Raw genomic sequence first — 56,317 nt, forward strand, 5'->3', positions numbered from 1 at the left:
CCTGGGTGGACGGCGCGATACGGGGCAGGCTGGACGCCGTGCCCGGTCCGAAGGCCGACCGGGCGTACGACTGCTAGGAGAACCCCGGCATGACCACTGTCGCCGCGTACGCCGCACCCTCCGCCAAGGCTCCGCTGGAGCGCACGACGATCCAGCGGCGGGAGGTGCGCGAGTTCGACGTCCTGATCGACATCAAGTTCGCCGGCATCTGCCACTCCGACATCCACCAGGCCCGCGAGGGCTGGGGCGAGGCCATCTTCCCGATGGTGCCCGGCCACGAGATCGCGGGCGTCGTCTCCGAGGTCGGCCCCGGCGTGACCGGGTTCGCCGTCGGCGACCGCGTGGGCGTCGGCTGCCTCGTCGACTCCTGCCGCGAGTGCGACAACTGCAAGGCCGGCCTGGAGCAGTACTGCACCGGCGGCAGCGTCGGCACGTACAACGCCGTCGGCAAGGACGGCGAGCCCACCTACGGCGGCTACGCGGAGAAGATAGTCGTCGACGAGAACTTCGTCGTCCGCATCCCCGACGGCCTCGCCCTCGACGTGGCCGCCCCGCTGCTCTGCGCCGGCATCACCACCTACTCCCCGCTGAAGCACTGGAACGCCGGCCCCGGCAAGAAGGTCGCCGTCCTCGGCATGGGCGGCCTCGGCCACATGGGCGTCAAGATCGCGCACGCCCTCGGCGCCGAGGTCACGGTGCTCTCCCAGTCGCTGCGCAAGAAGGACGACGGCCTGAGGCTGGGCGCCGACCACTACTACGCCACCAGCGACCCGGAGACCTTCAAGGAGCTGGCCGGCACCTTCGACCTGATCCTGTCCACCGTCTCCGCCCCGCTCGACCTGGACGCCTACCTGGCCCTGCTGCGCACGGACGGCGCCTTCGTCAACGTCGGCGCCCCCGAGGAGCCCGTCGCGCTCAACCTGTTCTCGGTGATCGGCGGCCGCAAGACCCTCGCAGGCTCCGGGATCGGCGGCATCCAGGAGACCCAGGAGATGCTGGACTTCTGCGCCGAGCACGGCCTCGGCGCCGAGATCGAGCTGATCAGCGCCTCCGAGATCAACGAGGCGTACGAGCGGGTGCTGGCCAGCGACGTCCGCTACCGCTTCGTGATCGACACGGCGACCATCTGACGTCCCGCGTCACCTTCGACGGGCCCCCGGCAGCACGCCGGGGGCCCTCGTCGCACCGACCCCGCCCGCGGGGCGGGACTCACCGGCGCCGTACCGCATGCGCGCGCCGGGAGGGACCCACGGACGCCGTCTCACCCGTCCGCGGAGAAGGACTCACCGGCGCCGTACGACCGCACGAGCGCGCCGCCGCCCGGCGCGGGACGCACGGAGTGGGCGCGGCCGAGCCCCGCGACCCGCGCCCGTCCGCCCCCGACCCGCACCACGGTGTTCTCGTCGACGGTGACCCCGTGCGCGAGCCGCCCGCCCGCCACGACCTCGGCCAGCCGCGCCAGCGTCCCCCACTGCGCCGCGTGCACGTCCACCCCGAACGGCACCAGTCCCAGTCCGGGCCGCACCTCGATCTCCTCCAGGTCCTCCGCGCTGTCCGGCGGACACACCGCCACCCCGTCCGCCAGCCAGCCCCCGACCACCGCGTCCCGCGCCGCGATCACGGCCCCCGCCGAGTAGCCGGCGTACGGCACACCCCGCCCGGCGAGCAGCGCGGGCAGCGCGTCGAGGCTGCCGGCGAACGCCTCCTGGTAGGCCGGCGTCAGCCCGCCGCACACCAGCAGCGCATCCACGTCCGCCGCCAGCGCCCCCGGCTCGAACGGCTCCCCGAGCGGCAGCAGCAGCGGCACCGGCACGCAGTCGCCGGCCTCGCGCAGCAGGGCGTCGTACCGGGCGAACAGCCCGGCGCCGTCGCCCTCGTCGACGAGGACGCACAGCACCCGGGGCACGGCCGCGGAGGCGGCGCGCAGGAACGGGCCGTAGACGGCACCGGCGGCCGACGCGTCCCGCCCGCCGCCGATCAGGAACACATCACTGCTGCCATTCATGCGGATCTCCCCGGGGGCCGGTACGGACGACGTCGATGGATGCGGACGCAGCCGTGGTCGAACCGACTGCCTGCGCAGTAACTCACGAACGAGCGGCCGTGTGCCGCCGCATTTCCCCGACGCCCCTGCCGGGCACGGGTGGCGGGGCCGGCAGCCGCGGGGGCGGATGGAGGGCCGGTCGGGGTGGCGGGCGCGCAGGCGGCCCGGTCCGGCGGACGCGGTGAGGACGGCATGCGCACCGTTGTCGCAGGGAGCGTGCGCCGGGTGAGTGAACCGCGTGATGCTTGCGGGCGACCTTGGTGAACGCTTGAGCCTCCCCTCCCGGCATTCCCGGAATAGGAAGCACGAGCCATGTCGCCGAGTGAGGGGTTGCCCCGACCATGTCGAAGAAGGCTGCGCTGCGGATCGCTTCCGCCACGGCGTTCGCTGTCGCCTCGTTGACCTTCGTCCCCTCGGCCGCCGCGTCGGCGGACCCGTTCCCGGGGACTCCCGAGCAGATCCGGGACACCGGCCCCTGCGGCCCGACCGGCGGGTACCGCCCGTCGGAGTGGGCGCTGACCACGACGAACCGCACGATCAAGCCGCAGGTGGACCTCGCCGCGGTGCGCGAGGGCTGGTACTGGCGGCACGACGACAACACACTGTGGCGGGGAGACACCCGGCCGGACCCGCAGGCGATCTTCCGGAGCGGTTTCACCCCGCTGGGCACGGACCTCACGCCGCTGTCGAAGTGGATCATCGGAGGCGGCGGCCAGAACAGCGCGCACGTGAGCACCAGTTGCGACCGGTGGGTGGCGCAGGGATTCGCCACGGGGGGCGGGAACGACGGCTGGGTGTACGCGATCCAGGCCCCCGGCGGAATCGACGTGAACGCCACCGCCCGGATGACCGGCATCCAGTCGCCGTACCTGTGGAACAAGGAGATCGACTTCCCGGGCGGGGTGCAGGGCAGGTTCATCGAAGGGGCGTGCCAGTACCACTGGGCCGGCCTCGACCCCCAGACGAACGCCAGCATCTACGAGAACCTCGGCTGCGTGACGAACCCCGGCTTCCGCCCCGTGGGGGGTACACGGGCGCGGGCGGCCCTGACCGCTCCGTCCCCCTCACGCTGACGCCGAAACCCCGGCCGTGCCGCGGCAAACGGAGGCGGCTCGTCCCGACGGTGCGGGCGCAGACAGACGCGGGGAAGCACCGGCCGGGCTTCCCCGCAGCCCGATGACGGGCCGAGCGGTCGGCTGACGGCCCGGAGACGGCCAGGCCGGTCGTTTCCGGGCGCGGCCCTCCCCTCCTCCTGCGGCGGTCCGCCGCGTCCGACGCGTCCGACGGGCATGGACGGACGGCCTCGGAGCCGCCGGTCGAGGTCGTGCGCACCCGGGGCGGTGCCCGGTGGGCGGCCTGCGCGCACGATCGCGGCCGACCGCAGCGCCTCACAGGCCGAACAGCGCCCCAACCGTGTCCGGACACCTCACCCGCACAGGCCGGCCAGGAGTCCGTCCGGGACGGGGCAGGGGCGTTCGGACGCGAGGAGCCGGGCCGCGGCGTCGAGGTCGCCGCCGGTCACGTGGCCGCGGATCCCGTGGGCGAGTGGCGTCACGTCGCGGACGGCGACCGTCCACTCGTCCGCGTAGCACCGTGCGGCCTCCCCGGCGAGGCCGAGTCGCAGGGACCGGTACGGCAGGGGCCGGAGGCCCAGGTCCCGCTCGGGGTCCCACCGCACGCGGGTGGGCGCGCGGCTCGATCGGAGCCAAGGAGCACTCGGTCGGGGACGAGCGGGTTCGCCAGGCCGAATCATGGTCGGTCAGCTCTTCAAGTGCCGCGGACATGTCTTTCACGCGGCCGTCGCGCACCGTTCCACCAGCACGTCGTTCTCGAAGCATGCTCCAGCACGGACCAGGGGGACCAGGTACGCGCCGATGGTCGCGTGCCGTCTCGCTGACGGGGGAGTGGCGCCGGTCGGCGCTGTCCCGGCCTCAGCCCGGAAGCACGGTGCCGTGAGGTCTCGTCACGGACGGTCAGGGCGTCCCACCACTGGCGCTCCGCCTTGAACGGCTGATCTGTAGACGGCCCGGACCGGATCGATCTTCACCAAAGCCGTGTTCACAGACCTTCGGGGCAGCAGCTCGGCGCAGGACCGGCCTACAGGCGGCCGTCCGGTCTCACGCGGGACTCGCACGCATCGCAGAGAGTCAACTCGATCCGCCGGGTCTCGCGCAGCGACCCGGCATCGCCGCAGCGCTCGCAGAGGCGCTCGCTGGCGTCCGCGAACACGGCCACCAGCGCGTCGAGCCTGGCCGCCTCGTCGGAAGTCCAGTCTCCACCCCGCTTCCACGGCCGGGGAAATGCCTGGAAGGACAGGACCGCCCACTTCTGTTTCACCGCCAGGAGCTCGTACTCGGGAAACACGGCGACGACCGCCTCGTGGCACCCCAGCACAAGGGCACGCCATCCGGGCCCCACATCGATCACGGACGAGGGGTCACGGAGGTGACGCCTGAGCGGTTCCAGTTCAGCGGCATGCGCCGGCACCGGACGGCTGGTCATCGCTCCGCTCCTTCGGTGTCGGACGCCCATACCCGTACGGGATCGAGGTGGAGTTCGTACGGACCCGTGCAGTCGGCGGCGAGGGTGGCGACAAGGGCACCGCATCCCCAGGCCATGCTGCGGCCCCCGGTGCCGAGCGGGCCGGGAGGGGTTCCCGCGACTTGGTGCGCAGGCCGGCTCGGTCAGGCTCCGGTGCCACCGAAGAGAGTGTCGTCCGGCCCGCGCGTCCACAAGGAAAGGTCGCTGCTCGTCGCCACGGCGATGGTCTGTCCGGAGGGCGAGAAGCCGGCTGTGCGGAGTGTGGAGTAGTGCGAGTGGAAGATGTGCCACCACCGCTCTCCGTGCGGACCGGCGTGGGGCAGCCCGCCGTCGCTGGACAGCAGGACACGGTCGTTCGGCCAGGCCGGCGTGACGACCTCCAGGGTCCAGCCGTCCCCGGTGGTGGTGTGCAGCCCTCCGCCGAAGAGCCCCGCGATGCGCACGCGGCTCCCGGTGATCGGCCCCAGTCCCGGGCAGGACAGGTCCGCAACCGCGTCGGGGGTGCTGTCCTCGGGGTCGGGATCGCGGTCCCTGGCGATCTTCTCCCCGGTGACGGCGTCGAAGAGACCGTGACCGTCGGAGGAGACGACCATCACCAGATCCCGACCACTGTCGGGATGCGTCGCGAAACCGATCCCGAGCAGTCCGCCGACAGCGACGCCGTGTGTGTACTCGAAGACAGGCCGCCAGGGCTCGGGAGCGGGCACCACGGGGGCCGCGAGGAGCCGGTCCCGCATCGCCTGCTGGTACGCCGAGAGCTCGGGCTCACGCTCCGGCCGTTCGACCGGAGCCGCCTTCTTCGTCCACTTCGTCACGGCTCCATGATCCACATTCCGGCAGGCTCGCCCAACGGAATTGATGCAGCCCGGCGCTCAAGCACGTGCCCTTCCAGTCGGTGAACGCGGCTTGATCCACGTCATCCGGTCCCGCTCCCACGCGGCGGGGAAGCGGCCGTCGCGGGCGGCGGGCACGCCGATCTCCGGCGGGTGGGCCCGGTGGACGGTGACCGTGGACTCCGTGTGGACGGCACGGATGCGGCGGTGCGGTTCTTCCAGGCCGTACAGCGTGTGGCCGCCCGGTCCGGGCGGCCACCGATTCAGGGCCTCGGCCCACCGGAGCCGGGCTCCCGGCCCGTGCCCCGGCGTGAGTCCCGGCGCAGGCCCCGGACCGGGCTCAGTGCGGGAGCGACGCGGGGTTGCCGCCGTTGGCCTCGTAGCCCGCCACGGCCAGCGCGCGGTACACCGCGAACTCGCCCGCCGGGTCGGCGGACAGGGTCCAGGGCAGCGCGCCCACGTGGCCGTCGACGTGGACCAGCTGGTTCACCGCCTCCGACCAGCGTTCGGCGCGCACCAGGAAGAAGACCAGGAGGTGGCGCACGTGCGCCAGCATGGGGTCGTCGGGGCGGGCCGCGTGGACGGCGAACAGGGCGCCGTGGATCGCCCTGGTCACCACCTCGCTCTGGTAGAAGCCGGCGACCAGGTTGACCTCGGGGAGGTGCTCGAAGACCGCGAACAGGGGCATCGCCGCGAGGAGGGAGCCCCGGGGGGCGCGCGCCGCCGCGGCCTCCGCGAAGGACATCGCCGTCTCGCGCGAGCCGTGCCACTTCTCGCACCAGTAGTGCAGGGCCGCCAGGTGCGCGCCCATGTGCGCGGGGGCGCGGTCCAGGATCTTCAGCCAGAGCTGCTCGAACTCGCTCTGCGAGTAGGCCAGACCGCGGGCCACCGACAGCTCGACGATGTACGGGACCGGGTCACCGGGGGCGAGCAGCGCCGCCTGCCCGCAGGCGTCCCTCGCCTCCTCCATGATGATCCGGAAGTCGTCCGTGCCCGGCGTCGAGGTGCGCCACGCCTGCTGGACGAGGAACTCGGCGTGCACCGCCGCCCCGCCCGGATCCTTGGGCGCCTCGGCGCGCCACACCCGCAGCCACTGCCCGCCCGGCGTGTCACCGACCCCGCCGGGCCGCTGCCGCAGCTCCAGCGCGGCGGCGCCCGCGAAGGCCTGCACGCGCTGCCAGCGCCGCTCGCCCTCGGCCTCGGTGCCGGCCAGCAGCTGCAGGGCGGCCCGGTGGTCCTGGGTGCGCTGCACCACGTCCAGGACGTCGAGCAGGTCCTGGTCGGGGCCGGGCATGCGGATGTCCAGCTCCTCCTCGCGGACGAAGCCGTAGTCCGCGGGGTCCGCGGCGTCGGGGTGGCCGGCCGGCACCTGCTCGATCGCGCCGCGCCTGCGCCGCAGGAACGGCAGCAGCACGAAGCTGAGCATGACCAGCGCGATCAGGACCCAGAGAATTTCCATGCCCCAAGGGTTCCAGACGCCGCGGACAATTGGCCAACCTCCTCCGCCGGACTGTGGAAAACCTCCCGGTGGAGCGGCGGGCGCCCCGCCGTCCCGCACCTTCGCCTCCGGCGCACTACGCTCGGTGCCCATGAGCGACAGGCACATCAGTCAGCACTTCGAGACCCTCGCGATCCACGCGGGCAACACCGCGGATCCCCTCACCGGCGCGGTCGTCCCGCCGATCTACCAGGTCTCGACCTACAAGCAGGACGGCGTCGGCGGACTGCGGGGCGGCTACGAGTACAGCCGCAGCGCCAACCCGACCAGGACCGCCCTGGAGGAGAACCTGGCCGCCCTGGAGGGCGGCGTCCGGGGTCTCGCGTTCGCTTCCGGACTGGCGGCCGAGGACTGCCTGTTGCGCACGCTGCTCAGCCCCGGCGACCACGTGGTGATCCCCAACGACGCCTACGGCGGCACCTTCCGGCTGTTCGCGAAGGTCGTCTCCCGGTGGGGCGTGGAGTGGTCGGTGGCCGACACCAGCGACCCGGCCGCCGTACGGGCCGCGATCACGCCGAAGACGAAGGCGGTGTGGGTGGAGACCCCCTCCAACCCGCTGCTCGGCATCACCGACATCGCGGCCGTCGCGCAGGTGGCGCGGGACGCGGGCGCCCGGCTCGTCGTCGACAACACCTTCGCCACGCCGTACCTCCAGCAGCCGCTGGCGCTCGGCGCGGACGTCGTCGTGCACTCGCTGACCAAGTACATGGGCGGCCACTCGGACGTCGTCGGCGGCGCGCTGATCACGGGCGACCGGGAACTCGGCGAGGAGCTGGCGTACCACCAGAACGCGATGGGCGCGGTCGCCGGGCCGTTCGACTCCTGGCTGGTGCTGCGGGGCACGAAGACGCTGTCGGTGCGCATGGACCGGCACAGCGAGAACGCGACCAAGGTCGCCGACATGCTCACCCGGCACGCGCGCGTGACGAACGTCCTCTACCCGGGCCTGCCCGACCACCCCGGTCACGAGGTCGCCGCCAAGCAGATGCGGGCGTTCGGCGGCATGGTGTCGTTCCAGGTGGCGGGCGGCGAGGAGGCGGCGGTCGAGGTGTGCAACCGCGCCCGGGTGTTCACGCTGGGCGAGTCCCTCGGCGGCGTGGAATCGCTGATCGAGCACCCCGGGCGCATGACGCACGCGTCCGCGGCCGGTTCGGCCCTGGAGGTCCCGGCCGACCTGGTGCGCGTCTCGGTCGGCATCGAGAACGTCGACGACCTCCTGGCGGACCTCCAGCAGGCCCTCGGCTAGACCCTCGGCCAGGCCCTCGTCACGGGCCGGGCCGCATCGGCCGGTCGGTCCCACCGGCCGGTCGGTCTCACCAGCCGGTCAGGGGTGGGGTCGTCTCCGACGGCGGCACCACCCACGGCTCGGCCACCACCGCCCAGACGGTGAACGCGACGGCCGCCGCCCACAGCAGCAGCCACAGCAGGCGCCGGGCGAGCGTGCGGCGACGCAGCACACGGCTGCCGCGCCGCACGGCGTCCGCGTGCAGCTCGGGCGGCAGCCGGGCCACCGACCGTTCCATGATCTGCCGTACGGCGGCCTCCCGCCCGGGCCGGTTCACGTCGGCGCCGCCTTCGCCGCGGGGGTCGGGGGCGGGGGCGCCGGGGGCGGGTGCAGGACGGTCGCCGTCGCCCGGTCGCAGAGGGTGCGGACGCGTTCCACGGGCAGGCCGAGGAGGGCCGCGACCTGTTCCTCGCCGACGCCCTCGTGGAGCCTGAGGACCAGGACGAGGCGTTCGCGCGGGGTGAGGCCCGCCAGCGGGCCGGTGAGGGGCCGACGGGTCAGGCGGGACCGGCGGGTCCGGCCCAGGGTGGCGTACCGGTGCCAGGCGGTGTCGGCGAAGCGGACGGCGAGGTGCCGGCGGGCGTGGTCGTAGGGGTCCTCGCCGTGCAGCCGGTCCCAGCACGCGTAGGTGTGCGCGAGGGCGTGCGTCAGCAGCCGTCGCGCGCGCGGGTTGTCGTCGGGGGCTTCCCCGGTGAGCAGGGTGGCGGTCTGCGTCAGCCGCCCGCCCGCGCCCGCCACGAACGCCGCGAAATCCCCGTCCCGACGGGCGTCCCGGTCCGCATGCCGTGCTCGCACCGCGCGCCTCCCGCCTGTCGGCGACCCCCGGGGAACGGATCCCGGCCGGCCGTGGCGAACAGGACCCGGTCTCATATGAGGCCAGGGGTGGGCCGTCGGTCAAGAGCCGCGCACGCGCGGGACGCGCGCCGCGCACGGCGTCCGGGAAGCGGGGTGCGCGAAGCCGGCGTCCGGGCCGGGCACCCGGCGCGGGGGCCGGAGACCGGTGCGGGGGTCAGGAAGCCGGTGCGGACTCCGTGCCGGGAAGGCCGGAGGAGGCCATCCGGGTGGACAGCGCGGTGTTGAAGCGGGTGAGGAGCGAGCAGAACGCCTCGCGCTCCTGCGGGCTCCAGTCGCCGGTCAGCTCGGCCATCAACTGACGTCGGGAGAGGCGTACTTCGTCCAGCCGGGACAGCCCGCGCGGGGACAGCTGGAGCACCACGGCCCGCCCGTCCTCGGGGTGCGAGGTGCGCTTGACCAGACCGGTGTCGACCAGCGGCGCCACCTGCCGGGTGACGGTCGACGAGTCGATGCCCATGCTGGCGGCGAGCGCCTTGACGCCCATCGGGCCTTCCTTGTCGAGGCGGTTCAGCAGCAGGTAGGCGGCGCGGTCCATGGAGTTGCGCACCTGCCCGACGCCGCCGAGCCGGGTCTGTTCGGCACGGCGCGCGAAGACCGCGACCTCGTGCTGCAGCGCGTCCAGGAGACCGGTCTCACCGACGGTCGTCATGTCCATCGACATTTCGGGTGTTGTGGGCATGGCCGGGGGCTCACTTCATGAAAGGGGTGCTGGGTTGGGGGACAGGGTACGCGGCCCGGAGGCGGGTCGTACCGGCGCTGCGCAAACCGGTCCCGGTGGTTGGACGCGGCGGTCGTTCCCGCCTGTGAACTGCGATGCTGGTGTCATGAGCTACGGCACGGCCGACTCCTTGCGGCTCGTCACTCTCGACGATGTGCGCGGCGCCCGGAAGACGCTGTCGGGGGTGGCGCGGACGACCGCGATGGAGGGCAGCAGGCACCTGTCCCGGCTCGTCGGGACGCCGGTGCACCTCAAGTGCGAGAACCTCCAGCGGACGGGTTCGTTCAAGCTGCGCGGCGCGTACGTCCGGATCGCCGGCCTGCTCCCGGAGGAGCGGGCGGCCGGGGTCGTCGCGGCCAGCGCGGGCAACCACGCGCAGGGGGTCGCGCTGGCCTCCACCCTGCTGGGCGTGCGGTCCACGGTGTTCATGCCGAAGGGCGCCCCGCTGCCGAAGATCAGCGCGACCCGGGAGTACGGCGCGCAGGTGCGCCTGCACGGGCAGGTGGTCGACGAGACGCTGGCGGCCGCGCAGGAGCACGCGGCGCGGACCGGCGCGGTGTTCATCCACCCCTTCGACCACCCGGACGTGATCGCCGGGCAGGGCACGGTGGGCCTGGAGATCCTGGAGCAGTGCCCGGAGGTGCGGACGATCGTCGTGGGGATCGGGGGCGGCGGACTCGCGGCGGGCATCGCGGTCGCGGTGAAGGCGCTGCGGCCCGACGTGCGGATCGTGGGGGTGCAGGCGGAGGGCGCGGCGGCGTATCCGCCCTCGCTGGCGGCGGGCCGGCCGGTGTCGCTGCGCAGTCCGGCGACCATGGCGGACGGCATCAGAGTCGGCCGGCCCGGTGACGTGCCCTTCGGGATCGTCGGCGACCTGGTGGACGAGGTGCGCACGGTCTCGGAGGACGCGTTGGCGGCCGCCCTCCTGCTGTGTCTGGAACGGGCCAAACTGGTGGTCGAGCCGGCCGGGGCGAGTCCGGTGGCGGCGCTGCTGAGCGCGCCGGACGCCTTCGAGGGGCCGGTGGTCGCGGTGCTCTCCGGCGGGAACGTGGATCCGCTGCTGATGCAGCGCGTCCTGCGGCACGGCATGTCCGCCCAGGGCCGCTACCTCGCCGTACGGCTGCGGCTGACGGACCGGCCCGGCGCGCTCGCGACGCTGCTCGGGGTGCTGTCGACGGTGGACGCCAACGTCCTCGACGTGAGCCACGTGCGGACCGACCCGCGGCTCGGCCTCACGGAGGCGGAGGTGGAGCTGCACCTGGAGACGGAGGGGCCGGCGCACTGCGTCGAGGTCGGCCGGGCCCTGCGGGAGGCCGGTTACACCGTCATCGACTGACGTCGGCGGCTGTCGGTGGCTGTCGGCGGCCGACGGTGTCCACCGGTGCTCGTCCGCCGGTGGCCGGCGATCAGCACCGACACCGGTCTCGGCACCGGCGCCGCGTGCCCGCCGAGGCCGTACGCCGGGCCGGAACCCTGGTGGTCACTCGTTCGGGTAACTCCGTTGAGGGACGCGATACATCGCGTTACGGTGTGGGTCACGCCCCTTCGCCAGCGTGCTCGACGTGTTCTGGTCGGGCGGGGCGAAACGCGCAAATTAGGCTTTCCGAAGAATCCCCGACGACGTGGAGACTCACATGCCAGGCGCCATCCATGCCGAAGGCCTGGTGAAGACCTTCGGCGACGTAAGGGCTCTGGACGGCGTCGACCTCGACGTCCCCGAGGGCACCGTCCTCGGCCTCCTCGGGCCGAACGGCGCGGGCAAGACCACCACGGTCCGCTGCCTGACCACCCTCCTGCGCCCGGACAGCGGCCGGGCTGTGGTCGCCGGCCTCGACGTGCTCGAACACCCCGACGCGGTCCGGCGCTCGATCGGCCTGTCCGGTCAGTTCGCCGCCGTCGACGAGTACCTGACCGGCCGCGAGAACCTCCAGATGGTCGGACAGCTCTACCAGATGCGGGCGAGGGCCGCGAAGGCCCGGGCGGCCGAGCTGCTCGACCAGTTCGACCTCGCGGACGCCGCCGACCGCACCACGAAGACCTACTCCGGAGGCATGCGCCGCCGCCTCGACCTGGCCGCCGCACTCGTGGTCTCCCCGCCCGTGATGTTCATGGACGAGCCGACGACCGGCCTCGACCCGCGCAACCGCCAGATGCTGTGGGAGGTGATCAAGCGCCTCGTCTCCGGCGGCACGACACTGCTGCTGACCACCCAGTACCTGGAGGAGGCCGACCACCTCGCGCACGACATCGCGGTCGTCGACCACGGCAAGGTCATCGCCCGCGGCACCTCCGACGAGCTCAAGGCCCGCACCGGCGGCGAGCGCGTGGAGGTCGTGGTGCACGACCGCGAGCACATGCCGACCGCGGTCGAGGTCCTGGCCGGCTTCGGCAAGGGCGACACCACCGTCGAGGAGCACACCCGCAAGCTCACCGTGCCCGTCACCGGCGGCGCCAAGCTCCTCGCCGAGGTCATCCGGGAGCTGGACATCCGCGGCATCGAGATCGACGACATCGGCCTGCGCCGCCCCACCCTCGACGACGTCTTCCTGTCCCTCACCGGACACGTCGCCGAGGACGGACCCGGGGGCACGTCCGAGGAGAACGGCAAGGAGGCCGTGAAATGAGTGCCGTCACCGACGCCGTCCGGGGCGCGGCCCCGGGCAACCCGCTCGGGCAGAGCGTCCGGGACTCCCTGGTCGTTGCCAAACGCAACCTGATCCGGATGTCACGCATCCCCGAGATGGTCATCTTCGGGCTCATCCAGCCCATCATGTTCGTGGTGCTGTTCACCTACGTCTTCGGCGGCTCCATGCGGGTCGGCGGCAGCACCAGTGCCGGCAACTACACCAACTTCCTCATGGCGGGGATCTTCGCCCAGACCGTCACCTTCGCCACCGCCGGAGCCGGCGCGGGCATCGCCGACGACATGCACAAGGGCCTCATCGACCGGTTCCGTTCCCTGCCCATGGCCCGCGGCGCGGTCCTCACCGGCCGCACCCTCGCCGACCTCGTGCAGACCGCGCTGACGCTGCTCGTCCTCGCCGTCGTCGCGCTCCTGGTCGGCTGGCGGGTCGGCTCCGACGGCAGCACCGACGCCGCACGCGTCCTGGCGGCCTTCGGCCTGCTGCTCCTCCTCGGCTACGCCTTCACCTGGATCGGCGCCCTCATCGGCCTGACCGTCCGCACCCCCGAGGCGGCCACCTCGGGCGGACTGATCTGGCTCTTCCCGGTCACCTTCGTCTCCAACGCCTTCGTGGACACCGCCAACATGACGCCCTGGCTGCGCCACGTCGCCGAATGGAACCCCTTCAGCGCCACCGTGCAGGCCTGCCGCATCCTGTTCGCCAACCCGGGGCAGTCCACCTCCGACGCCTGGCCCATGCAGCACCCGGTCTGGGCCTCGCTGATCTACTCGGTGCTGATCATCCTCGTGTTCCGCACCCTGGCGGTACGCAAGTACCGCTCGGCCACCGCGTGACCACGCCGGCCCGGGCATGACGAGACCCCCGGCGCCACGGGCGCCGGGGGTCCGATCGGAAACCGGGGCGGTGCGGACCGCTGGGGTCCGGACCGTCGTCGAGGTCCGTCAGCCGTTGTAGGGCTCGGCCTTGAGGATGCGCACGGAGGCCTTCTTGCCGTTCGGCAGTTCGTACTCCGCGTCCTCGCCGACCTTGTGGTCGAGCACGGCGGAGCCCAGCGGCGACTGCGGCGAGTAGGTCTCGATGTCGGAGCTCGCGTACTCGCGCGAGGCCAGCAGGAAGGACAGCGTGTCGTCCTCGTCACCGTCGAAGGCGATCGTCACGACCATGCCGGGCGCCACCGCACCGTCCGTGGACACCGGGGCGGCGCCCACCTTGGCGTTGTCCAGGAGCTGGGTGAGCTGGCGGATGCGGAGCTCCTGCTTGCCCTGCTCCTCCTTGGCAGCGTGGTACCCGCCGTTCTCGCGCAGGTCGCCCTCCTCGCGCGCGGCCGCGATCTTGGCGGCGATCTCGGTGCGCGCAGGACCAGTAAGGTACTCAAGCTCGTCCTTGAGCTTGTTGTACGCCTCCTGGGTCAGCCAGGTGACGTTCTCGCTGGTCTGGGTCACAGGGTGCTCCTCGTCGGTACTGGGAATAACAAGCATCGCCCTACCTGGAAGCATGTTCCTCCACAGATGGGCGAAACCACGAGCCTAACAATTCAGCGGCCCAAAGGGGAGGACATAAGCCGTAAGACTTACGTCGACGCAGGTCAGTACCCGCGTATTGCGGCGACGATCAGTCCGCGTGACAACCCAGCAATTCCGCCGTGGTGCCCCGGGACGCCGTACGGAGCGTGACCACCTCGTCGATCCGCGTGTCCGGGCCGGAGAAGCGGAAGTCGGCGCGGCCCACCTCGGCACCGTTCTCGGCCTGCGAGCGGACCGTGCAGTAACCGCTCACCCCCGCGTCCTTGCGCACCTCGAGGTGCACCCGCACCGAGTCGTCCGAGACCTGGAAAGTGATCATCTCGCCGCTGATCTTGTTCTGGGCGACGTAGTGATAGCCGAAGTAGCCGATCAACGCGAGCAGCAGCGCACCGAGGACGGCGCCGGCCACCTTGAGCGTGCGGTCCGCGCGCTCGTCCGAGGAACGGCCGTAACGGCCCTCGGGCGGTCGCGTGCTCGCCGTACTCATGATCGTCCTCTCGGCAAGGCCTCCGGCCGGTCGGGCGAAGGTCCGAAAGTGGGCTGCGGGGGCAGGACCACGGAATTATTGGCCCCCCGATTCGGTCACTATAGAAGCCGCCGTTCGCTCCCCGTCCCACGGGGGCGCCGACTTACTGAGGATTTGAGTCTTGACTGACCAGCTGCGACTGATGGCCGTGCACGCCCACCCCGACGACGAGTCGAGCAAGGGCGCGGCCACCATGGCGAAGTACGTGTCCGAGGGGGTGGACGTGCTGGTCGTGACCTGCACGGGCGGGGAGCGCGGCTCCATCCTCAATCCGAAGCTCCAGGGCGACACCTACATCGAGGAGAACATCCACGAGGTGCGCAGGAAGGAGATGGACGAGGCCCGCGAGATCCTCGGGGTCCGGCAGGAGTGGCTCGGCTTCGTCGACTCCGGGCTGCCCGAGGGCGACCCGCTGCCGCCGCTGCCCGAGGGCTGCTTCGCCCTCGAGGACGTCGACAAGGCGGCCGGCGAGCTGGTGAAGCAGATCCGCTCCTTCCGTCCCCAGGTGATCACCACCTACGACGAGAACGGCGGCTACCCGCACCCCGACCACATCATGACCCACAAGATCTCCATGGTGGCCTTCGAGGGCGCGGACGACACCGTGAAGTACCCGGAGAGCGAGTTCGGGCCGGCGTACCGGCCGCTGAAGCTCTACTACAACCAGGGCTTCAACCGGCCGCGCACCGAGGCGCTGCACCAGGCCATGCTCGACCGCGGCCTGGAGTCGCCGTACGGGGACTGGCTCAAGCGCTGGAGCGAGTTCGAGCGGGTCGAGCGCACGCTGACCACGCACGTTCCGTGTGCCGACTTCTTCGAGGTCCGCGACAAGGCGCTGATCGCGCACGCCACGCAGATCGACCCCGACGGGGGCTGGTTCCGGGTGCCGATGGAACTCCAGAAGGAGGTCTGGCCGACCGAGGAGTACGAGCTGGCGAAGTCGCTCGTCGACACCTCCCTCCCCGAGGACGACCTGTTTGCGGGCATCCGCGACAATGCCTGACATGAGCGCAAGCGTGAGCCTGGCAATGACGCACCTCGTCCCCCTCGCCAAGGAGGTCGACGAGAACAAGGTCACCCCCGGCGTCCTCGGCTTCATCGTCTTCGCGGCGATGGCGATCGCGGTCTGGGGCCTGATGAAGTCGATGAACCGCCGCATGGGCAAGGTCGACTTCGTGGAGACCCCGGAGGACGCCTCCGGCGGGAGCACCACGGGGAAGCCCACGTCCGCCAAGGGCTGAGCCGGGCCGCACCCCGGACCGACGGCACCGCCACCCGCCCGCGCGGGCAGCGGTGCCGTCGGGCTGCGCCGCGCCCGCCCCCGGCGTCGCGGGCCGTGCCGCACGGGGCACTGCTGACGCCGCCCACGCGTGCACCATCGCCTACCTGACGAGTTGGCGTGGTGGGAGGTTTCCCCGGTCAGGAGAGGGAAGACGCCTCGACCGGACTGCGAAGAAGCACGATGCGTGTGCTGACGGTCAAGCATCGATGACGGACGACCTCTCGGTGCCCCTACACGACCCCAAGATCGACCGTGATGGAGAAAGGCGCGGTGGCCTTCACCGTGCCGGTGAACATCTCGCCGTCCCGGTAAGCCTTGGTGGCGGGATCGAGGACGTAGGTGTAGACGATCGGGACACCGGTGGCGGCCTGCTCGACCCGCCAGTAGAAGGGGATGCCGGCCTTGGCGTACTGGTCCACCTTCACGATCCGGTCGGTGGTCTCCGAGCCGGGCGACACGACCTCGACAACCAGCAGTACGTGCTCGGGGCGGGTGGGCGTGAGATCGATGGTCTCCGCCCGGTAGACGATGACGTCAGGGCGGCGGTTGGTGAGCGGAACGTCCTGGAGGCGGACGTCGAAGCCCGTGTCCGCGTTCCAGTCCGGGCCTGCAGCTGCGTCCAGGGCATTGGCCAGGATCCGCGCCAGCCGGTGGTGCCGTTTGGAGCCGCTCGGGCTCACGACGACCATCCCGTCCACGATCTCGATGCCGGCGCACTGCTCCTCGGACCAGGAGTCGTACTGTTCCGCGCTGATCTGCGTATGCATCCACGCGGGCGCCACCATCTCGGCGGGCATGGTGCACCTCCTTCGAGGAGCCTCGGCAGGCCCGGCGCTGCTGCGCCCAGCCTACTGTTCCGAGGGGTCGGGCCGCCCGACCCTGAGAGGGAGGCGGCCGCCCACCATGTGAGGGCGCACAAGTGCAATTCGGCCGAGCGGGGCGGGCTCGTCAGGGTTTCGCCGGTCGTGCCAGGCGCTGTGAGAGGCTGGGGCGTATGAACCGGTTGGCTGGTGTGACCTCGCCTTATCTGCTTCAGCATGCCGACAATCCGGTCGACTGGTGGCCGTGGGGACCGGAGGCGTTCGAGGAAGCGAAACGGCGCGGTGTACCCGTGCTGCTGTCGGTCGGATACTCCGCGTGCCACTGGTGCCACGTCATGGCGCACGAGTCCTTCGAGGACCGGGCCACCGCCGACCACCTCAACGAGCACTTCGTCAGCGTCAAGGTCGACCGTGAGGAGCGGCCCGACGTCGACGCCGTCTACATGGAGGCCGTGCAGGCCGCGACCGGCCAGGGCGGCTGGCCCATGACCGTGTTCCTCACACCGGACGCCGAGCCGTTCTACTTCGGCACCTACTTCCCGCCCGTACCCCGGCAGGGCATGCCGTCCTTCCGGCAGGTGCTGGAGGGCGTGCGGCAGGCCTGGGACGAGCGGCGGGACGAGGTCGCCGAGGTCGCCGGGAAGATCGTGCGCGACCTCGCCGGACGCGAGATCTCCTACGGGGACGGCAGCGCGCCCGGAGAGCAGCAGCTGGCGCAGGCACTGCTCGGGCTGACCCGGGAGTACGACCCGCAGCGCGGCGGCTTCGGCGGGGCGCCGAAGTTCCCGCCGTCCATGGTGATCGAGTTCCTGCTGCGCCACCACGCGCGCACCGGCGCCGACGGCGCCCTGCAGATGGCGCGGGACACCTGCGAGCGGATGGCCCGCGGCGGGATCTACGACCAGCTCGGGGGCGGCTTCGCCCGCTACTCCGTCGACCGGGACTGGACCGTGCCGCACTTCGAGAAGATGCTGTACGACAACGCGCTGCTGTGCCGGGTGTACACCCACCTGTGGCGGTCGACCGGGTCCGAGCAGGCCCGGCGGGTCGCGCTGGAGACCGCCGACTTCATGGTGCGGGAACTGCGCACCCCCGAGGGCGGGTTCGCCTCCGCGCTGGACGCCGACAGCGACGACGGGACCGGCCGGCACGTGGAGGGGGCGTACTACGTCTGGACGCCCGGGCAGCTCGTCGACGTCCTGGGCGCCGAGGACGCGGCGCTGGCCGCCGCCCACTTCGGGGTGACCGAGGAGGGCACCTTCGAGGAGGGCGCCTCCGTCCTGCGGCTGCCGCAGGGCGAAGGCGTGTCGGACGCGGAGAAGATCGCGTCGGTGAAGGCGCGGCTGCTGGCCGCGCGGGCGGAGCGGCCCGCACCCGGCAGGGACGACAAGGTCGTCGCCGCCTGGAACGGTCTCGCCGTCGCCGCGCTCGCCGAGACCGGCGTCTGCTTCGACCGGCCCGACCTGGTGGACGCGGCCGTCGCCGCCGCCGACCTCCTCGTCCGGCTGCACCTCGACGACCAGGCGCGGCTGACCCGGACCAGCAAGGACGGCAGGGCCGGGACCAACGCGGGCGTCCTGGAGGACTACGCCGACGTCGCCGAGGGCTTCCTCGCGCTGGCCGCGGTGACGGGCGAGGGGGTCTGGCTGGACTTCGCCGGGTTCCTGCTCGACCACGTGCTCGCGCGCTTCACCGACCCGGAGTCGGGAGCCCTGTACGACACGGCGTCGGACGCCGAGCAGCTCATCCGGCGCCCGCAGGACCCGACCGACAACGCGGTGCCCTCCGGATGGTCGGCGGCCGCCGGGGCGCTGCTGTCGTACGCCGCCCACACCGGTTCGCAGGCGCACCGCGCCGCCGCGGAGAAGGCGCTGGGGGTCGTGAAGACGCTCGGGCCGCGGGTGCCGCGGTTCATCGGCTGGGGCCTGGCCGCCGCCGAGGCGCTGCTCGACGGGCCGCGCGAGGTGGCCGTCGTCGGCCCCTCGCCCGACGACCCCGGCACGCGCGAGCTGCACCGCGCCACGCTGCTGGCGACCGCGCCGGGAGCGGTGGTCGCCTGCGGCACGCCCGGGAGCGAGGAGTTCCCGCTGCTCGCCGACCGGGTGCTGGTGGGCGGGGCGCCGACGGCGTACGTCTGCCGCAACTTCGTGTGCGACCTGCCGGTGACGGAGGCGGACGCGCTGCGCGCGAAGCTCACCCCCTGAGGGAGGCGCGGGACGCCGTCCGCGGCGCGGGTGCCGGCACGGCGGGAGCCGCGCCGCGCCCCGCACCACGACGCACGGGTGCCGGCCCCGCCTCCCCCCCCCGGCGGCCCCGGCCGCGCATCACCGGCCCCGCGCCGCCGGGTCCCGGCCCGGCGGCCGACCGGGCCGGGGCGGGGTGGCACGGCCGGTGGTGCTGCTTTCGGCCGGCGGTGGCCGTGTCGTCTCCGGTTCCGGGTGTTGTCGGGCTCGGCCCCGCGCGCTGATGGAGCCCGGCCCCGCGCTGACCGGGCTTGGCCGAGTGGCCGACCGGGCCGGGGCGGGGTGGCACGGGTGACGGTTCCGCCTCCGGTGGTGGCGGGGCTGTCGCCACCGGAGGCGGACGCCGTCGGGGCCCGGTCCGGTGCGGCGGAGGGCCCCGGCGCCTCACACCGAGGGGCCGGCCCGGCGGCCGACCGGGCCGGGATCCTTCGACTTGCCCCGCCGCGCTCTCGCCCTGCCGCGCTCTCGCCCTGCCGCGGTCTCGCCCCGGCGTCCGTCTCGCCCCGCTTCCGGCCGTCGTTCCGGTCCGTGCCGTCATCCCAGGGGGTCCGGCACCGGGTCCGGGACCGGGTCCGGGGTGACGCGGGGGAGGGGCGCAAGGGTGGTGTGCAGGCGGCGGTACAGCCAGCGGTCCACGACCAGGAAGCGGGCCGTGAAGACGATCGCCATGGCGAGTGCCGTCGCCGGCAGGGCGGTCATGCCGGCGGCGCCGATGAGCAGCGCGGCGAGCGGGATGCGGGCGACCAGGTCGGCGTTGCCGACGGCGGTGAACGTCAGGAGCCGTGTCCCGCGCCGGTGGTGGCGTCGCTGGTTGCGGTAGACGAAGGAATCGACGAGGGCGAAGTTCCACAGGAGACCCGCCTGGTTGGCGATGATCTCCGCCGGGGCGTAGTGCAGGCCGGGTGCCTGGCGGGTGAGCAGCCAGAGCAGGGCCAGGTTGGGGACGAAGCCCGACAGGCCGACGAGGCCGAAGACGACGGCGCGGGCGCGGGGGTCGGCGGTGCGCAGGGTGATCAGGTGGCGCAGGAAGCGCATGCCCTCGCGGGCCGTCGACTTGGACTCGCCGGCGTGCCGTTCCCCGAAGGCGTACGGGACTTCGGCGATGCCGCGCGGACGGCACCGTACCGCCAGTTCGAGGAGGATCTTGTAGCCGAGGGGCTGCAGGCCCTCGGCCTCGGCCGAGGCGCGGTCGACCGCCGTGCGGCGGATCGCGAAGAAGCCGCTCATCGGGTCGGTGAGGCCGCCGAGGGCGCGGGGGAAGAGGGACTTGGCCAGGAGGGTGGAGGAGCTGGAGACGAGCCTGCGGTAGCCGCCGTCGAGGCCGGCGCGGTCCCCGCCGTCGGTGTAGCGGCTGGCGACGACGAGTTCGGCGCCGGTCGCCTCGCCGCGGGCCACGAGGAGCGGGACGAGTTCGGGAGGGTGCTGGAGGTCGGCGTCGATGACGACGATCCAGGGCGCCGAGGCGCGGGCGATGCCCTCGACCACGGCGCCGCCGAGGCCCCCCTCGGGTACGGGCCGGTGGTGCAGGACGACCGGGACGGCACTGCCGCGTGCCGCCTCCTCGATCACCTCGCAGGTGTGGTCGGTGGAGTCGTCGGCGAAGACGACCTCCGCCCGGGTCCCGGAGGGGATCGCGGCGTTGATGCGGGCGAGCAGTTCGTGGATGTTGCCGGCCTCGTTGAAGGTCGGGACGACGACGGACACGTCGGCGGGCGGGGCCGTCACCGGGCCTCCTGGGGCTGCGGGGTGTGGGCGGGGAGGTGGGCGCCGACGTGGGAGGTCAGCTCCCAGTCGCGGCGCCCGGTGTACTCGCGCCACACGGCGCGCAGGGCGGCGCCCGCGAGGATCACGGCGTAGACGGGGCCGAGGAGCACGAGCCCCGCGTACCGGCCGAAGCCGATGCGGAAACCGTATTCGCGGCCGAAGTCGTGCAGGGCCACCGCCTCGAAGACGATCATGGCGGCCATCGGCAGCATGGGCAGCCAGGCGAACATCGAGAAGGGCAGCGGAACCCCGCCGACGACGGCGAAGACGATGCCCAGCGGGATCATCACGCCGGTCGCGGCCTGCACGAACGGGGTGCTGAGCGTGTAGCGGGCGAGCATCCGCTGGCCGAAGCCGGGCAGCCGGCGCCATTCGCCCTTGCGCAGGACCTGGAGGAAGCCCTGGTTCCAGCGGGTGCGCTGCTTGTAGAGCGCCCTGAGGGAGCCGGGCGTCTCCTCGCGGGTGACCAGCGCCGAGTGGTAGGCGACGACGACCTTGGCGCCGCCGCTGGACAGCCGGACGCCCAGGTCGCAGTCCTCGGCGAGGCAGTCGCCGTCCCAGCCGCCGGTGTCGCGCAGCAGGGCGGACCGGACGAAGACGGTGTTGCCGCCGAGCGGGATGAACCCCTTGCGGGCGTGCAGGTGCAGCCGGCTGCGGAACCAGAAGAAGTACTCCAGGCAGTTGCGCAGGCTGTACCAGCTGCTCCGGTAGTTGATCAGCTGGACGCCGCCCTGGACGACGTCGGCGTTCTCGTGCCGGAAGGCGAAGTCGACGTGGCCGAGCAGTTCGGGGTGGACGACGTCCTCGGCGTCGAAGACCCCGATGACCTCGCCGCGGGCGTGCGGCAGCGCGGTGTTGAGGGCGCGGGGCTTGTTCTTCCTGGCGTGGGTGTCGACGACCGTGCGCACCCGGTCGGGGTGCTCGGCGGCGAGTTCGTGGGCGATGGCGGCGGTGCCGGGGTCGTCGTGGCCGACGATCAGCAGGATCTCGTAGTCCGGGTGGTCGATGCGGAGCATCTGCTCGACCGTGTGCCGCAGGACGGCCTCCTCGTGGCGGGCCGGGACCAGCAGCGAGAAGGACAGGTCCGCCCGGCCGTCGGGCGGGGCGAAGGCCGTCGACTCCAGTGTCTCCGGGGTGCGCCAGGCGTGGAGCATCCACCACAGGGTCACCCCGGCGGCGGTCATGAGGACGATCGAATCGATGAACAGAATGGCGGAGACCACGAATTCCCCCCTCGGTCTTTCTTGGTCATCCTTGTTCGAACATGATGTTCCACCGGGTGCAACCCGGTGTTCTCCGGAAAGGAACCGCCCGTCTGCGGCCCCCCGGCGGACGGTGTTCCGTGTGATGCCCGTGTGGTGTGGCTTCCCTCGGTGGCGGACCGGTTCCCAGCCGGTTTTCCACCCTGATATCGCGAATACCGCGGACGGCGCGGATATCGCGGAGTTTTCGCGCATGATCAATTCGGGTCCACGGGCAAACCAGGGCCGAAGTTAGCAGGTTCGGCATTTCCCTCGCAATGTGGCCCCGGCGTGATGATCCCCGTCCCAAGCGGAGCCGTGGATTCTGCTTATGTGTCGCCCAAGCGTGTGCCATGATGCTCCGGCATGCCTGATTCCGGGGGGTTTCGAGGGGGAGGCCCACGGCTGTCGTCAGGCCGAGAAGTGGGTGGGGGGATTCCGCATGGGGACTGCCGTGCCGAAAACGCGTGCGCATGACGAGTACGGGGTGAAACCTTCCGAAGGCTCTCCTTCCGTTTCCCGGTCGGTGCCCGAGGATTCCGCGGCAGATCGCACCTTCCTGCGCCGGAGCGTGTTACGGCGCGATTATTTCTGGGTTGCGCCCGTTCTCGTCGCCGGTCTCCTGGCGAGGATTCTCGGAATCGGCAATTACCCCTTCCCGAACGACGACGAGGGCACCTATCTCGCGCAGGCGTGGGCGGTGCGGCACGGCGAACTCGCGCATTACACCTACTGGTACGACCACCCGCCGCTCGGCTGGATGCAACTCGCCGCCGTGTCCTGGCTGCCCGACCGGCTGCTGCCCGGCCTGCCCACGTTCGTCCAGGGCAGGATCGCCATGCTGCCGGTGGCCGCGGCGTCGCTGGTCCTCGTCTTCGTCATCGGCCGGCGCCTCGGCCTGGCCCGCCCCGCGGCCGCCGCGGCGATGCTGCTGTACGCGTTGTCGCCGCTCGCCGTGGTGCTGCACCGGCAGATCTACCTGGACAACTTCGCCGTCCTGTGGGTCCTGGTGTCCTTCGCCTTCGCGCTGTCGCCGCGCCGCCACCTGTGGCACCACGCCGCGGCCGGCATGGCGTTCGCCGTGGCCGTGCTCTCCAAGGAGACCGTCGCGGTCCTGCTGCCCGTGCTGCTGGTCACCCTCTGGCAGGGCAGTCACCCCCGCACCCGCACGTTCTCCTTCGCCGGCTTCGGCTCCGGGTTCGTCCTCACCGGCCTGTTCTATCCGCTGTACGCCCTGCTCAAGGGCGAGCTGCTCCCCGGCGCCGGACACGTCTCGCTGCTCGGCACGCTGAAGTTCCAGCTCGGCGGGCGCGAGGGCAGCGGATCGGCGTTCGCCGAGGGCACCGACGCCCACCAGCTGTTCGCCGGCTGGCTGGACCGGGACCCGCATCTGCTGATCGGCGGTGCGGCGGCCGCCGTCTGCGCGTTCGCGGTGCGCCGGCTGCGGCCCGCCGCCCTCGCGGTGCTGGTGCTGGCACTGGTCGCGTTGCGGCCCGGCGGCTACCTGCCGCAGATGTACATCGTGCAGGCCCTGCCGTTCCTGGCGCTCACCGCGGCCGGGCTGGCCGAGGCCGCGGTGAACGCGCTGCCCGGCAGGGCGCGTCCCGTGGCGGACCCCGCCGGAGCCGCGGCGGGCGGACCGCCCGCCCGGCCGTGGCCGCGCACCGCCGCCGCCCTGGCGGCCGTCGCGCTGGCCGCGGTGATCACCGCACCGCACTGGTACGAGCAGGACCGCGCCGCCGTGCGGGCCGACGACAACGGCGTGTACCGCGACGCCGCCCGCTGGCTGCGCGAGACGCCGGTCGGCGACCGCGACCGGGTGCGCGTCGTCACCGACGGCGTGCTCTGGCTGGACGCGGTCGAGGCCGGCTACCGGCCGGGCACCGGGGTCGTCTGGCACTACAAGCTCGACCAGGACCCGGCGGTCACCAGGACACTGCCGCACGGCTGGAAGGACATCGACTACGTCGTGTCCACCCCGGCCCTGCGCGGTGAGCGCGAGCACCTCCCCACCCTGCGGGACCTGTTCGCGCACGGCACACCGGTCGCCACCTTCGGCGAGGGCGGCGGCCGCATCGACATCCTCCGCATCGACGACGAGTGACGCGCGTGACGCACCGCCGACGCGCGTGACGCACCACCCGTGATGCGGGGCCCGTGAACAAGGGGGGAACCACCGTGTACGGAGCCCGAAGACGATCAGGGCGGCGGACCACGCCACCCGGCAGGACACCGCGTGTGCTGCTCACCGCCCTCATGCTGTTCGCCGCCGCCCTCGGACTCGGCCCGCTGGGCGCCCAGCCCGCCGGCGCCGCCACCAACCTGGTCGACAACCCCGGCCTGGAGATCCTCGACGGGCCGTCCGGGTTCCCGCGGTGCTTCGAGAAGTCGGGCTGGGGGGACAACGACTTCTCGTTCACCGTCACCGACGACGCCCACTCCGGCAGCCGTGCCGTACGCGTCGAGCTGACCCGGCGCGCCGACGGCGACCGCAAGACGATGATGCTGGAGAACTCCTGCGCCCCGCAGGTCGCTCCGGCCCACCAGTACGACCTGTCGTTCTGGTACAGGTCCACGACACCCGACGTGGCCTTCACCCTCTTCCGCCACGACACCGTCCGGGGCTGGGTCTACTGGACCGACCTCAAGACCCTGGAGCAGGCGGCCGGCTGGACCCGCACCGAGGTCCGCACCCCCCTCGTCCCGCCGGACACCGACCGGATCACCTGGGGCGGCTCCCTCTACGGCGTCGGCACCCTCACCACCGACGACTACGCCATGACGGACGCCACCGTCCCCGCCGGCCCCGACCCCTGCGCCACGGGCGGCACCGGACCGGAGTGCACGGGCAGGTGGACCGTCCAGACCACCCGGACGCCCGTCCGCGCGATCCACTCGGTGCTGCTGCACACCGGCAAGGTCCTGCTCATCGCCGGCTCCGGCAACGACCTCGACATGTTCGAGGCGGGCACCTTCAGGAGCTCGCTCTACGACCCCGTCACCGGCGGCTACACGGACATCCCGACCCCGGAGGACTTCTTCTGCGCCGGGCACGTGCAGCTCCCCGACGGCCGGGTGCTGGTCGTCGGCGGCAACAAGGACTACGCCGCGCCCGACGGCAGCGTCGGCTACAAGGGGCTGCGCACCAGCTACGTCTTCGACCCCGACCGGAACACCTACACCAGGGTCAACGACATGCTGGCGGGCCACTGGTACCCGTCGGCCACCGCGATGGGCAACGGCGACGTCATCTCGCTGGGCGGCCTCGCCGAGGACTCCTCCGGCACCGTCGTCAACGAACACTTCTCCGCCGCGCAGAACAAGTGGCTGCCGCTCGGCGAGGCCAGGCAGGCCTGGTCCTTCTGGGGCCTGTACCCGTCGATGATCCTGCTCCAGGACGGCCGCCTCTTCTACACCGGCAGCCACGTCTTCGGCAACGGACTGCCCGGCACCGGCGCCTCCGTGTACGACTACGACGCCGGCACCGTCGCCGAGGTGCCGGGCCTGCGCAGGAAGGACGAACGGGACCAGTCCATGTCGGTGCTGCTGCCGCCCGCCCAGGACCAGAGGGTCGCCACCCTCGGCGGCGGCAACCACACCGTGTCGCCCGACGCGCACCGGCTCGTCGACGTCATCGACATGAAGGCCGGCTCGCCGCGGTACGTGCCGGGCCCGGACCTGCCGCAGGGCCGCTACCAGGACGGCAGCCCGCAGACCGGCGACCAGGGCAAGGTGTACGTGTCCGCCGTCATCCTCCCGGACGGCAAGGTCCTGGAGACCGGCGGCGCCCTGCACACCTACCGCGAGGACCCCGTCTTCGAGGCGTCGATGTACGACCCGGTGAGCAACACCTTCCGGGCCGGCCTGGCGACCGACCCGGTCCCGCGGACCTACCACTCCTCGTCCCTGCTGCTGCCCGACGGCCGCGTCCTGAGCGTCGGCGACAACCCGGGCGACGGCTCCTTCGACCAGCGGGTGTCCCTCTACGAGCCGCCGTACCTGTTCCGGGGCGCCCGCCCGCGGATCACCTCGGTGGCGAACACCACCTGGGCGTACGGCACCGACCAGCGCATCACGGTCGACAAGCCGGTGGTCAAGGCCTCCCTGATCCGCCCGGCGGCCGTCACCCACTCCTCCGACCCCAACCAGCGCTACGTCGACCTGCCGATGACCGTCGACGGCGACACCGTCGACCTCGGCCTCACCAGCAACCCCGACCTGGCCCCGCCCGGCTGGTACATGCTCTCGGTCGTCGACGCGGACGGCGTGCCGTCGGTGTCGCGGTGGGTGCGGATCGGAGCGGCCGGCCAGGCCGCGGCGGCCCGCGTCCAGGACTTCGCGCAGGACCTGCGGGCCGTCCCCGCGGACGAGGCCGGCACCGCCGTACCGCAGGGCACCGGCCACGGCGGCCACCAGGGCCACCAAGGCCACCAGGGCCACCAGGGTGTCGAGATGCCCGCCGGCTTCGACGGCTGCGACCACTCCTACGGCGCCGTCGGCCAGTGCGTGCCCTGGACCTTCCCGAAGAAGACGGACACCGTCGCCGAACGCTGCGACTGGCTGGCGGAGAAGGGCTACGGCACGCCCCTGAAGGTCTCCGGCCGCGACCGCCACGGCCTGGACCGCACCGGGGACGGCGTCGCCTGCGGAAGGGGCGACATGCGGAAGAAGCGCTAGCGGCCGGCTAGCGGTCGCCCGCGAAGTCCCGAAGGGCGCGTTCCACGATGGCCTCCAGCTGCTCGTGGTGCGCGCCCTTCCAGTACGCCCGCCCGCAGTCCCGGCACCGCGCGAACGCGTCGTACGACTTGCGGGTGCCGCCCTCGAGCTGGTCGGCGACCTCGTCCTTGGTGGCCTCGCGCAGCAGCCCGTTGCAGGCGGTGCAACGCGTCCAGGGGCGCAGCTCGGGGGCGAACCGGTCCAGGACGTCCCGGAGTTGCTCCTCGGGGGCGGTGCTGTAGACGAAGGCGCCCGCCCACAGCTCGCGGCGGCGCAGCAGGCCGCGGTCGCGGCTCAGCATGACCCGCCGCTCGGCCGCCGAACGGGCCGCGAGCGCCGGGTCGCCGATGTCGGCCGACTCGTACGCCGTGTCCACGCCGAGCAACCGCAGCCGGCGGGCGAGGGTGCCGAGGTGGACGTCGAGGAGGAAGCGCAGCGGGGCGCCCGGCACCCGCTGGGGGCGGGCGACGGGGCGCACGACCACCGACTCGCCGTGGGCCGGGACGTGCGAGACCGGTACCTCGCGGCCGTCGACGGACAGGGTGCCGACCTCCGTGAGGGGCACCCCGAGGGACTCGACGACGTGGCCGAGGGTGGAGACGCCGTCGACGGCGAGGGCGGTGGCGCCGGAACGCCGGGCGTGCGGGACGAACAGGGCCAGCTCGGGGGCGACTTCGACGCGGATCTCGGGTGCGTTCACCTGGTCAGGATGGCACGGGGACGCGAGGGGACCTCAGGGGTTCTCCTTTCCGAGACCGTGCTCCAGGACGTTCAGCGCGCGGTCGACGAGGGCGGCGAAGTCGCCCTGCCGGCCGTTCTCGGCCCAGTACAGGGAGGCCTCCGTCAGGCCGCCGACGAAGGACATCGCGTAGACGCGGACCTCCAGGCTGTCGGGGTCGCGGCCGGTGCGCTCGGCGAGCGCGGCGCGGATCACGCGTCCGGTGACCGACATGCTCTCCATCATCCGCGAGCGCACCGCCGGCACCTCGGCCATCAGCCGGGTGCGCAGCCGCGCGACGCGCGGGTCCTCCTCGGCGCCGACCCGCGCGGCCGCCAGCATCACGTTCCGGACGGTGTCCGGCCACGGCTCGTCCGCGGGCCGGGCCCGCACCTCCTCCGCCAGGACCGGGTCGTACCCGTCCGTGAGGACGATGTCCTCCTTGGTGGGGAAGTAGCGGAAGACGGTCGACGGCGACACCTCGGCCCGCTCGGCGATCTGCTCGACCGTCGTCGCCTCGTACCCCTGCTCCTCGGCCAGCGCGTACATCGCGGACCGGATCGCCTCGCGCGTCTTGATCTTCTTGCGCTCGCGGAGCCCGAGGCGGGGGCGGTCGGCGGGGGAGAGGGGGGATCGTGCGGCCGTCATGGTGGTCATTGTCGGACATCCGCCCTCGCGGCGACCAGGTCAGGGGCGGGGGCCGGGTCCGCGCGCGGAAGAGGGCCACGGCTCGCGAGCCGTGGCCCTCGGGAGGGGGCGGGGTCTATCCGTGCTGGTAGGCGACCAGCGAGATGCCCACGTAGTGCGTGATGAACGCGGCCAGGGTGAGGGAGTGGAACACCTCGTGGAAGCCGAACCAGCGCGGTGACGGGTTCGGGCGCTTGATGCCGTAGATCACGCCGCCCGCGCTGTAGAGGAGGCCGCCGGCGATGACCAGGACCAGGACGGCGATCCCGCCCGCGCGCAGGAAGTCGGGCAGGAAGAAGACGGCGGCCCAGCCCATCGCGATGTAGCAGGGCGTGTAGAGCCAGCGCGGGGCGCCGACCCAGAAGACGCGGAAGACGATCCCCGCGGCGGCGGCGGCCCAGATGCCCCAGAGCAGCACCTCGCCCTTGGCGTCCGGCAGCAGCAGCATCGTCAGCGGCGTGTAGGTGCCCGCGATGATCAGGAAGATGTTGGCGTGGTCCAGGCGGCGCAGGACGCCGTCCATGCGGGGGCTCCAGTCGCCCCGGTGGTAGAGCGCGCTCACGCCGAACAGCAGGCAGGCGGTCAGGGCGAAGACGCCGCAGGCGATGCGGCCCCTCGTGGAGTCGGCGAGGGCGGTGAGCACGAGGCCCGCGACCAGGGCGGCGGGGAACATGGCCAGGTGCAGCCAGCCGCGCAGCCTGGGTTTGACCGGATGCGGCAGGGAGAGCGCGACGGGACCGCGGCCGGCGGCCGGCGTGTCCGTGGGCGCGTCGGGGGCGGACGCAGTCATGCGTTCCATCGTACCTACGGGACCGTAGGTTACGGGCCGGAGGGGTGGGACGGGCGGCGGGCAGTGGCCATCATCTCACGCCCCCGGCCGGGGGCGTGAGGGGGCGGCCGGGGATCCGCGGAGGCGTACGTGGCGAGCCTCACGCCGCTCATCTGTGACGCCCTCTGGACAGATGCGTGTACGCGTCGGATGATCAAATGAGTGCGTTCGGCACCGGATGAGCGCTCAGCAGCTCGCTGCGAAGCATCCGGGTCGCGGCCCCCACGGGGCAGACAAGGAAAAATCCCTCACCTAGGAGCAATCGTGGCGCGCGACATCGCGGCTCCCCCCGTCGTCCCCACCCAGCACCGGGAACTGATCTCGTGGGTCAACGAGATCGCCGAACTGACGCAGCCGGACAACGTGGTCTGGTGTGACGGATCCGAGGCCGAGTACCTGCGGCTGTGCGAGGAGCTGGTGGAGAAGGGCACCTTCAGGAAGCTCGACCCCGTCAAGCGCCCCGACTCCTACTACGCGGCGTCCGACCCGACCGACGTCGCCCGGGTCGAGGACCGCACCTTCATCTGCTCCGAGAAGGAGGAGGACGCGGGCCCGACCAACCACTGGAAGGCCCCCGCCGAGATGCGGGAGGTCTTCGCCGGTGAGAAGGGCGTCTTCCGCGGCTCGATGAAGGGCCGGACGATGTACGTCGTCCCGTTCTGCATGGGCCCCCTCGGCTCGGACCTCTCCGCGATCGGCGTCGAGATCACCGACTCCGCCTACGTCGCCGTGTCCATGCGCACCATGACCCGCATGGGACAGCCCGTCCTCGACGAACTCGGCTCCGACGGGTTCTTCGTGCGTGCCGTGCACACGCTCGGGGCGCCGCTGGCCGAGGGCGAGGCGGACGTCCCCTGGCCGTGCAACACCACCAAGTACATCTCGCACTTCCCCGAGACGCGCGAGATCTGGTCCTACGGCTCCGGCTACGGCGGCAACGCCCTGCTCGGCAAGAAGTGCTACGCCCTGCGCATCGCCTCCGTCATGGCCCGCGACGAGGGCTGGCTCGCCGAGCACATGCTGATCCTCAAGCTGACCCCGCCGCACGGCGAGCCGAAGTACGTCGCCGCCGCCTTCCCGAGCGCCTGCGGCAAGACGAACCTCGCCATGCTGGAGCCGACCACCCGCGGCTGGACCGTCGAGACCATCGGCGACGACATCGCCTGGATGCGGTTCGGCGAGGACGGCCGGCTGTACGCCATCAACCCCGAGGCGGGCTTCTTCGGCGTCGCGCCCGGCACCGGCGAGCACACCAACGCCAACGCCATGAAGACGCTGTGGGGCAACGCGGTCTTCACCAACGTCGCCCTCACCGACGACGGCGACGTGTGGTGGGAGGGCATGACCGAGGAGCCGCCCGCCCACCTGACGGACTGGAAGGGCAACGACTGGACCCCCGAGTTGCCGACCCCGGCCGCCCACCCCAACGCCCGCTTCACCGTCCCGGCCTCGCAGTGCCCGATCATCGCGCCCGAGTGGGAGGACCCCAGGGGCGTGCCGATCTCGGCGATCCTCTTCGGCGGCCGCCGCGCCACCGCGGTCCCGCTGGTGACGGAGTCCTTCGACTGGAACCACGGCGTCTTCCTCGGCGCCAACGTGGCCTCCGAGAAGACCGCCGCCGCCGAGGGCAAGGTCGGCGAGCTGCGCCGCGACCCCTTCGCCATGCTGCCGTTCTGCGGTTACAACATGGGCGACTACATGGGCCACTGGGTCGACGTCGCCAAGGACAAGGACCAGGCGAAGCTCCCGAAGATCTACTACGTCAACTGGTTCCGCAAGGACGACGACGGCAGGTTCGTCTGGCCCGGCTTCGGCGAGAACTCCCGCGTCCTGAAGTGGATCGTGGAGCGACTGGAGGGCAGGGCCGAGGGCGTCGAGACGCCGATCGGCATCCTGCCGGCGCCCGGCGCCCTGGACACCGAGGGCCTCGACCTGGACGGGAAGGACCTCGACTTCCTCCTCACCGTCGACAAGGAGATCTGGCGCGAGGAGGCCGCCCTGATCCCCGACCACCTCGACACCTTCGGCGACCACACGCCGAAGGAGCTGTGGGACGAGTACCGCGCTCTGGTGCAGCGCCTGGGCTGACCAGCCCCCCAACACGCCGCGGCCGGTTCCGATGTGCCCTGACCAGCAAGATCGTCACGACCGGCCGCGGTGACAGCACCACCGACCGGCGAGGCCCCGCACAACGGCGTGGGGGGCCCAGGGCCTGTCGCCGCCCGCCCGTCAGCCCCGACGGGACGGACGGCGGCAGGCCTTCGCCCTTGACGCGCCGCTTCGGCGCGCGACTTCGGCGTGCGACTTCGGCGTGCCGCCGCGATCCGCTGCCTCGGCGTACCGCTTCGGTGGGCTGCCCGGGCGTGCCGCCCCGATGGGCCGCCTCGGCGTGTCCCCCCGGCGTGTCCCTGCTTCTCCCTACTTCGAGCGGTCCTCCAGGTACCGGGTGTGCGACTCCTGCCGCCGCGTCTCCGTCTCGCGCAGCCCCGCCGCCAGCCGCTCCGCCTCCTCGTGCAGCAGCGTCAACTGCCGTTCCAGGTGCCGCTCGGGCGGTTCCTGGCCGGGCGCGAGCCGCGTCCACCAGCGGGTCCGCACGAACGTGTCGACCGCCTCCGGAACGTCCTGGCGCACCGCCCGCGACAGCGCGTGCACCGCCTCCGGGTCCTGGGCGAGGATCTCCGTGACCCAGCCCGGGTCCAGCAACGCGGCCAGCAGCTCCGTCAGTTCGGTCAGCCGCCCGCCCGCCGCGGGCGGCAGTTCGATGTCCGCGAGGTAGGTCTCCAGCCGGCGGAAGTCGCCCCGCACCTCGTCGAGCTGCGCGGAGGGGTCCGGGAAGTCCGGCGGCGCGGGCCGCTCCGGCGGCGCGATCAGCGCGCCCGCGCCGTACAGGCCGACGACCACGACCGGCCAGTACGGCCCCGCCACGCCCGTGAAGGTCAGCACCAGGCCGGCCAGGCCGCACCCGCTGCCGGCGATGTTCTTGCGGGACTCCAGGTAGCCCACGACCCTACTGGTAGCCACGGATCTCCTTGAAGGCGCCGTCCAGCGAGCCCTTCTGGGCGTCGAAGAGGCGGCCGCCGGTCAGCTCGGCGATGTGCTCCAGTTCCGCGCGGTCGGAGTCGCCGAACAGGACGGTGAAGACGGGGATGTCCCGGCGGTCGCCGGACAGCCCGCGGTAGAAGGCGTCGAAGTCGTCCGCGCCGGCGCCGGCGGTGTTCTCGCCGTCCGTCATCAGCACGATCGACGTGAACGCGTCCGTGCCGGTGCCGAGGTGGTCGTACGCCTTCTCCAGCGAGGTGAAGATCGCGGTGTCGCCGTCGGCCTCCAGGGACTCGGTGTCGCCGCGGATCGCGGCGAGTCCCTTCTCCGGGTCGGCGGGGTCGACGACGTGCGTGCGCACGCTCTTGACGTCCGAGCCGAACGGCATCAGGGTCACCTCCTCCCGGTCGCGGAAGTCGCCGGTGAGGCCGGTGAGGGCCGCCTTCAGCCCGTCGAGGCGGCCGCCCTCCATCGATCCGGAGGTGTCGAGGACGTACACCGTCCGGGAGGGGCGGCGCAGCTCGTTCTCGTAGGCGTCGAGCAGGCCGTCGGCGACGGACCGGGTGCCGGGGAAGGGCAGTTCGCGCCGCCGGTCGGTGTCGAGGCCCGCCGCGGGCGGCACCGAGGCGACGACCGGGCGGCGGTGGGTGCGTTCGGTGATCAGCCGCTGCACGGCGTCCGTGCGCAGCGCCTCGGTCACCCGGCGCACGTCCTCGCGGGTCGTCGCGCCGGTGCCGGCGAGGGAGGAGAGCGGGTAGTCGGCGGTGACGACGCCGTCCTTCGGGCGGATCACGGTCAGGCCCGGGATGCCCTTGAGGACGGACTCGTAGTTGAGCAGCGCGTCGACGTCACCCCGGCGGGCGTACGCGCTCGCCAGCCAGCCCGAGGAGCCCGAGGTCAGCTTCTGCCCCCGGAAGAACTCCTTCAGCCGGGGGCGGGCCTTCGACACGTCCGCGTCGGTGAGCGCGGACTGGGCGCCCGAGAGCGCGGAGGCGACCGAGATCAGCGTGGAGAAACCGGAGTGGGAGCGGGCCGGGTCGGTCATTCCGTAGGTGAGCCGGCCCTCCCGGACGGCCCGGTCGATCTGCGACCAGGTGACCTCGGCCGGCTTCCAGCCCAGCTTCTCGACCACGGCGGTCCGGACGCCGACGGCGACCGGGCTGGACATGACGGAGGTCTCCGACAGGACCCGCTTCGCCGCGTCCGGGCGCAGCCGCAGGTAGTCGTCGGAGGCCAGCCACACCGCGTCGTAGCGGCCGTCGGCCTTGCCGCCGGCCAGCAGGTCCACGGCGTCGAGGGTGCCCATGTAGGTGGGCCGGAGCGTGATGCCGGTGTCCTTCTCGACCCGTTCGAGGACCGGGGTCATGTCGCTGAGTTCGCTGGAGGCGAGGACCCGCAGGGTACCCGCCTCGGGGGCACCCGCGTCCTTCTTCTCCTCCCCCTTCTCCTGGGCGGCCGTGCACGCGGTCAGCAGGGCGAGGGCGGCGAGCAGGGCGGCGGCCGGCCGTCTCATCCGAGGCCCCCTTCCAGCGCGCCCTGCTTGCGGCTGCGGTCCAGGTACGCGCCGGCCTGCTGGAGCTCGGAGGTCAGGTTCTCCACCGTCGCGGCCATCGCCTCGGTGGCCTGGACCTTGTAGGTGTCGATGGCGTCGAGGGTGCGGTAGATCTGCTGGAAGGCGGTCCGCAGGGTCTCGGCCCCCACCGCCGGGTCGGCGGCGATGCGCTGGATCTCCCCGCTCTGTGTCGCCAGCATCTCCGCGTTGCCCCGGATCAGGTCCTCGGTGGTCCCGCGCAGGGCGTTGACCTGCTCGACGACCTTCTTCTGGTTGTCCAGCGCCGAGGCCAGCATCACGGAGATCCGCAGCGCCGACACGGTCGTCGTGGCCGCCCGGTCGACCCCCTTGATCAGCTCGTCGTTGTTGCGGCGCACGACGTCCATGGCGAGGTACCCCTGCGCGCACACCGCGAGCTGGGTCAGCAGGTCCTGGTGCTTCTGCCGGACCGGGAAGAGGACGTCGGCGCGCAGGGTGTCGGCCTGCACGGGGTCGGTGGCCCCGACACCGGCGACGTGCTCCTCGACGGCGTGGTCCAGGGCCTCGGTCAGGACGACGTACTCCTGGAGCTTGCCCATGGTCTCCCACAGGCGGACCCGCTCGGTCTGCAGCGCGGCGTTGTCGCGGCGCAGCTCGTCCTGGCCGCCCCGCAGCGAGCCGACGATGTTGTTCAACGTGCCCTGCGCGGACGCGTACTTGGCGACGTGGTCGCGCAGCCGGTTGCCGCCGGGCAGCCGGGACAGGAACCTGCGGCCCCTGCTCGCGGGCAGGTCCCGCGGGTCCAGGTCCTCGACCACGCGGCGCAGTTCGACGAGCGAGCCGGCCACCTTCGACTGGGCGTCCCCGCCCTTGTCGGGCAGGCTGCGCACGGTGCGCTCCAGCATGCGGTTGGACTGCGCGGTCGCGGTGCGCATCTCGCCGGCGCCCAGCGCGGTGATCTCGCCGACCTTGCCGGCGAACTCGGGCGAGCGGGCGTCCAGGGCGGCCAGACCGTCGACGTACGCGGCGGCTTTGGCGGCCATGTCGGTGCGGACCTGGTCGTCGACCGGCACGAGTCCGCCGGCCTTCTCCCGCGGCACGGCCGTGACGGCCTCCGGCGGGGTGAGGGTGAAGTCGCTCTCGGTGGTGCTCACGTGATCTGTCCCCCTGCTGTTTCCGGCTTCATCCGCGCGCCCGTCGCGCCAGTTCGTGCAGCACCGCGGAGGTGGGCACGGGCGCCTGGCGGACGCCGGTCAACTGCTGCTTGAGGTAGGCGGTGCGCTGCGCGGTGGCCGCCGCGAACTCGGTGAGGTCGCCCTGCGGACGGAAGCCGTGCCGCGCCGCCAGCTTGCGCAACCGCGGGTCGCCGCCGAGGAGTTCGGCGACGGCCTTGCCCTGCTCGGTGAGCGGTACGACGGTGTGGTCGCTGTTGACCGTGGTGTCCGGGTAGAGGACGACCAGGTCCGAGGGGTCGGGCCGGCCGCCGAGGAGGGCGGCCACCTGGGACTCGTAGACGAGGACGAGGGGGTTGCCGGCGCCGCTGACGAAGTCCCGGAAGGCCGCGTCGGTGCTGGACTGCTGGGCGCCCTGCACGCTGACCAGCTTGCGCAGCAGCGGCGTGGTCCCCGCGATCTCGGCGTCGCTCGCGACCACCTTGCCGCCGTTGGCGACGTAGGAGGCGGCGGCCAGGTAGAGGGCACCGGAGCTGGAGCTCTCCGGGTCGGTGCTGGAGACGTAGAGGGTGCCGGTCAGCTCCCCGTACGCCGCGGCGCCCTCGAGCTGCTGCCAGGTGCGGTCGTCCCCGGCCGCGTCGAGGAGGGCGGCCATGTCCAGGACGCCGCGGCTCTTCCCGTCGAGCGTGGCCAGCCCGTTCCCGGCGAGCACCTCGGCGGCCCCGCGGTGGGCCACGACGACGAGCGGCGAGTAGAACGGGCGGGGGAGGGTCCCCGTGACCTTGTACTTGGCGGCCAGTTCGGCGGCGGGCGCCTGGCTGGACGGGAAGGCGAGGTCGAACCCCTTGAGGTCCAGCCCTTCCATGGCCCAGGACCCGGAGGTCTCGGCCCGCACGGTGTAGCCCTTGGCGGCTAGGGCCTCCACCACGTCCGGATCGGCGAAGAACTCGGCCTTCTCCGATCCGATGACCATGCGCACGGTCTTCGTTGCCGTGCCCGTCTCCTCGTTGTCCCGGCCTGCGACGACGGCGGCCACCACGCCACCGATCAGCAGCACCGCGAGGACGATTCCTGCGATACGTCTCACGCGGCGAGCGTGCTCCCGGAATCGCACATTCCCGGGTGACCGGGATGAACGGGGGGTGAAGGACCGGACCCGGATTGCAACGGGAACCGGCCCTTCCTGTTGTGGACCCGCGGCCGTCGGGAGGACGGCTCAGTCCACGCTGTCGCCGGCCCTGCCGTAGCGGCGGAAGTCGGCCGTCTCGACCGTCCAGGGACCGAAGGGGACCTTGTCGCCGTAGATGTAGGGGTCCTTGCGCGTGTACCGGCCCCGGCAGGGTTCGGAGTGCACCTCGACGGTGCCGGTGCGCGGGTCGACGATCAGGTAGTGGGGGATGCCCATGGCGGGATAGTCGGCGAGCTTCTCGACGTAGTCGTTGTTCGGGTTGGACGGCGAGACGATCTCGACGACGGCGAGCACCTGTACGGCGTCGACGGCGAGGCCCTCCTCGTCGAGGGCTTCCTCGGGGATGACCACGGCGTCGGGGAGGCGCATGCGGCCGATGCCGGGGTGCTCGACCTCCGGACCGTTCGCACAGATGTACCCCGGGTGAGTGCCGAGGAGTTGCGCGTCCAGTTGCCTGCAGATGCGGCGGATCGTGCCCTCGTGGCGCTTCGACGGGCACATCATGGCCAGTATCGGACCGGACGGGCCGATCTCGACGCTCCAGGCCCCTTCGAGTCGCTCGGCGTAGCCTCCGAGTTCCTCGGCGATCGCGCGCATCTTCGCGTAGTCCATGCCCATGCGGTCAGCGTACGGAAGTTGTGGCGCCCGGTCCGCGCGTCGCTGCGGGTGCACGCGGACCGGGGCCGTTCGGGGGACCCCGGTGGGGGTCAGGCGGTGGCGGTCAGGGCGTCGGCCGCCGGGGTGCCGGTCGCCAGGGACGCGGTGTGGGCGTCCATGCGCTCCGCCGCGAGGATCGCCGCGGCGGTGTCGGCGCGGGACGCGGCGACGACCAGGGCGCGTCCGGCGAGGGCGTGGGCCCGGCGGTGCAGGGCCGCGGACCGGGTGGTGCCGGGGGTCGTGGCGCGGACCGGCGGCCTGCCTCCCCGCAGCCGGGCGACCTGCTGCGCGAGCCGTTCGGCCGCGGTGTCCAGGTCGCGGGACGGGGTCCGGGCACGCAGTTCGTCGGTGACGGCGAGCAGCGCCGCGAGATGGCCCGCGAGCTGGATGTCCAGCTCCTCCTCGCGCGTCCGGTGGGGGAAGTCGGAGGTGCCGGCCATCGTGCTGTGCACCGACTTGGTGCGGATCGGTTCGTACATGAGATGGCCTCCCGTGTGCTGACAGGAAACCATCCTAGCTTGGAATTCGTCTAAAGTTGAGTTGATCTTGAAATCTGCCCGGCCCCCCGAGGGGCGTCGGCGGACCCGGTTCTCAGGGCTGGCCGTAACCGTCCAGGAAGCGCCCGATCCGTCCGACCGCGTCCCGCAGGTCCGTCACCGTGGGCAGCGTGACCACCCGGAAGTGGTCGGGTTCCGGCCAGTTGAAGCCGGTGCCCTGGACCACCATGATCTTCTCCTGGCGCAGCAGGTCGAGGACCATCCGCCGGTCGTCCTTGATCTTGAAGACCGACGGGTCCAGGCGCGGGAAGAGGTACAGCGCCCCCTTCGGCCGCACGCACGTCACCCCCGGGATCTGCGTCAGCAGCTCGTACGCCGTGTCCATCTGCTCCTTGAGCCGTCCGCCCGGCAGCACCAGCTCGTCGATCGTCTGCCGCCCGCTGAGCGCGGCCACCACCCCGTGCTGGCCCGGCATGTTCGCGCACAGGCGCATGTTCGCCAGGATCGTCAGGCCCTCGATGTAGGAGTCGGCGTGGGCGCGCGGACCGGAGATCGCCATCCAGCCCACCCGGTACCCGGCCACCCGGTACGCCTTCGACATGCCGTTGAAGGTGAGGGTGAGCAGGTCCGGCGCGACCTTGGCGGTCGGGGTGTGCGTGGCACCGTCGTAGAGGATCTTGTCGTAGATCTCGTCCGAGCAGACCAGGAGGTTGTGCCGGCGGGCGATGTCGGTCAGGCCCCGGATCATCGCCTCGTCGTACACCGCGCCCGTCGGGTTGTTCGGGTTGATGATGACGATCGCCTTGGTGCGGTCGCTGACCTTGCGCTCGATGTCCGCGAGGTCCGGCATCCAGTCGGCCTGCTCGTCGCAGCGGTAGTGCACGGCGGTGCCGCCGGAGAGCGCCACGGCGGCGGTCCACAGGGGGTAGTCGGGCGCCGGGACGAGGACCTCGTCGCCGTCGTCCAGCAGGCCCTGCATCGCCATCACGATCAGCTCGGAGACGCCGTTGCCGATGAAGACGTGCTCGACGTCCGTCTCGATGCCCAGCGTCTGGTTGTGCATGACCACGGCGCGGCGCGCGGCCAGCAGGCCCTTGGCGTCGCCGTAGCCGTGCGCCGAGGAGACGTTGCGGAGGATGTCCTCCAGGATCTCCGGCGGGCAGTCGAACCCGAACGCGGCCGGATTGCCCGTGTTCAGCTTGAGGATGCGGTGCCCCGCCGCTTCCAGGCGCATCGCCTCCTCGAGAACCGGGCCCCGGATCTCGTAACAGACGTTGCTGAGCTTGGTCGACTGGATCACCTGCATGTCTGGGAGCTTACGGCTCGGTAACGCTCCCCGGGGCGTGTTTTCCGCCACGTGAGACGCCGGGTTTGCGGCGATATCGCCGCTCGCTGTCCCGGAGGCCCCCGGCTCTCTACAATCCCCGGCCATGTCCAGGCCAGGTGAGAGCGCGAACCCCCCGGTTCAGCCGAACGTGTACCTCCCGTACGCCGAGACCGACCCGCCGCCCTACGAGGCGTACCGGGATCCGGCCGCGGCGCACGGGTGGGAGAACGCCTACGACGAGACGAGCGAGCTGCCTCGCGTCGCGGAGGCGCCGGGCCCGCGGGGGTACGGCCCGCAGGAGCACGACCCGCGGGCGTCCGATCCGCAGGAGTCGGACCCGCGGCTGTCCGGCGGCCGCGCGGACCGTCGGCGGGCCGCCCGGCGGCCCCGGCGCGCGCTCGCCGCCGTCGGCGCGGTCGGTGCCGTCTCCGTGGCCGCGCTGGTCGCGGGCTTCGCGTTCTCCGGATCACCGGACGACGCGGAGAAGGGGCGGCAGGCGGACACCCGCTCGGTTCCGGCGGAGACGGCCGGAGCCGAGGACGAGGAGTCCCCGTCCCTCACCCGGCAGACGGGCACCGGACCGACGGCCGGCGCGTCGCCCACCGCGGCCCGGCCCACTTCCTCGTCGGGTGCCAAGGCGTCCGGGCCGCCGCCGACGGCGTCCCCCTCGGCGGCCCCCGCCACGAGCGCCGCACCCGCCGAGCCCGAGCCCGCCCCGACGGCCGACTACGGCAGGGGCAACGCCAAAGGGCGGGGCAAAGGGCCGAGGTAGAGGGCCGAGGTAGAGGGGGCCGGGAGAGCGCCGGCCCGCACTGAGGCGACCGCGGCCCCCGGCCGCATCCGGTCAACCCCGCCGGCGGCCCGCACCGCGCTCCTCGCCGGTTCGCGCGGGCTTTCCCGCCCGCCGGTTCCCCGGTTCCCGCAGGCTGCTGCCCGCTGCCCGCTGCCCGCTGCCCGCCGTCAGTAGGCCGCAGGCCGTTGCCTGCCGGCCGCCGTCCGCAGGCCGCCGTCTGCTGCCCGCCGCCCTGGCCGCCGTTCGCGGGCCGCTGCCGTGGCCGGTCGCCGAGCCGTCGGCCGTCCTTCCCGTCGCCCCCGCCGGCTTCCGGCGGTTCCGGGGGCGGTGGCCGGGCGGCTCCGGTCGGTTTCCCGCGGCCGCCGCCGATGCGCGCCGGCTGCCGGCGTCCGCCCCCGTCGGCTCCTGGGCGTGCCGGAGCTCCCCGCAGCCCCCGGCGGTGGCAGGCCCCCGCCTCCCCGCCGCTCCCCGCTGCCCCGCCGCTTCCGGCTGCCTCGTCGCTCCCGAGGCCGCCCCGGCCCGTCGCTCCCCGAGGCCGCCCCGGCCCGTCGCTCCCCGGCCCCGCCCCGTCCCGTCGCGGCCCTCCGTGACGCCCCGCGACACCCCCGGCCTCCCGCGGCTGAAAAGTGATCCTTGTCCTCCTCTCCCCCCGCGCTGAAAATGCGCATGACAAAAAACGCGCTCGATCCGTCGCGCGTGGCACAGCACCGGCGGCCGGAAGATCTCCGGCCGTCCTGTCGTCATCAGAGGGGACCCCCACATGAGAAAGCCTCTCGTCGCCGCGTTCATCGCCCTGGCCATCGCCGGGGCCGGCGCGGCGCCCGCGGTCGCGGCACCCGTGAGCGGGGCGCCCGCCGGCGGGGCGCCGGCGGCCGTGAGCACGGCACCGGCCGTCGCGGACGCGGCGGACACGAAGGCGGCCGCGTCGCCGACCCTGAAGGCCGTCACCCTGGCCGGGACCGTGGCGCTGAGCAACTGTTCCGGCTCCCTGATCCGCTTCCCGAACTCCCTCGACACCGCCCCGGCGCTGGTCCTCACCAACGGCCACTGCCTGGAGACCGGATTCCCGGCGCCGGGCCAGGTCCTCGTCAACCGGACCTCCAGCCGCACCTTCGGGCTGCTCAACTCCGCCGGCACCAAGGTCGCGACCCTGCGCGCAAGCAAGATCGCCTACGGCACGATGACCGACACGGACGCGGCGGTCTACCAGCTCACCAGCACGTACGCGACGATCCGCAGCTCCTACGGCATCAGCGCGCTCACCGTGCAGGACACGCACCCGACCGCCGGCACCGCGATCACCGTCGCCTCCGGCTACTGGAAGCGGCTCTACAGCTGCAACATCGACGGGTTCGTGTACCGCCTCAAGGAGGGCGACTGGACCTGGAAGGACTCGGCCCGCTACACCTCCGCCTGCCAGACCATCGGCGGCACCTCCGGCTCGCCGGTGGTCGACCAGGCCACCGGCAAGGTCGTCGCCGTCAACAACACCGGCAACGAGGACGGCGAGTCCTGCACGGTGAACAACCCCTGCGAGGTCGACGCGAGCGGCAACGTCACCGTCCGCCAGGGCATCAACTACGCCCAGGAGACGTACCAGTTCCCGGCCTGCTTCACGACCGGCAACCAGCTGAACCTCAGCGCCGCCGGATGCGTCCTGCCCAAGCCGTAGGGCGACGCGCGGGGCGGTCCGTCACCCGGACACCGGGGTGCGGCGGACCGCCCGTCCCGCCAGCACGTCCGTGCGCCGGCCGTCCTCGATGACGAACCGGCCGTCGACCAGCACGTACGGGATGCCGGTGGGCGGCGTGCGCGGCGCGTCGTGGGTCGAGCCCGCCGCCACCGTCCGCGGGTCGAACAGGACCAGGTCCGCCCGGTACCCCTCGCGGACCAGGCCCCGGTCCGGCAGCCGCAGCCGGGCCGCCGGGCGGCCGGTGAGGTGGGCGACGCAGCTCTCCAGCGACAGCACGCCCAACTCCCGGACGTACCGCCCGAGGTACCGCGGGAAGGTGCCGTACGCGCGCGGGTGGGGCTTGGCGCCCCGGAGGATGCCGTCCGAGCCGCCGGTGTGCACGCGGTGGCGCATGAGCGCGCGGACGTTCTCCTCGTGGCCGACGTGCTGGAGGACCGTCGTGGCGAGCCGGTCCTCGACCAGCAGCCGGCGGGCGGTCGTCCAGGGCGTCTCGCCGCGCAGCGCCGCCGACTCGCGGACCGTGCGGCCGACGTACGCCTCCAGGGCGGCGCTGCCGACCCCCGAGACCTCGACGGTGTCCCAGTCGACCGGCACGCCGTGGCAGCCGTCCGAACCCACCTCCTCCAGGTCGTGCCGGATCCGCTCGGCCGTCGCCTCGTCCGCCAGCCGGCGCAGGATCTCCCCGGGGCCGCCCTCGCCCGCCCAGCCCGGCAGCAGTGCCGCCAGGGTGGTGCAGCCGGCGGTGTAGGGATACGTGTCGAGGGTGATGTCGGCCCCGGCGGCCAGCGCCTCGTCCAGCAGGGCCAGCAGCTCGGGCGCCCGGCCCTCGTTCACCCCGAAGTTCATGGTGGCGTGGGCGAGGTGGAGCGCGCAGCCCGCCCGCCGGGCCAGCCCGACCGTCTCCGCGTAGGCCTCCAGCGCCCCGGCGCCGTAGGAGCGGTGGTGCGGGCAGTAGTAGCCGCCGTAGGAGGCCACCACCCGGCACAGCTCGGTCAGTTCGGCGTTCCCGGCGTACCTGCCGGGCGTGTAGGTCAGCCCGGAGGACAGGCCGACCGCGCCCTGCTCCAGGCCCTCGGCGACCAGTCGCCGCATCCGGTCCAGTTCGCGGGGGGTCGCCTCGCGGTCGTCCCAGCCGACGACGAGCGCGCGGACCGTGCCGTGGGGGACCAGATAGGCGGCGTTGACGGCGATGCCGCGGTCCAGCCGGTCGAGGTACTCGCCCACCGACCGCCAGTCGAAGTCGACGTCGTCGCCGGGGCCGTTCCAGCCGGCGACGGACCGGCGCACCCCGTCGAGCGTGCGGTCGTCGACGGGCGCGTACGACAGGCCGTCCTGGCCCAGCACCTCCAGGGTGACGCCCTGCGCGGCCTTCGCGCCGTGGTCGGGGTCGCGCAGCAGGGCGAGGTCGCTGTGCGCGTGCATGTCGATGAAGCCGGGGGACAGCACCAGCCCCTCGGCGTCCAGTTCGCGCACCGCCCTCGGGCGCTGGCAGCCCGCGGCCGCCGCCTCCTTGACGATCGAGACGATCCGGCCGCCGTCCACCACCACGTCGGCGCGGTAGGAGTCCGCGCCCGTGCCGTCGACGACGTCCGCGTCCCGGACGACCAGAGCTTCCACGGGCGACCTCCTAGAAGAACGTGCGGACGTAGTCGACGACCGTGCCGTCCGCCTCGGCCAGCGGGATCAGCTGCCACTTGTCGAAGGACGTGCACGGGTGGGACAGGCCGAGGCCGACCCAGTCGCCCACCTCCAGGTCGGCGTCCGGCGTCGTCCGCAGCCAGGCGTGCTGGTCGGACAGGGCGGTGACGGTGACGCCCGTCGCCGGGCGTTCGGCGCCGTCCCGCCGCACGGCCAGCGCGACGGGCAGGTCGAGGTCGTGGGCGGCGTCCCGCTTGCCCGCGTTCACGAAGGCCTGCTCGGCGGACGGCCGGGACACCACCTGCGCCCAGAGGCGGAACGCCGGTTCCAGTGTGCCCTCCCGGGGGACCCGGTTGAAGGGCGTGAGCCTGCGGTAGTGGCCGTCGTCGTGCGACACGTAGGCACCGGAGCGCAGCAGCCTCAGCACCGGCCGGGAGAGTTCGGGGACCGTGGCGAAGACGTCCGCGACCGCGTCGAACCAGGCGCTGCCGCCCGCGCTGACGACGATCTCCTCCGCACCGGCGAACCGTCCCGCCCGGTCGAGGTCCGCGGCCAGCGCCACCAGCCGGCGCAGCCAGGCGCGCACGCGCTCCGGGTCGGCCCGCGGCACCTCCCCCTCGTAGCCGGCGACGCCCACCAGCCGCAGCGTCGGCGCGGCGGCCACCGCGTCCGCGACCTGCGCGCAGCCGGCCTCCGTGCGGACCCCCGTGCGGGCGCCCTCGCCCGCGGCCAGTTCCACGACCACGTCCAGCGGCCGGGCCGCCCCGCGCAGCGCCGCGTCCATCAGCTCCACGCCGCGCACGGAGTCGACGTAGCAGACGAAGGAGTACGAGGGGTCGGCGGCGAGGTCCGCCGCGACGGCGCGCAGGGCCGCCGGGTCCACCAGTTCGTTGGCGAGGAAGATCCGCCGGACGCCGTACGCCCGCGCCACGCGGACCTGGTGGGGGACGGCGAGGGTGATGCCCCAGGCGCCGTGCTCGATCTGACGCCGGAACAGCGCGGGCGCCATGGAGGTCTTGCCGTGCGGGGCGAACGCCAGTCCGTGCCGGGTCGCGTACGTCTCCATGAGCCGCAGGTTGTGCTCCAGGCGCTCGGCCGACAGCGCGAGGACGGGGGTGGTGAAACCGCCGGTGAAGAGGTTGCGGCGCTGGGCGGCCAGGTCACCGACCGTCAGGCCCTCGGCGTCCGGCGGCAGGCCCTTGAAACGGTGGTCGACGCGCTCCTGCGCGAGCCGCGCGAGCGCTTCGGTCCCGGGATCGAGGGCCATGCGAGTCTCCAGACGTGATGTGTTGCATCATGCGCAACGCGCGTTGCGCATACCGCTTGCCGCTGTCTAACATCTCGGCCGACGCCGGGTCAACGGAACCGGCCCGCGCACCGACCGGGGAGCCGTGACGACCGTGACCGCCACCGGACCCCGCGACGCCCCCGCCGTCGTGGACGTCGTCGCGCTCGGCGAGTCCATGGTCGCCTTCCTGCCCTCCCGGCCCGGCCGCCTCGCCGACGTCCCCTCCTTCGAACGGGCCGTCGGCGGCGCCGAGTCCAACGTGGCCTGCGCGCTGGCCGCCGCCGGGCACCCGGCGCGCTGGGTCAGCCGCGTCGGCGCCGACGGGTTCGGCGACCACCTGGTCGGGACGGTCGGGGCGTACGGCGTCGACGTCACGGCCGTCCGGCGGGACCCGGCGCGGCCCACCGGCGTGTACTTCCGCACCGCCGGGGACCGGGCGACCGACGCCCATGAGGTGGCGTACTACCGGGCCGGGTCGGCGGCCTCCGCGATGACGACGGAGAACGTGGACCTCATGGCCGCGCGGGCCGGCCGCGTCCTGCACCTGTCGGGCATCACGGCGGCCCTGTCGGAGGGCTGCCTCGCTCTCCTGGAGGAACTGACCCGGCCCCGGCCGGACCGGCCGCTCGTCTCCTTCGACGTCAACTTCCGGGCCGGGCTGTGGCCCGACGCCGAGGGCCCGCACGTCCTGCTCGAACTGGCCCGCCGCGCCGACGTCGTCTTCGTCGGGGCCGACGAGGCGCGGGACGCCTGGGGCCTGCACGGCGCCCGCGCCATCGCCGACGCGCTGCCCGGGGCGGACCTCCTCGTCGTCAAGCAGGGACCGGCCGCGGCCGTCGCCCTCGCCCGGGGCGCCGAGGGGGCGGAGGACGCCGACGGCACGGCCACCCGGGTCCCCGCCCCCCGCGTCGACGTCGTCGCCGCCGTCGGCGCCGGGGACGCCTTCGCCGCCGGGTTCCTCTCCGCCACCCTGCGCGGTCTGCCGGTGAAGGACCGCCTGCGCCACGGGCACCTGTGGGCCGCCGCCGCCCTGACCGTCCCCGGCGACCTCGCCGTGCCCCCGCCCGCCCGTCACCCGGCCACCGCCCCGCACGGAGCGGCCGCGCCGCGCCCCGCCTGGCTCGCACGCGCCGACCGCCTCGCCGCCCTCGACGACGGCGCGTGGGGGAGACTTCGACTCGGCCCCGGCTGGACGCGAGCCGCGACGGCCCCCGAGGAGGTACCCGCCCCATGAGCCAGACCGTCGACCGCGCCCTGAGCATCCTGCCCCTGCTCGCGGAGGGCCCCGCCGGCCTCGGACAGGTCGCCGACCGCCTCGGCGTCCACAAGTCCACGGCCCTGCGGCTGCTGCGGACCCTGCACGAGCACGGACTCGTCCACCGCCAGTCCGACCAGCGCTACCGGCTCGGCGCCCGCCTCTTCGCCCTCGCCCAGGAGGCGATGGAGAACCTCGACGTCCGCGAGGTCGCCCACCCCCACCTGGCACGGCTCAACGAGCGCTGCGGCCACACCGTGCACCTCGCCGTGTACGAGGAGGGCGAGGTCCTCTACATCGACAAGGTGGAGAGCCGCTACCCGGTGCGGATGTACTCGCGGATCGGCAAGCCGGTCGCCCTCACCGTCGCCGCGGTCGCCAAGCTGCTCCTGGCCGACCTGCCGGAGCCCGAGCGGCGCGCGGTCGCCGAACGGCTCGACTACCCGCTCTACACGGCCCGTTCCACCCCCGACGCGCCCGCCTTCCTGCGGGAGCTGGCGAAGGTGCGCGAACAGGGCTGGGCCACCGACCTCGGCGGCCACGAGGAGTCGATCAACTGCGTCGCCGCACCCGTCCGCGGCGCCGACGGACGGGTGGTCGCCGCGATGTCGGTCTCCGCGCCGAACGTCGTCGTCACCGCCGACGAACTCCTCACCCTGCTCCCGCAGGTGCGCCGCACCGCGGACGACATCAGCGACGAGTACTCCGGCAGGACGAGTGCTCCGGCGAAACCCGAAGCGAAGGACACCGTACGACCATGACCGACAAGACCGCGCTCACGCCGAAGACCCACACCGCCCCGCCCGCGAGGTTCTCGCACGGCGTGCGCAAGGGCAACATCCTCCAGGTCGCCGGGCAGGTCGGCTTCCTGCCCGCCGAGGAGGGCAGACCCCCCACCCCGGCCGGCCCCACCCTGCGCGAGCAGACCCTGCAGACCCTCGCCAACGTCAAGGCGATCCTCGAGGAGGGCGGCGCGGGCTGGGACGACGTGGTGATGATCCGCGTCTACCTGACGGACGTGGACCACTTCGCCGAGATGAACGACCTGTACGACGCCTACTTCGAGGAGCAGGCGCTCACCGCCCCGCCCGCCGCGCGCACGACCGTCTACGTCGGTCTCCCCGCCGGCCTCCTCGTCGAGATCGACGCGCTCGCCGTGCTCGGCTGAAGCCCCGGCCCGGCCGGCTCCGTCCCCCCGGCGCTCCGCGGCCGTATTGGGCCCGTTCGTCCGGCCGCGGCCGCTTGCTCGCGTGTAGGCGTCTCATAACGAAGTCGGGGCCGACTGTGTCCGGCACGGGATCGTCGACCATACTGCCCGCTGTGGAGCAGCGCATAGGTTCGAGCAGCCAGCCCCTGCAGGGCGCCGGATTCGATCCGGCATTCATCCCCGGACTCACGTCGCCCGTGACCGCGGAGCCGAAGGACGCCGTGCCGCAGGACGGTCCGGAGGCGGACGGGACGGACACCGCCCCGGACGCCGCCGAGGGCGCGCCGGCCGAAGTGACCGCGTCGGCCGGGGAGTCGAAGGGGTCGCGGGAGCCGGGTCCCGGGCCGGAGCCGGAGGACGCGGAGGCGACGCCGGACGGCCCCGTCTTCGAGGCCGCCGACCGCCGGGCGCGCATCGTCGCCGACGCCCGGGGCGTCCGCCTCCGCCTCGACGAGGAGGAGTGCGAGTTCCGCTGGGAGGAGATCGGCGCGATCGAGACGGAGACCCCGCGGTTCGGCAAGCGGTTCACCGTCACGGTGCACACCCCCGACCGCCGCTGGTACCCGATCGAGATCGAGGCGACGGCCAGGGGCCGCTTCAAGGAGTGGGACGAGCAGCTGGACGCGGTCCTGGACGCCTACTTCGAGGAAGCGGCCGACCGTGCGGACGCCGCGTCCGGCACCGGGCCGGACGCCGAGGCGGACGCCGGGCCCGACGCCGACTAGCGGGCGCCGTCAGCCGCAGTACTGGGCCTGCTTGCCGATCGAGCGGTACATGCAGTCCGAGTTCTCCAGCAGTTGCAGCACCGCGTCCTTGTTGCGCGCGGTCTCCCGCTCGATGACCTCGTCGGGCGGGTAGAACCCGCCGCCGCCCGACGAGCCCGGGTACATCTCGAAGGTGTACGCGAAGATCTTGTGCGTGCCCCAGAGGTAGTCGTCGATCGACCCGTCCGTGACGTACAGGTCGCTCGACTGCTCCGGGGTGTACCCGTTGCTCGCGGCCATCGACCGGCCGACCGTGGCGAAGGCGTTGCGGTCGTCCGCGGTCATCCCGGTGGTGGTGTCGGCGGTGGTGTACCCGAAGGGCCACAGCACCAGTTCGCTGTAGGTGTGGAAGTCGATGCCCGACTTGATCTGCTGGACGCCGCCCACGACCCGGCTGCGCACGAAGTTCGCGACGACCTTCACCTCGGGCGCCGACTCGGCCGCCGCGCCCCGGTAGGTCTCGGAGGACGTCGAGCCCGAGGAGCCGCCGCAGCAGCCCCACCGGTAGGCCCAGTTGCGGTTGAGGTCCGTACCGACCGCCGTGGAACCGGAGTTGGGCTGCCGGTTCTTGCGCCACGACCGGTAGGAGCCGGTGGCGACGTCGTACTCGCCGCCGTCCGGGTTGAGGTCGGGCACGATCCAGATCTCGCGGTTGTTCACCATGCTGGTGATGCGGGAGTCGGTGCCGTAGCCGGCACCCAGCTCGCGGATCAGGTACAGGGCCATCTCCACGGTCAGGTGCTCACGGGCGTGCTGGTGGTGGGTGAACAGCACCTCGGGCTCGGCCTCGTCGGTGCCGACGTTGTCGCTGATCTTGACGGCGACGATGTTGCGGCCCTGGTAGGAGGTGCCGATCACCCGCTTGCTGATGATGTTCGGGTAGGCCGCGATGCGCTGGTCGATCTCCGCGGTCATCTCGGCGTAGTTGTGGTAGCGCGAGTCGGCGGACGGGAAGTCGTACAGCCGGGTCTCGCCCTCGGCGGTGCGGTCCGGGGCCGCGCCCAGCGCGGCGACCTCGTAGCCCTGCGCGCGCAGCTTCCTGATCTGGTCCGCGCGGCCGGAGACGACGACGGTCTCCTCGTCGGCCTCGTCCACGCTCACCCCGGCCGCGGCGATCGCGGTGCGCGTCTCGGACGTGCTGCGGGGGACGTGGATCTCGTACTGGCGGATGTCGTCGGCGGAGGGCGCCGCCTGCACGGCACCGCCGGCCGCCGCGTCCGTGGCCGTCGCCGAGACCGGCGCGGCGAGGGCGAGGGCCATCAGGGCGGCCAGCGCGGCGGTTCGTCTGCCGCCGCGGCCGCGGCCGCGGACGAGACCTGCGCCGCGTGTGCGGAGTCGCATGGGTTCTCCTCGGTTCTCCAGAAGTCCGGGATCGCCGGACGTGTGGGGGATGGAGCGGTGTGGAGCTGCGTGCGAGGTGCGGTGCGGTGCGGTGCGCCTGTGGTGCGGTGCCTTCCGCGGTGCTTGCGCGGTGCTGTGCTTGAGCGGTGCTGTGCCTGCGCGGTGCGCCTGTGGTGCCGTGTGCGCGCTGTGCACGGGTGCGGGGGTGCCGCTCATCGTCGCGATATGACATGGTCCGGTCAAGGGTGGCCGAGGAGTCGAATGGCCGGAATCGTACGGAACGGCCGCCTCCGGAGCGACGGGCCCCGGCGAGGTGCGCCCGCGGGTGTGAGCCGCGCGTGCCGACGGGTACGCCCCCTTGCCGGGCCCGTCCGCTTCGGCTTTCTTGAGGGGCATGGCGGACACCACGGGAAACCCCACCGACACCGAGGCACCATCCGGCAGCGACAACCCCACCCCCCGCACGTCGAGTTGGCGTCACATCGGCCCCGGCATCGTCGTCGCCGCGACCGGCGTCGGCGCCGGCGACCTGGTCGCCACCCTCATCGCCGGCAGCAACTTCGGCTACACCCTGCTCTGGGCGGCGGTCCTCGGCTGCCTGGTCAAGATCTCCCTCGCGGAGGCGGCCGGCCGCTGGCACCTCGCCACCGGCCGCACCCTGTTCGACGGCTGGGCGAGCCTCGGCCGCTGGACGACGTGGTTCTTCCTCGTCTACGTCGTCGTCTGGGGCTTCGTCTACGGCGCGGCGGCGATGTCGTCCAGCGCCCTGCCCCTGCAGGCCCTGTTCCCGGGCGTGATGGACCTCGAGTGGTGGGCCGTCGCCTGCGGGCTGGTGGGCCTGGTGTTCGTCTGGTTCAACAAGTACGCGGTGTTCGAGAAGGTCATGACGGTCCTGGTGGGCGTCATGTTCGTGGTGACCGTCTACCTCGCGATCCGCGTGACGCCGAACCTCCCGGACGCCCTGGCGGGACTGCTGCCCGTCCTGCCCGACGAGAAGGACTCCGTCCTCAACACCCTCGGCCTGATCGGCGGCGTCGGCGGCACCGTCACCCTCGCGGCCTACGGGTACTGGGTCAACGCCAAGGGCTGGACCGGCACCGGCTGGATGAGGGTGATGCGGCTCGACAACCGCGTCGCCTACCTCACCACCGGCGTCTTCGTGGTCGCGATGCTGTTCGTCGGCGCCGAGCTGCTGCACTCCGCGAACGTGGCCATCGCCGGCGGCGACAAGGGACTCGTGCAGCTCGGCGACATCCTCGAGGCGGAGTACGGCTCGGCCACCGCCACGTTCTTCCTCATCGGCTTCTTCGCCACCTCCTTCACCTCGCTGATCGGCGTCTGGCACGGCGTGAGCCTGATGTTCGCCGACTTCGTCGCCCGCCACCGGGACGGCGCGCGCGCCACGGGCGCCGAGGTCGCCTCCGGCCGGCGGGAACGCTCCTGGCCGTTCCGCCTGTACCTGCTGTGGCTGACCTTCCCGCCGATCGTCCTGCTCTTCCAGGGCCAGCCCTTCCGCCTGGTCATCCTGTACGGCGTGCTGGGCGCGGCCTTCCTGCCCTTCCTCGCGCTGACCCTGATCTGGCTGCTCAACTCGGCCCGCACGCCCGCCGAATGGCGCAACGGCCGGCTCAGCAACGGGATGCTCGCGGCGGCCGGGCTGCTGTTCCTGGTGCTGTGCGCGAAGCAGGTCGCGGACCAGCCGTGGTCGGAGTTCTTCTGAGCCGTGCGGCGCGGGGGCCCCGGGGGGCCGGCCCCCCCCGGGGCGCCCCCCCCCCCCCCCCCCCCCCCCCCCCCCCCGGCCCGGGGGGGGGGGGGGGGGCCGGGGCCCGGGGGGGGGGGGGGGGGGGGGGGGGGGGGGGGTTGGGGGGGGGGGGGGGGGGGGGGGCCGGGGGGGGGGGGCCCCGGGGGGCCCCCACGACCACGGCCGACACCGTCACGGCCGACGCGGCCGGTGCCGGTGCCGGGCTCAGTCGCCCAGCACCTCCCACTGCGAGCTCAGTGCGATCTTCCGCAACTGGGCCATGGTGAGCGCCGGTTCGGGGCGCGTGGCGGCCGTCGTCTGACTGCCCGCGTTGAAGGCGCTGACCACCACGCGCCTGCCGTCCGCGCGCATCGTGTCCACGGTCCACATCACGACGCCCTCGCCGCCCTTCTCACCCGGCCCCTGCCGCGTCGCGACGAGGGTGCCGTCGGCGAGGGTCTCGGCGCCGGAGCCGTACAGCTCGCCCGCCACGTCGGACATGCCGCGCTGCATGTTGACCTGGACGTAGCTCCTGCCCTCGCCGTCGTCCAGGACGGCGTAGGCGAACTCGGACTCGTCGTGGTCGCTGGAGACGACCCGCACGCCGTCGGGCAGCGAGTCGGTGAGGACGGCGAGGATCCGCCGCCCCGCGAGACCCGACGTGTCCGCGGCGGAGCCCGACGCCGTCGGCGCCGCGGCCGGCTCCGGGAGGGCGTCGGCGACCCTGCGCCACTCCTTCGCCGCGGCCAGCTCCTTCAACTGCGCCAATTTCAGAGGAGGTTCGGGTCGGGAGACGGGCTCCCCCTTCTCGGCGGCGGCGTTCCACTCGCTCACGCTCACCCGCTGCCCGGCCGGAGTGACCAGGTCGACGCTCCACGCCTTGGTGTCCTCGCGCCGGTCCGGGTACTCGTACCCCTGGATCAGGGTGGCCACGGACCCGTCGGCCAGGTTCTGCGTCACGCAGGTGTCCGGTACCGTGCCGGGCATCTCCATCCCCGGGCAGGGCGTCACCACGCTCGCCGGATCGAAGGTCCCCTCCCCGCGCCGGACCCGGTCCACCACCAGCGAGACCGCCCCCGCGCCCTCGCCGTCGTCGAACACCACCTGGGCGAGCGGCGGCAGCCCCAGCGGACTGTCCGTCCCGCGCGCCGCCCCGCGGGTCACCTTCCCCTCGGGCAGCAGCTTCGTGAGCGTACGGATCATGTCGTCGGCGGAGACGGCCGGGACGGCGGGGGCGGCCGTCGGCTTCCCGGACCCGGTCGCGGCGACCGAGCCGCCCCGCACGCCGTCGTCCGCGCCGGAGGGCACGAGCAGCGCCCCGCCCACCCCCACGAGGGCGAGGCCTGCCGCACCCCCCGCGAGAAGGGCCCGCCGCCGCAGGCGCAGCCGGCGCCCGCGCACCTCGCCGGCCGCGGCGAGCGCGGCACGGTCGGTGTCGAAGGTGCCGCCGGCCTGGTGCAGGGCAGCGGAGAGCCGGTCCTCGAAGGGGTCGTGGGTCTGGTCGACGGGCATGTCGCACCACCGTTTCCGGGGTCGGAGTGGTCGAAGGACGTCGTGGGGGTGGTCGGGCCCGGCCGGTGCCGGACGGGGACGGACGGACACGGACGTGCACGGATGTACGCGGATGTACACGGACGAGGGCGGGTACGAGGGCCGGCGCGCGTACGAGGACGTACGCGTACGGACGGGGCGGGGACGCTCAGGGACGGGCGTACTCCCCGATGTCCTCGCCCAGCAGCTCCCGCAGCCGGCCGAGGGCCCGCACGCACCGCGTCCGTACGGCGGCGGAGCTGGCGTTCATCGCCCGGGCCGTCTCCTCCACGGACCGGTCCTCCCAGTACCGCAGGACGAGAACGGCCCGGTCCTTCGCGGGCAGCCGGCCGAGGGCCTCCACCAGCGTGAGCCGCAGGGGCACGTCCGCCCCCGCGCCCGCCCGCTCCGGAAGGACGTCCACGGCCCGCTCACCGCTGCTGCGCCGCCGGCGGTGGGCGAGGAAGGTGCGGGTGAGGACGGTCTGCGCGTACCCGGCGGGGTTGTCGGCCCGGGAGACCCGCCCCCAGCGGACGTACAGCCTGCCGAGGGTCTCCTGCACGAGATCCTCGGCGAGGTGCGTGTCCCCGGCGGTGAGCAGGCACGCGGACCGGTACAGATGCCCGGTCCGTGCCGCCGCGAACTCGGCGTACCCGTCCGCGCGGACCTGTCCCATGCCTGCTCCCCCCGTCCGGGTCTCCCCGGTGTCCCCGTGTGCTGCCCTCACCTCACTGATGCGGTGGGCCCGCGGAAATGTTTCACGGCGATCCGGCCGTCGTCACCCGTCCGCCGCCTCCGGGTCGTGCGCGGGCGCGGGGCCGGGCCCCCTGGGGCAGACTGGGCCCATGGCCGACCACCACGTTCCGGGCGCGCCGTCGCGGCGGTTCGGTCCGGGGCCGCGGAGCGCGGCGGAGGCCCGCCGGTTCGTGCGGTCCGTCCTGCGCGACATCCTCGCGCCGGACGGGGTGGACACCGCCGAACTACTGGTGAGCGAGCTGGTGACCAACGCCCTGCTGCACGCCCGTACCGAGGTCGAGGTCGAGGTCCGGACGGCGGCCGGCGGCCCGGTGCGCGTCGGCGTGACCGACCGGCGGCCGGACCGCGGGCCGGTGCCGTACGCCTATCCCGCCTACGCCGGCACCGGGCAGGGCCTGGACCTCGTCGGGCGGCTGGCGTCCCGGCACGGCGTCGACACCGGCGAGGAGACCAAGACGGTGTGGTTCGAGCTGGGGCCCGGCGCGACGCCCGAGGGGACGCGAGCGCGGCCGGACGGGTGGGAGACCCCGGCTCCACCGACGGGCACCGGGGTCGGGGCGGGGGCCGGTGCCGGGGTTGGCCCGGCTTCCGGCGCGGGTGCGGAGGCCGCGGGTCCGGGCGTGGGCGTGGCTCCGGCTCCCGGCACGGGTGCGGAGGCTGCGGGCTCGGGGGTGGGTGCCGGTGTGGGCGTGGGCCCGGCTTCCGGCGCGGGTGCGGAGGCCGCGGGCCCGGAGGCGGGCGCGGATCCGGCTCCCGGCGCGACCGTCACGCTCGTCGACGTGCCCGGGGCGCTGTACTCCGCCTCCCAGCAGCACCGTCACACGCTGCTCCGCGAGGTCGTCCTGGCCCTGGCCGCCGGACACGACCTGGGGGTCGGGCCGGCGGAACTCGCCGCCGCCCAGGACATGAACCACCTGATCAGCGCGAGCGTGACGGCCGCGCTGCGGCACCAGGCCGGCGGAGTGGAGATCCGGTCCCTGCCCCTGTCCGTGCCGGCGGACGCCGGCCCCGCGGCGCAGGCGCTGCGCGCGGTGCTCGACCTGGCCGAGGAGGCGGCCGGTGACGAACGGTTCCTCACCCTGCCGGCACTTCCGCGTGCTCGCGTCTTCCACGAGTGGCTGTGCGACCAGATCGTCGGTCAGCTCGCCGGCGAGCCGCCCACCGCGTGGACGGTGGTGCCCCGGGAGCCCGGTTCCGGTCCGTCGGAGCCGGTCTCCTGGGACGCCGGCCACGTGCGGGCCAGCAGGGTCCCGACGATCGCCGCCGACGAGCGGGGAACGATCACCGTGGTGAACGCGGCGGCGGCGGACCTGCTCGGCTGGCACCCGGAGGACCTCGTCGGGCAGCGGCTCACCACGCTCATGCCGGAACACCTCCGCCAACGCCACCTCACGGCGTTCACCTCCCTGATGCTCACCGGGCAGCCCGGCATCCTGGGCCGCTCGGTGCCGCTCCCCGCCCTGCACCGTGACGGCCGGCTGGTCCCCATCCGGCTGTTCGTCCAGTCCCAGGAGATGCCCGACGGACGCACCGTGTTCGTCGCCCAGCTCACCCCCAGGGCGGCCGTGCCGGACGCCGTGACCGGCCCGCCCGGCCGGGCGCGGGCCGCGGCGCCGCAGCAGCCCGGCGGGCCCGCCCCGTCGGCCGTCCCGCGGAACGAGGTCGACGGGGCGGGCATGTCGGCGCTGGAACGGCTCGCGCTGCTGGCCGACACCGGGAACACACTGAGCAACGCCACCGACCTGAACGGGGGCGTGCAGCAGGTGGCCCGGATCCTCACCGAACGGCTGGCCGACTGGTGCGCGGTGGACCTGTTCACCGCGCGCGCCGCCCAGGTGGACCGCGTCTGCGTCGTCCGCCGTGCCCCCGGGGCGACGGACCCGGCAGAGTACGAGGGCCCGCTCCCGCCCGTGTCGGAGACCGCCCGCGGCCCCCTGGCCCGCGTCCTGAGCGGCGCCGGCCCGCTGCTGCTCACCGAGCCGCCACCGCCGGGCCCGGCCACGAGCCCGCTGGACACCCACTACGCGGAACTGCTGCGGAGCATGGACACGCGCAGCGCCGTCGTCGCCCCGCTGCGGGCCCGCCGCCAGGTCATCGGCGCGCTCACCGTGGCCCGCGGCGGTGCGGAACGGCCCTTCACCGAAGAGGACCTGCCCCTGATCGACGACCTGGCGCGCGCCCTCGGCCTGGGAGTGGACAACGCCCGCCTCTACCAGGAGACGCGGAACATCGCCGAACGGCTCCAGCGCTCCCTGCTGCCCGTGCTGCCGGAGATCGACCACCTCGAGATCTCCGCCCGCTACGCGGCCTCCTCCACCACCGCCCAGGTCGGCGGCGACTGGTACGACAGCTTCGTCCTGCCCGGCGGGGACACCGCCCTGGTGATCGGCGACGTCGCCGGCCACAACCTCGACGCGGCCATCGCGATGAGCCAGTTGCGCAGCATGCTGCGCGGTATCGCCGTGGACCGGCAGGAACCCCCCGAAACGGTCCTGCGCCGCCTGGACATGGCGAACCACAGCCTGTACCAGGAGGCCACCGCCACCTGCATCTACGGTCTCCTCAAAGGCCCCGCGGAGGGCCCCTGGAACCTGGTGCACTCCTCCGCCGGCCATCTGCCGCCCCTCCTGATCAGCGAGGACGGCCGCACCCGCTACCTGGAGGAGGGCGCCGGAGTCCTCCTCGGACTGGACCCCGACCTGCCCCGGCCCCGCGCCCGCAACGCGGTCCCGGCACGCTCCACCGTCCTCCTCTACACCGACGGCCTGATCGAACGGCGCGGCGAGTCCCTCGACGACGGCATGGACCGTCTCCGCCGGCACGCCGCCGCGCTGGCCCGCGAACCCCTGGACGTGTTCTGCGACGAACTCCTCATCGGCCTGGGAGCGGACAGCGACGACGACATCGCCGTCCTGGCCGTCCGCCCCACGCCCGCGAGCGGCTCCACGGCGGGTAGATTCCCGGTGTGACAGAGCAGCCGCCGCCCCCCGTCCCCCCGGGCTTCGGCCCGCCCCCGCCGCAGTACGCCCCCTCGATACCGGCACCCGCAGCCGTACCGGCGCCCGTACCGGTACCGCCGGACGCCCCGGAGTTCCTGGCGATGGACAAGCACAGCTCGGTCCTCGTCGACGCGTCGGGCGTCGCCTTCGACATGTACGGCATCGTCGTCGACTTCTCCTGGCCCGAGATCCGCAGCGTCCACTACAAGGCGCGCCCCGACGGCAAGGCCCTGATGGTCGCCGTGGTCCACGTGGACGGCCGCGTCTACGAGGCCATGGTGAACGCCAAGCCGCGGGAGGTGCTGCACGGCTGGTTCGCCCAACTGGCCTGGGTCCTCGGCCACTACCGTCCGATGGGCTGACGCCGGCTCACAGGCTGTTGGCGATGTCCAGGACGAAGTCCCTCGACGCCTCCGGCGAGAGGGCGACGCGCTCCATCCGGTCCAGGTGCGTACGGTACTTGGCCGACTGCGCCTCCCTCAGGCGAAGGCCGTTCCCGCGTCCGGTGACGGTCGGGCCTACGATCAAGTTCGACGTCCGTTCGAGGCCCACAGGGGGCGCGATGCCAGAGATCGCCCAGTGGCTCGGGGACTGGCATGCCGCACATGAACACGAGCTTCGCTCTCGTGGGATCAGCTCTGCGGTGAAGCGGCCCGTCCCAGGAACCCCGTCCCGAGGGCGGCCGAAGTCCACAGCGGTGAGCCTCACACTGAAATCGGACGAGCGCACGGGGATGGTGTTCCTCTGGGAATCGGGTGCCGCTTCACTCCTCTTCGTCGACTCCGGAACCGAGCACACCTGGCAGGACCGATCGGTGCTCACCTCCGAGAACGACCTGCCGCAGATCCTGGCGCCCCTCGTGGAACTGGTCGAAGCAGCTACCGAAAGCATGTGAAAAACAAGCCGATTCGACGTTCCTCGTCGACGTGGAGGCGCTCGGGGCATCGAGGACGTGGATTCATCCACCGCCAGGGAACGTGCTGCCGCGGGACGTGTGCTCTCCGGCTGCCTTGAAGGCGGGGCACGGTTCGCAAAAATGCATTCCGCGCTGAACGTTGACCGCTTGGCGGGCCGGCTGCACGAGAGGGGCGGCGGGGTACGCGCGGAAACCGGGAGGAGGCGGGCGGGCGT

General features: G+C 73.0%; 50 protein-coding genes and 2 pseudogenes. 22 read left to right on the top strand and 30 right to left on the bottom strand.

From position 1 onward, the window contains the following. Positions 1-89 precede the first annotated feature (89 nt). Positions 90-1,130 (top strand): NAD(P)-dependent alcohol dehydrogenase, encoded by a 1,041-nt coding sequence (locus ACF09K_RS02675; protein WP_392240640.1) that lies wholly within the window; start codon positions 90-92, stop codon positions 1,128-1,130. 131 nt (positions 1,131-1,261) lie between these two features. On the opposite strand, the gene ACF09K_RS02680 is transcribed toward ACF09K_RS02675, so the two are convergent. After that, positions 1,262-2,005 carry a hypothetical protein gene (locus tag ACF09K_RS02680; protein WP_392240641.1) on the bottom strand — a complete coding sequence of 248 codons (744 nt, stop codon included), beginning with the start codon at positions 2,003-2,005 and terminating at the stop codon, positions 1,262-1,264. Positions 2,006-2,385: 380 nt separating this feature from the next. On the opposite strand from ACF09K_RS02680, the gene ACF09K_RS02685 reads away from it, so the two are divergent. After that, positions 2,386-3,117 (top strand): hypothetical protein, encoded by a 732-nt coding sequence (locus tag ACF09K_RS02685; RefSeq protein ID WP_392240642.1) that lies wholly within the window; start codon positions 2,386-2,388, stop codon positions 3,115-3,117. 353 nt (positions 3,118-3,470) lie between these two features. On the opposite strand, the pseudogene ACF09K_RS02690 reads toward ACF09K_RS02685, so the two are convergent. The 5 genes and pseudogenes from ACF09K_RS02690 to ACF09K_RS02710 all read right to left on the bottom strand — a co-directional run. After that, positions 3,471-3,758 (bottom strand): annotated as a pseudogene (locus tag ACF09K_RS02690) (DUF4291 family protein); the annotation flags it as partial. A gap of 383 nt (positions 3,759-4,141) precedes the next feature. Then, the gene (locus tag ACF09K_RS02695) at positions 4,142-4,546 is read right to left on the bottom strand and encodes a hypothetical protein (RefSeq protein WP_392240643.1); all 405 of its coding nucleotides are present in this window, start codon (positions 4,544-4,546) and stop codon (positions 4,142-4,144) included. A gap of 182 nt (positions 4,547-4,728) precedes the next feature. Next, on the bottom strand, positions 4,729-5,400 hold the full coding sequence (locus tag ACF09K_RS02700; RefSeq protein ID WP_392240644.1) for a hypothetical protein: 672 nt from the start codon (positions 5,398-5,400) through the stop codon (positions 4,729-4,731). An 87-nt stretch (positions 5,401-5,487) separates the two neighbouring features. Next, a pseudogene (locus tag ACF09K_RS02705) lies at positions 5,488-5,640 on the bottom strand (DUF4291 family protein); the annotation flags it as partial. A 118-nt stretch (positions 5,641-5,758) separates the two neighbouring features. Then, a complete protein-coding gene (locus ACF09K_RS02710) occupies positions 5,759-6,877 on the bottom strand; it encodes a hypothetical protein (RefSeq protein WP_392240645.1) in 1,119 nt (372 codons plus the stop codon). Positions 6,878-7,007: 130 nt separating this feature from the next. On the opposite strand from ACF09K_RS02710, the gene ACF09K_RS02715 reads away from it, so the two are divergent. After that, positions 7,008-8,162 carry a cystathionine gamma-synthase gene (locus ACF09K_RS02715; RefSeq protein ID WP_363092901.1) on the top strand — a complete coding sequence of 385 codons (1,155 nt, stop codon included), beginning with the start codon at positions 7,008-7,010 and terminating at the stop codon, positions 8,160-8,162. A gap of 67 nt (positions 8,163-8,229) precedes the next feature. On the opposite strand, the gene ACF09K_RS02720 is transcribed toward ACF09K_RS02715, so the two are convergent. The 3 genes from ACF09K_RS02720 to ACF09K_RS02730 form a co-directional block, all read right to left on the bottom strand. Then, positions 8,230-8,478 carry a hypothetical protein gene (locus ACF09K_RS02720; RefSeq protein WP_392240646.1) on the bottom strand — a complete coding sequence of 83 codons (249 nt, stop codon included), beginning with the start codon at positions 8,476-8,478 and terminating at the stop codon, positions 8,230-8,232. After that, on the bottom strand, positions 8,475-8,996 hold the full coding sequence (locus ACF09K_RS02725) for a sigma factor-like helix-turn-helix DNA-binding protein (protein ID WP_392240647.1): 522 nt from the start codon (positions 8,994-8,996) through the stop codon (positions 8,475-8,477). Before ACF09K_RS02725 ends, ACF09K_RS02720 begins: the two co-directional genes overlap by 4 nt. 214 nt (positions 8,997-9,210) lie before the next feature. Beyond that, positions 9,211-9,717 (bottom strand): MarR family winged helix-turn-helix transcriptional regulator, encoded by a 507-nt coding sequence (locus ACF09K_RS02730; protein WP_392240648.1) that lies wholly within the window; start codon positions 9,715-9,717, stop codon positions 9,211-9,213. 163 nt (positions 9,718-9,880) lie between these two features. Between ACF09K_RS02730 and ilvA the strand changes: the two genes are divergently transcribed. The 3 genes from ilvA to ACF09K_RS02745 all read left to right on the top strand — a co-directional run bounded on the left by ilvA (position 9,881) and on the right by ACF09K_RS02745 (position 13,252). Beyond that, the gene (gene ilvA / locus ACF09K_RS02735; RefSeq protein WP_392240649.1) at positions 9,881-11,110 is read left to right on the top strand and encodes a threonine ammonia-lyase; all 1,230 of its coding nucleotides are present in this window, start codon (positions 9,881-9,883) and stop codon (positions 11,108-11,110) included. A 298-nt stretch (positions 11,111-11,408) separates the two neighbouring features. Further along, the gene (locus ACF09K_RS02740) at positions 11,409-12,398 is read left to right on the top strand and encodes an ATP-binding cassette domain-containing protein (RefSeq protein WP_392240650.1); all 990 of its coding nucleotides are present in this window, start codon (positions 11,409-11,411) and stop codon (positions 12,396-12,398) included. After that, on the top strand, positions 12,395-13,252 hold the full coding sequence (locus tag ACF09K_RS02745; RefSeq protein WP_392240651.1) for an ABC transporter permease: 858 nt from the start codon (positions 12,395-12,397) through the stop codon (positions 13,250-13,252). The genes ACF09K_RS02740 and ACF09K_RS02745 overlap by 4 nt, the downstream gene beginning before the upstream one ends. Positions 13,253-13,360: 108 nt before the next feature. Here the strand turns inward: ACF09K_RS02745 and greA are convergent, their stop codons facing one another. After that, positions 13,361-13,861: a transcription elongation factor GreA gene (greA, locus tag ACF09K_RS02750; RefSeq protein ID WP_392240652.1), complete on the bottom strand. Its 501-nt coding sequence runs from the start codon at positions 13,859-13,861 to the stop codon at positions 13,361-13,363. A gap of 169 nt (positions 13,862-14,030) precedes the next feature. Further along, positions 14,031-14,429: a DUF4307 domain-containing protein gene (locus ACF09K_RS02755; protein ID WP_392240653.1), complete on the bottom strand. Its 399-nt coding sequence runs from the start codon at positions 14,427-14,429 to the stop codon at positions 14,031-14,033. A 181-nt stretch (positions 14,430-14,610) separates the two neighbouring features. On the opposite strand from ACF09K_RS02755, the gene mca reads away from it, so the two are divergent. Both mca and ACF09K_RS02765 read left to right on the top strand, forming a co-directional pair. Continuing rightward, on the top strand, positions 14,611-15,471 hold the full coding sequence (gene mca, locus ACF09K_RS02760; protein ID WP_392241018.1) for a mycothiol conjugate amidase Mca: 861 nt from the start codon (positions 14,611-14,613) through the stop codon (positions 15,469-15,471). Then, positions 15,464-15,709, top strand: a complete 246-nt coding sequence (locus ACF09K_RS02765) for a hypothetical protein (RefSeq protein WP_392240654.1) — start codon at positions 15,464-15,466, stop codon at positions 15,707-15,709. Before mca ends, ACF09K_RS02765 begins: the two co-directional genes overlap by 8 nt. A 271-nt stretch (positions 15,710-15,980) precedes the next feature. Here ACF09K_RS02765 and ACF09K_RS02770 read toward each other — a convergent pair whose 3' ends face one another. Continuing rightward, the gene (locus ACF09K_RS02770; protein ID WP_392240655.1) at positions 15,981-16,547 is read right to left on the bottom strand and encodes a Uma2 family endonuclease; all 567 of its coding nucleotides are present in this window, start codon (positions 16,545-16,547) and stop codon (positions 15,981-15,983) included. 197 nt (positions 16,548-16,744) lie between these two features. Here ACF09K_RS02770 and ACF09K_RS02775 point away from each other — a divergent pair, with 197 nt between their 5' ends. Then, positions 16,745-18,775, top strand: coding sequence for a thioredoxin domain-containing protein (locus tag ACF09K_RS02775; protein ID WP_392240656.1), 2,031 nt, complete (start codon positions 16,745-16,747; stop codon positions 18,773-18,775). A gap of 573 nt (positions 18,776-19,348) precedes the next feature. On the opposite strand, the gene ACF09K_RS02780 is transcribed toward ACF09K_RS02775, so the two are convergent. After that, positions 19,349-20,539: a glycosyltransferase gene (locus ACF09K_RS02780; protein WP_392240657.1), complete on the bottom strand. Its 1,191-nt coding sequence runs from the start codon at positions 20,537-20,539 to the stop codon at positions 19,349-19,351. Further along, on the bottom strand, positions 20,536-21,762 hold the full coding sequence (locus tag ACF09K_RS02785) for a glycosyltransferase (protein ID WP_392241019.1): 1,227 nt from the start codon (positions 21,760-21,762) through the stop codon (positions 20,536-20,538). Before ACF09K_RS02785 ends, ACF09K_RS02780 begins: the two co-directional genes overlap by 4 nt. A 628-nt stretch (positions 21,763-22,390) precedes the next feature. On the opposite strand from ACF09K_RS02785, the gene ACF09K_RS02790 reads away from it, so the two are divergent. After that, on the top strand, positions 22,391-23,923 hold the full coding sequence (locus ACF09K_RS02790) for a glycosyltransferase family 39 protein (protein ID WP_392240658.1): 1,533 nt from the start codon (positions 22,391-22,393) through the stop codon (positions 23,921-23,923). A 152-nt stretch (positions 23,924-24,075) separates the two neighbouring features. Next, on the top strand, positions 24,076-26,496 hold the full coding sequence (locus ACF09K_RS02795; protein WP_392241020.1) for a galactose oxidase-like domain-containing protein: 2,421 nt from the start codon (positions 24,076-24,078) through the stop codon (positions 26,494-26,496). Positions 26,497-26,503: 7 nt separating this feature from the next. Here ACF09K_RS02795 and ACF09K_RS02800 read toward each other — a convergent pair whose 3' ends face one another. From ACF09K_RS02800 to ACF09K_RS02810, 3 genes are all read right to left on the bottom strand, one after another. Beyond that, positions 26,504-27,235 carry a Mut7-C RNAse domain-containing protein gene (locus ACF09K_RS02800; RefSeq protein WP_392240659.1) on the bottom strand — a complete coding sequence of 244 codons (732 nt, stop codon included), beginning with the start codon at positions 27,233-27,235 and terminating at the stop codon, positions 26,504-26,506. A gap of 33 nt (positions 27,236-27,268) precedes the next feature. After that, entirely contained in the window at positions 27,269-27,910 is a 642-nt protein-coding gene (locus tag ACF09K_RS02805) for a TetR/AcrR family transcriptional regulator (protein WP_392240660.1), read from the bottom strand. A gap of 106 nt (positions 27,911-28,016) precedes the next feature. Further along, positions 28,017-28,730 carry a hemolysin III family protein gene (locus ACF09K_RS02810; RefSeq protein WP_392240661.1) on the bottom strand — a complete coding sequence of 238 codons (714 nt, stop codon included), beginning with the start codon at positions 28,728-28,730 and terminating at the stop codon, positions 28,017-28,019. 303 nt (positions 28,731-29,033) lie between these two features. Between ACF09K_RS02810 and ACF09K_RS02815 the strand changes: the two genes are divergently transcribed. Next, positions 29,034-30,857 (top strand): phosphoenolpyruvate carboxykinase (GTP), encoded by a 1,824-nt coding sequence (locus ACF09K_RS02815; RefSeq protein ID WP_392240662.1) that lies wholly within the window; start codon positions 29,034-29,036, stop codon positions 30,855-30,857. A 330-nt stretch (positions 30,858-31,187) separates the two neighbouring features. Here the strand turns inward: ACF09K_RS02815 and ACF09K_RS02820 are convergent, their stop codons facing one another. The 7 genes from ACF09K_RS02820 to ACF09K_RS02850 form a co-directional block, all read right to left on the bottom strand. Continuing rightward, positions 31,188-31,790, bottom strand: a complete 603-nt coding sequence (locus ACF09K_RS02820; protein WP_392240663.1) for a hypothetical protein — start codon at positions 31,788-31,790, stop codon at positions 31,188-31,190. After that, positions 31,777-33,321: a substrate-binding domain-containing protein gene (locus ACF09K_RS02825; protein WP_392240664.1), complete on the bottom strand. Its 1,545-nt coding sequence runs from the start codon at positions 33,319-33,321 to the stop codon at positions 31,777-31,779. The genes ACF09K_RS02820 and ACF09K_RS02825 overlap by 14 nt, the downstream gene beginning before the upstream one ends. Then, positions 33,318-34,493 carry a toxic anion resistance protein gene (locus ACF09K_RS02830; RefSeq protein WP_392240665.1) on the bottom strand — a complete coding sequence of 392 codons (1,176 nt, stop codon included), beginning with the start codon at positions 34,491-34,493 and terminating at the stop codon, positions 33,318-33,320. The genes ACF09K_RS02825 and ACF09K_RS02830 overlap by 4 nt, the downstream gene beginning before the upstream one ends. Positions 34,494-34,521: 28 nt before the next feature. After that, on the bottom strand, positions 34,522-35,598 hold the full coding sequence (locus tag ACF09K_RS02835) for a hypothetical protein (RefSeq protein ID WP_392240666.1): 1,077 nt from the start codon (positions 35,596-35,598) through the stop codon (positions 34,522-34,524). 129 nt (positions 35,599-35,727) lie between these two features. Then, a complete protein-coding gene (locus ACF09K_RS02840; protein WP_392241021.1) occupies positions 35,728-36,312 on the bottom strand; it encodes a Uma2 family endonuclease in 585 nt (194 codons plus the stop codon). A gap of 95 nt (positions 36,313-36,407) precedes the next feature. Beyond that, the gene (locus ACF09K_RS02845) at positions 36,408-36,836 is read right to left on the bottom strand and encodes a hypothetical protein (RefSeq protein WP_392240667.1); all 429 of its coding nucleotides are present in this window, start codon (positions 36,834-36,836) and stop codon (positions 36,408-36,410) included. 112 nt (positions 36,837-36,948) lie between these two features. After that, a complete protein-coding gene (locus ACF09K_RS02850) occupies positions 36,949-38,160 on the bottom strand; it encodes a pyridoxal phosphate-dependent aminotransferase (RefSeq protein WP_392240668.1) in 1,212 nt (403 codons plus the stop codon). A 124-nt stretch (positions 38,161-38,284) separates the two neighbouring features. Between ACF09K_RS02850 and ACF09K_RS02855 the strand changes: the two genes are divergently transcribed. Both ACF09K_RS02855 and ACF09K_RS02860 read left to right on the top strand, forming a co-directional pair. After that, entirely contained in the window at positions 38,285-38,953 is a 669-nt protein-coding gene (locus ACF09K_RS02855; RefSeq protein WP_392240669.1) for a hypothetical protein, read from the top strand. Between the two features lie 781 nt (positions 38,954-39,734). Beyond that, positions 39,735-40,646, top strand: coding sequence for a serine protease (locus ACF09K_RS02860; protein ID WP_392240670.1), 912 nt, complete (start codon positions 39,735-39,737; stop codon positions 40,644-40,646). Positions 40,647-40,667: 21 nt separating this feature from the next. Here the strand turns inward: ACF09K_RS02860 and ACF09K_RS02865 are convergent, their stop codons facing one another. Continuing rightward, on the bottom strand, positions 40,668-42,284 hold the full coding sequence (locus tag ACF09K_RS02865) for an amidohydrolase family protein (protein WP_392240671.1): 1,617 nt from the start codon (positions 42,282-42,284) through the stop codon (positions 40,668-40,670). 10 nt (positions 42,285-42,294) lie between these two features. Next, a complete protein-coding gene (locus ACF09K_RS02870) occupies positions 42,295-43,572 on the bottom strand; it encodes an amino acid deaminase (RefSeq protein WP_392240672.1) in 1,278 nt (425 codons plus the stop codon). A 133-nt stretch (positions 43,573-43,705) separates the two neighbouring features. Between ACF09K_RS02870 and ACF09K_RS02875 the strand changes: the two genes are divergently transcribed. The 4 genes from ACF09K_RS02875 (at position 43,706) to ACF09K_RS02890 (ending at position 46,780) form a co-directional block, all read left to right on the top strand. Then, the gene (locus ACF09K_RS02875; RefSeq protein WP_392241022.1) at positions 43,706-44,827 is read left to right on the top strand and encodes a sugar kinase; all 1,122 of its coding nucleotides are present in this window, start codon (positions 43,706-43,708) and stop codon (positions 44,825-44,827) included. After that, complete coding sequence (locus ACF09K_RS02880) at positions 44,824-45,609, top strand: IclR family transcriptional regulator (RefSeq protein WP_392240673.1); 786 nt, start codon at positions 44,824-44,826, stop codon at positions 45,607-45,609. Before ACF09K_RS02875 ends, ACF09K_RS02880 begins: the two co-directional genes overlap by 4 nt. Then, complete coding sequence (locus ACF09K_RS02885) at positions 45,606-46,016, top strand: RidA family protein (RefSeq protein WP_392240674.1); 411 nt, start codon at positions 45,606-45,608, stop codon at positions 46,014-46,016. Before ACF09K_RS02880 ends, ACF09K_RS02885 begins: the two co-directional genes overlap by 4 nt. A gap of 152 nt (positions 46,017-46,168) precedes the next feature. Further along, positions 46,169-46,780, top strand: a complete 612-nt coding sequence (locus tag ACF09K_RS02890) for a hypothetical protein (protein WP_392240675.1) — start codon at positions 46,169-46,171, stop codon at positions 46,778-46,780. 9 nt (positions 46,781-46,789) lie between these two features. Here ACF09K_RS02890 and ACF09K_RS02895 read toward each other — a convergent pair whose 3' ends face one another. Then, positions 46,790-48,160 carry a M14 family metallopeptidase gene (locus ACF09K_RS02895; RefSeq protein WP_392240676.1) on the bottom strand — a complete coding sequence of 457 codons (1,371 nt, stop codon included), beginning with the start codon at positions 48,158-48,160 and terminating at the stop codon, positions 46,790-46,792. A gap of 394 nt (positions 48,161-48,554) precedes the next feature. Between ACF09K_RS02895 and ACF09K_RS02900 the strand changes: the two genes are divergently transcribed. Further along, positions 48,555-49,880 carry an Nramp family divalent metal transporter gene (locus tag ACF09K_RS02900; RefSeq protein ID WP_392240677.1) on the top strand — a complete coding sequence of 442 codons (1,326 nt, stop codon included), beginning with the start codon at positions 48,555-48,557 and terminating at the stop codon, positions 49,878-49,880. Positions 49,881-50,126: 246 nt separating this feature from the next. Here the strand turns inward: ACF09K_RS02900 and ACF09K_RS02905 are convergent, their stop codons facing one another. Together ACF09K_RS02905 and ACF09K_RS02910 are read right to left on the bottom strand one after the other, a co-directional pair. Further along, positions 50,127-51,413 carry a hypothetical protein gene (locus ACF09K_RS02905; RefSeq protein WP_392240678.1) on the bottom strand — a complete coding sequence of 429 codons (1,287 nt, stop codon included), beginning with the start codon at positions 51,411-51,413 and terminating at the stop codon, positions 50,127-50,129. A gap of 187 nt (positions 51,414-51,600) precedes the next feature. Beyond that, complete coding sequence (locus ACF09K_RS02910) at positions 51,601-52,107, bottom strand: SigE family RNA polymerase sigma factor (RefSeq protein ID WP_392240679.1); 507 nt, start codon at positions 52,105-52,107, stop codon at positions 51,601-51,603. Between the two features lie 169 nt (positions 52,108-52,276). Here ACF09K_RS02910 and ACF09K_RS02915 point away from each other — a divergent pair, with 169 nt between their 5' ends. After that, positions 52,277-55,156: a SpoIIE family protein phosphatase gene (locus ACF09K_RS02915; protein ID WP_392240680.1), complete on the top strand. Its 2,880-nt coding sequence runs from the start codon at positions 52,277-52,279 to the stop codon at positions 55,154-55,156. After that, complete coding sequence (locus tag ACF09K_RS02920) at positions 55,153-55,548, top strand: hypothetical protein (RefSeq protein ID WP_392240681.1); 396 nt, start codon at positions 55,153-55,155, stop codon at positions 55,546-55,548. Before ACF09K_RS02915 ends, ACF09K_RS02920 begins: the two co-directional genes overlap by 4 nt. Before the next feature lie 7 nt (positions 55,549-55,555). On the opposite strand, the gene ACF09K_RS02925 is transcribed toward ACF09K_RS02920, so the two are convergent. After that, the gene (locus ACF09K_RS02925) at positions 55,556-55,714 is read right to left on the bottom strand and encodes a hypothetical protein (RefSeq protein ID WP_392240682.1); all 159 of its coding nucleotides are present in this window, start codon (positions 55,712-55,714) and stop codon (positions 55,556-55,558) included. A 169-nt stretch (positions 55,715-55,883) separates the two neighbouring features. Between ACF09K_RS02925 and ACF09K_RS02930 the strand changes: the two genes are divergently transcribed. Further along, entirely contained in the window at positions 55,884-56,081 is a 198-nt protein-coding gene (locus ACF09K_RS02930; protein WP_392240683.1) for a hypothetical protein, read from the top strand. Positions 56,082-56,317: the final 236 nt, after the last annotated feature.

The organism is Streptomyces sp. NPDC014882, assembly GCF_043081325.1.
Classification (GTDB): Bacteria; Actinomycetota; Actinomycetes; order Streptomycetales; family Streptomycetaceae; genus Streptomyces.

Bases quoted from the DNA above. Each gene is read 5' to 3' on its own strand.
- ACF09K_RS02880 (WP_392240673.1), top strand. From the start codon at position 44,824: ATGAGCCAGACCGTCGACCGCGCCCTGAGCATCCTGCCCCTGCTCGCG.
- ACF09K_RS02855 (WP_392240669.1), top strand. From the start codon at position 38,285: ATGTCCAGGCCAGGTGAGAGCGCGAACCCCCCGGTTCAGCCGAACGTG.
- ACF09K_RS02850 (WP_392240668.1), bottom strand. From the start codon at position 38,160: ATGCAGGTGATCCAGTCGACCAAGCTCAGCAACGTCTGTTACGAGATC.
- ACF09K_RS02905 (WP_392240678.1), bottom strand. From the start codon at position 51,413: ATGCCCGTCGACCAGACCCACGACCCCTTCGAGGACCGGCTCTCCGCT.
- ACF09K_RS02845 (WP_392240667.1), bottom strand. From the start codon at position 36,836: ATGTACGAACCGATCCGCACCAAGTCGGTGCACAGCACGATGGCCGGC.
- ACF09K_RS02885 (WP_392240674.1), top strand. From the start codon at position 45,606: ATGACCGACAAGACCGCGCTCACGCCGAAGACCCACACCGCCCCGCCC.
- ACF09K_RS02695 (WP_392240643.1), bottom strand. From the start codon at position 4,546: ATGACCAGCCGTCCGGTGCCGGCGCATGCCGCTGAACTGGAACCGCTC.
- mca (WP_392241018.1), top strand. From the start codon at position 14,611: ATGGCCGTGCACGCCCACCCCGACGACGAGTCGAGCAAGGGCGCGGCC.
- ACF09K_RS02685 (WP_392240642.1), top strand. From the start codon at position 2,386: ATGTCGAAGAAGGCTGCGCTGCGGATCGCTTCCGCCACGGCGTTCGCT.
- ACF09K_RS02680 (WP_392240641.1), bottom strand. From the start codon at position 2,005: ATGAATGGCAGCAGTGATGTGTTCCTGATCGGCGGCGGGCGGGACGCG.
- ACF09K_RS02770 (WP_392240655.1), bottom strand. From the start codon at position 16,547: ATGCCCGCCGAGATGGTGGCGCCCGCGTGGATGCATACGCAGATCAGC.
- ACF09K_RS02805 (WP_392240660.1), bottom strand. From the start codon at position 27,910: ATGACCACCATGACGGCCGCACGATCCCCCCTCTCCCCCGCCGACCGC.
- ACF09K_RS02870 (WP_392240672.1), bottom strand. From the start codon at position 43,572: ATGGCCCTCGATCCCGGGACCGAAGCGCTCGCGCGGCTCGCGCAGGAG.
- ACF09K_RS02765 (WP_392240654.1), top strand. From the start codon at position 15,464: ATGCCTGACATGAGCGCAAGCGTGAGCCTGGCAATGACGCACCTCGTC.
- ACF09K_RS02745 (WP_392240651.1), top strand. From the start codon at position 12,395: ATGAGTGCCGTCACCGACGCCGTCCGGGGCGCGGCCCCGGGCAACCCG.
- ACF09K_RS02710 (WP_392240645.1), bottom strand. From the start codon at position 6,877: ATGGAAATTCTCTGGGTCCTGATCGCGCTGGTCATGCTCAGCTTCGTG.
- ACF09K_RS02795 (WP_392241020.1), top strand. From the start codon at position 24,076: ATGCTGTTCGCCGCCGCCCTCGGACTCGGCCCGCTGGGCGCCCAGCCC.
- ACF09K_RS02840 (WP_392241021.1), bottom strand. From the start codon at position 36,312: ATGGACTACGCGAAGATGCGCGCGATCGCCGAGGAACTCGGAGGCTAC.
- ACF09K_RS02675 (WP_392240640.1), top strand. From the start codon at position 90: ATGACCACTGTCGCCGCGTACGCCGCACCCTCCGCCAAGGCTCCGCTG.
- ACF09K_RS02915 (WP_392240680.1), top strand. From the start codon at position 52,277: ATGGCCGACCACCACGTTCCGGGCGCGCCGTCGCGGCGGTTCGGTCCG.
- ACF09K_RS02810 (WP_392240661.1), bottom strand. From the start codon at position 28,730: ATGACTGCGTCCGCCCCCGACGCGCCCACGGACACGCCGGCCGCCGGC.
- ACF09K_RS02755 (WP_392240653.1), bottom strand. From the start codon at position 14,429: ATGAGTACGGCGAGCACGCGACCGCCCGAGGGCCGTTACGGCCGTTCC.
- ACF09K_RS02900 (WP_392240677.1), top strand. From the start codon at position 48,555: ATGGCGGACACCACGGGAAACCCCACCGACACCGAGGCACCATCCGGC.
- ACF09K_RS02730 (WP_392240648.1), bottom strand. From the start codon at position 9,717: ATGTCGATGGACATGACGACCGTCGGTGAGACCGGTCTCCTGGACGCG.
- ACF09K_RS02785 (WP_392241019.1), bottom strand. From the start codon at position 21,762: ATGACCGCCGCCGGGGTGACCCTGTGGTGGATGCTCCACGCCTGGCGC.
- ACF09K_RS02860 (WP_392240670.1), top strand. From the start codon at position 39,735: ATGAGAAAGCCTCTCGTCGCCGCGTTCATCGCCCTGGCCATCGCCGGG.
- ACF09K_RS02825 (WP_392240664.1), bottom strand. From the start codon at position 33,321: ATGAGACGGCCGGCCGCCGCCCTGCTCGCCGCCCTCGCCCTGCTGACC.
- ACF09K_RS02740 (WP_392240650.1), top strand. From the start codon at position 11,409: ATGCCAGGCGCCATCCATGCCGAAGGCCTGGTGAAGACCTTCGGCGAC.
- ACF09K_RS02910 (WP_392240679.1), bottom strand. From the start codon at position 52,107: ATGGGACAGGTCCGCGCGGACGGGTACGCCGAGTTCGCGGCGGCACGG.
- ACF09K_RS02715 (WP_363092901.1), top strand. From the start codon at position 7,008: ATGAGCGACAGGCACATCAGTCAGCACTTCGAGACCCTCGCGATCCAC.
- ilvA (WP_392240649.1), top strand. From the start codon at position 9,881: ATGAGCTACGGCACGGCCGACTCCTTGCGGCTCGTCACTCTCGACGAT.
- ACF09K_RS02775 (WP_392240656.1), top strand. From the start codon at position 16,745: ATGAACCGGTTGGCTGGTGTGACCTCGCCTTATCTGCTTCAGCATGCC.
- ACF09K_RS02895 (WP_392240676.1), bottom strand. From the start codon at position 48,160: ATGCGACTCCGCACACGCGGCGCAGGTCTCGTCCGCGGCCGCGGCCGC.